52 protein-coding genes, 1 tRNA gene and 2 pseudogenes (1 of these 55 only partly in view) are annotated in these 56,183 nt (G+C 64.0%); 27 read left to right on the forward strand and 28 right to left on the reverse strand.

Annotated features, from left to right (window positions below; all coding sequences use genetic code 11):
* Window positions 1–191 precede the first annotated feature (191 nt).
* A complete protein-coding gene (locus AB4M76_RS02515) occupies window positions 192–1,718 on the forward strand; it encodes a PAS domain S-box protein (protein ID WP_368440226.1) in 1,527 nt (508 codons plus the stop codon).
* On the opposite strand, the gene AB4M76_RS02520 is transcribed toward AB4M76_RS02515, so the two are convergent.
* Entirely contained in the window at window positions 1,715–2,464 is a 750-nt protein-coding gene (locus tag AB4M76_RS02520) for a response regulator (RefSeq protein WP_368440227.1), read from the reverse strand. The two genes, AB4M76_RS02515 and AB4M76_RS02520, sit on opposite strands and share 4 nt — an antisense overlap.
* A 158-nt stretch (window positions 2,465–2,622) precedes the next feature.
* Between AB4M76_RS02520 and AB4M76_RS02525 the strand changes: the two genes are divergently transcribed.
* Complete coding sequence (locus tag AB4M76_RS02525) at window positions 2,623–3,300, forward strand: helix-turn-helix domain-containing protein (RefSeq protein WP_368440228.1); 678 nt, start codon at window positions 2,623–2,625, stop codon at window positions 3,298–3,300.
* Window positions 3,301–3,480: 180 nt separating this feature from the next.
* On the opposite strand, the pseudogene AB4M76_RS02530 reads toward AB4M76_RS02525, so the two are convergent.
* The 3 genes and pseudogenes from AB4M76_RS02530 to nirK all read right to left on the reverse strand — a co-directional run.
* Window positions 3,481–3,897: pseudogene (locus tag AB4M76_RS02530) on the reverse strand (flavodoxin domain-containing protein); the annotation flags it as partial.
* Window positions 3,898–3,992: 95 nt separating this feature from the next.
* Window positions 3,993–4,826, reverse strand: coding sequence for an SUMF1/EgtB/PvdO family nonheme iron enzyme (locus AB4M76_RS02535; protein ID WP_368440229.1), 834 nt, complete (start codon window positions 4,824–4,826; stop codon window positions 3,993–3,995).
* 55 nt (window positions 4,827–4,881) lie between these two features.
* Window positions 4,882–6,030 carry a copper-containing nitrite reductase gene (gene nirK / locus AB4M76_RS02540; RefSeq protein ID WP_368440230.1) on the reverse strand — a complete coding sequence of 383 codons (1,149 nt, stop codon included), beginning with the start codon at window positions 6,028–6,030 and terminating at the stop codon, window positions 4,882–4,884.
* 221 nt (window positions 6,031–6,251) lie between these two features.
* Between nirK and AB4M76_RS02545 the strand changes: the two genes are divergently transcribed.
* Window positions 6,252–6,476, forward strand: coding sequence for a DUF1858 domain-containing protein (locus tag AB4M76_RS02545; protein WP_368440232.1), 225 nt, complete (start codon window positions 6,252–6,254; stop codon window positions 6,474–6,476).
* On the opposite strand, the gene AB4M76_RS02550 is transcribed toward AB4M76_RS02545, so the two are convergent.
* The gene (locus AB4M76_RS02550) at window positions 6,470–7,159 is read right to left on the reverse strand and encodes a Crp/Fnr family transcriptional regulator (protein ID WP_368440233.1); all 690 of its coding nucleotides are present in this window, start codon (window positions 7,157–7,159) and stop codon (window positions 6,470–6,472) included. The genes AB4M76_RS02545 and AB4M76_RS02550 overlap by 7 nt on opposite strands.
* 99 nt (window positions 7,160–7,258) lie before the next feature.
* Between AB4M76_RS02550 and AB4M76_RS02555 the strand changes: the two genes are divergently transcribed.
* Together AB4M76_RS02555 and AB4M76_RS02560 are read left to right on the forward strand one after the other, a co-directional pair.
* A complete protein-coding gene (locus AB4M76_RS02555) occupies window positions 7,259–7,687 on the forward strand; it encodes a pseudoazurin (RefSeq protein ID WP_368440234.1) in 429 nt (142 codons plus the stop codon).
* Window positions 7,688–7,861: 174 nt separating this feature from the next.
* Window positions 7,862–8,242 carry a YbaN family protein gene (locus AB4M76_RS02560; RefSeq protein ID WP_368440235.1) on the forward strand — a complete coding sequence of 127 codons (381 nt, stop codon included), beginning with the start codon at window positions 7,862–7,864 and terminating at the stop codon, window positions 8,240–8,242.
* 27 nt (window positions 8,243–8,269) lie between these two features.
* Here AB4M76_RS02560 and AB4M76_RS02565 read toward each other — a convergent pair whose 3' ends face one another.
* From AB4M76_RS02565 to AB4M76_RS02580, 4 genes are all read right to left on the reverse strand, one after another.
* Complete coding sequence (locus AB4M76_RS02565) at window positions 8,270–8,938, reverse strand: NnrU family protein (RefSeq protein ID WP_368440236.1); 669 nt, start codon at window positions 8,936–8,938, stop codon at window positions 8,270–8,272.
* Entirely contained in the window at window positions 8,938–10,164 is a 1,227-nt protein-coding gene (locus AB4M76_RS02570; protein ID WP_368440237.1) for an NnrS family protein, read from the reverse strand. The genes AB4M76_RS02565 and AB4M76_RS02570 overlap by 1 nt, the downstream gene beginning before the upstream one ends.
* A 122-nt stretch (window positions 10,165–10,286) precedes the next feature.
* Window positions 10,287–10,571, reverse strand: coding sequence for a DUF6522 family protein (locus AB4M76_RS02575; protein WP_368440238.1), 285 nt, complete (start codon window positions 10,569–10,571; stop codon window positions 10,287–10,289).
* A gap of 162 nt (window positions 10,572–10,733) precedes the next feature.
* Window positions 10,734–10,810 (reverse strand) — tRNA-Arg (locus AB4M76_RS02580).
* Between the two features lie 146 nt (window positions 10,811–10,956).
* Between AB4M76_RS02580 and AB4M76_RS02585 the strand changes: the two genes are divergently transcribed.
* Together AB4M76_RS02585 and AB4M76_RS02590 are read left to right on the forward strand one after the other, a co-directional pair.
* Window positions 10,957–11,994 carry a LacI family DNA-binding transcriptional regulator gene (locus AB4M76_RS02585; protein WP_368440239.1) on the forward strand — a complete coding sequence of 346 codons (1,038 nt, stop codon included), beginning with the start codon at window positions 10,957–10,959 and terminating at the stop codon, window positions 11,992–11,994.
* A complete protein-coding gene (locus AB4M76_RS02590; RefSeq protein WP_368440240.1) occupies window positions 11,991–13,205 on the forward strand; it encodes a winged helix-turn-helix domain-containing protein in 1,215 nt (404 codons plus the stop codon). The genes AB4M76_RS02585 and AB4M76_RS02590 overlap by 4 nt, the downstream gene beginning before the upstream one ends.
* On the opposite strand, the gene AB4M76_RS02595 is transcribed toward AB4M76_RS02590, so the two are convergent.
* Window positions 13,202–13,897, reverse strand: a complete 696-nt coding sequence (locus tag AB4M76_RS02595; protein WP_368440241.1) for an aspartate/glutamate racemase family protein — start codon at window positions 13,895–13,897, stop codon at window positions 13,202–13,204. The two genes, AB4M76_RS02590 and AB4M76_RS02595, sit on opposite strands and share 4 nt — an antisense overlap.
* A 110-nt stretch (window positions 13,898–14,007) precedes the next feature.
* Between AB4M76_RS02595 and AB4M76_RS02600 the strand changes: the two genes are divergently transcribed.
* From AB4M76_RS02600 to AB4M76_RS02635, 8 genes are all read left to right on the forward strand, one after another.
* Window positions 14,008–15,345, forward strand: a complete 1,338-nt coding sequence (locus tag AB4M76_RS02600; protein WP_368440242.1) for an NAD(P)/FAD-dependent oxidoreductase — start codon at window positions 14,008–14,010, stop codon at window positions 15,343–15,345.
* Window positions 15,342–16,331, forward strand: a complete 990-nt coding sequence (locus tag AB4M76_RS02605; protein ID WP_368440243.1) for a TRAP transporter substrate-binding protein — start codon at window positions 15,342–15,344, stop codon at window positions 16,329–16,331. Before AB4M76_RS02600 ends, AB4M76_RS02605 begins: the two co-directional genes overlap by 4 nt.
* 70 nt (window positions 16,332–16,401) lie before the next feature.
* The gene (locus AB4M76_RS02610; protein ID WP_368440244.1) at window positions 16,402–16,926 is read left to right on the forward strand and encodes a TRAP transporter small permease; all 525 of its coding nucleotides are present in this window, start codon (window positions 16,402–16,404) and stop codon (window positions 16,924–16,926) included.
* A 4-nt stretch (window positions 16,927–16,930) separates the two neighbouring features.
* Window positions 16,931–18,247 carry a TRAP transporter large permease gene (locus AB4M76_RS02615; RefSeq protein WP_368440245.1) on the forward strand — a complete coding sequence of 439 codons (1,317 nt, stop codon included), beginning with the start codon at window positions 16,931–16,933 and terminating at the stop codon, window positions 18,245–18,247.
* Window positions 18,248–18,253: 6 nt separating this feature from the next.
* Window positions 18,254–19,189, forward strand: a complete 936-nt coding sequence (locus AB4M76_RS02620; protein WP_368440246.1) for a hypothetical protein — start codon at window positions 18,254–18,256, stop codon at window positions 19,187–19,189.
* Window positions 19,182–19,910: an allophanate hydrolase subunit 1 gene (locus AB4M76_RS02625; protein WP_368440247.1), complete on the forward strand. Its 729-nt coding sequence runs from the start codon at window positions 19,182–19,184 to the stop codon at window positions 19,908–19,910. The genes AB4M76_RS02620 and AB4M76_RS02625 overlap by 8 nt, the downstream gene beginning before the upstream one ends.
* Window positions 19,907–20,935 carry a biotin-dependent carboxyltransferase family protein gene (locus AB4M76_RS02630; protein WP_368440248.1) on the forward strand — a complete coding sequence of 343 codons (1,029 nt, stop codon included), beginning with the start codon at window positions 19,907–19,909 and terminating at the stop codon, window positions 20,933–20,935. Before AB4M76_RS02625 ends, AB4M76_RS02630 begins: the two co-directional genes overlap by 4 nt.
* Window positions 20,932–21,699: a LamB/YcsF family protein gene (locus tag AB4M76_RS02635; RefSeq protein ID WP_368440249.1), complete on the forward strand. Its 768-nt coding sequence runs from the start codon at window positions 20,932–20,934 to the stop codon at window positions 21,697–21,699. Before AB4M76_RS02630 ends, AB4M76_RS02635 begins: the two co-directional genes overlap by 4 nt.
* On the opposite strand, the gene AB4M76_RS02640 is transcribed toward AB4M76_RS02635, so the two are convergent.
* Entirely contained in the window at window positions 21,696–22,565 is an 870-nt protein-coding gene (locus AB4M76_RS02640; RefSeq protein WP_368440250.1) for a branched-chain amino acid aminotransferase, read from the reverse strand. The two genes, AB4M76_RS02635 and AB4M76_RS02640, sit on opposite strands and share 4 nt — an antisense overlap.
* A 181-nt stretch (window positions 22,566–22,746) precedes the next feature.
* Between AB4M76_RS02640 and AB4M76_RS02645 the strand changes: the two genes are divergently transcribed.
* From AB4M76_RS02645 to dxs, 5 genes are all read left to right on the forward strand, one after another.
* Window positions 22,747–23,259 (forward strand): MarR family winged helix-turn-helix transcriptional regulator, encoded by a 513-nt coding sequence (locus AB4M76_RS02645; protein ID WP_368440251.1) that lies wholly within the window; start codon window positions 22,747–22,749, stop codon window positions 23,257–23,259.
* Window positions 23,256–23,957 carry a response regulator gene (locus AB4M76_RS02650; protein ID WP_368440252.1) on the forward strand — a complete coding sequence of 234 codons (702 nt, stop codon included), beginning with the start codon at window positions 23,256–23,258 and terminating at the stop codon, window positions 23,955–23,957. The genes AB4M76_RS02645 and AB4M76_RS02650 overlap by 4 nt, the downstream gene beginning before the upstream one ends.
* A gap of 97 nt (window positions 23,958–24,054) precedes the next feature.
* Entirely contained in the window at window positions 24,055–24,297 is a 243-nt protein-coding gene (locus tag AB4M76_RS02655) for an exodeoxyribonuclease VII small subunit (RefSeq protein ID WP_368440253.1), read from the forward strand.
* A gap of 8 nt (window positions 24,298–24,305) precedes the next feature.
* Window positions 24,306–25,187, forward strand: a complete 882-nt coding sequence (locus AB4M76_RS02660; RefSeq protein WP_368440254.1) for a polyprenyl synthetase family protein — start codon at window positions 24,306–24,308, stop codon at window positions 25,185–25,187.
* Between the two features lie 41 nt (window positions 25,188–25,228).
* The gene (dxs, locus tag AB4M76_RS02665) at window positions 25,229–27,157 is read left to right on the forward strand and encodes a 1-deoxy-D-xylulose-5-phosphate synthase (protein WP_368440255.1); all 1,929 of its coding nucleotides are present in this window, start codon (window positions 25,229–25,231) and stop codon (window positions 27,155–27,157) included.
* Between the two features lie 13 nt (window positions 27,158–27,170).
* Here the strand turns inward: dxs and AB4M76_RS02670 are convergent, their stop codons facing one another.
* From AB4M76_RS02670 to AB4M76_RS02700, 7 genes are all read right to left on the reverse strand, one after another.
* The gene (locus AB4M76_RS02670) at window positions 27,171–27,761 is read right to left on the reverse strand and encodes an exopolysaccharide biosynthesis protein (protein WP_368440256.1); all 591 of its coding nucleotides are present in this window, start codon (window positions 27,759–27,761) and stop codon (window positions 27,171–27,173) included.
* Window positions 27,762–27,774: 13 nt separating this feature from the next.
* Window positions 27,775–28,629, reverse strand: a complete 855-nt coding sequence (locus AB4M76_RS02675) for an SDR family oxidoreductase (RefSeq protein WP_368440257.1) — start codon at window positions 28,627–28,629, stop codon at window positions 27,775–27,777.
* 80 nt (window positions 28,630–28,709) lie between these two features.
* The gene (locus AB4M76_RS02680; RefSeq protein WP_368440258.1) at window positions 28,710–29,408 is read right to left on the reverse strand and encodes a YjbF family lipoprotein; all 699 of its coding nucleotides are present in this window, start codon (window positions 29,406–29,408) and stop codon (window positions 28,710–28,712) included.
* Window positions 29,405–31,582, reverse strand: a complete 2,178-nt coding sequence (locus tag AB4M76_RS02685; RefSeq protein WP_368440259.1) for a YjbH domain-containing protein — start codon at window positions 31,580–31,582, stop codon at window positions 29,405–29,407. The genes AB4M76_RS02680 and AB4M76_RS02685 overlap by 4 nt, the downstream gene beginning before the upstream one ends.
* A 129-nt stretch (window positions 31,583–31,711) precedes the next feature.
* Window positions 31,712–33,592, reverse strand: coding sequence for a polysaccharide biosynthesis protein (locus AB4M76_RS02690; RefSeq protein WP_368440260.1), 1,881 nt, complete (start codon window positions 33,590–33,592; stop codon window positions 31,712–31,714).
* A gap of 257 nt (window positions 33,593–33,849) precedes the next feature.
* The gene (locus AB4M76_RS02695; RefSeq protein WP_368440261.1) at window positions 33,850–34,461 is read right to left on the reverse strand and encodes a sugar transferase; all 612 of its coding nucleotides are present in this window, start codon (window positions 34,459–34,461) and stop codon (window positions 33,850–33,852) included.
* Window positions 34,462–34,471: 10 nt separating this feature from the next.
* The gene (locus tag AB4M76_RS02700) at window positions 34,472–35,344 is read right to left on the reverse strand and encodes an NAD-dependent epimerase/dehydratase family protein (RefSeq protein WP_368440262.1); all 873 of its coding nucleotides are present in this window, start codon (window positions 35,342–35,344) and stop codon (window positions 34,472–34,474) included.
* 149 nt (window positions 35,345–35,493) lie between these two features.
* Here AB4M76_RS02700 and AB4M76_RS02705 point away from each other — a divergent pair, with 149 nt between their 5' ends.
* Window positions 35,494–36,603 (forward strand): polysaccharide biosynthesis/export family protein, encoded by a 1,110-nt coding sequence (locus AB4M76_RS02705; protein WP_368440263.1) that lies wholly within the window; start codon window positions 35,494–35,496, stop codon window positions 36,601–36,603.
* A 34-nt stretch (window positions 36,604–36,637) separates the two neighbouring features.
* Here AB4M76_RS02705 and AB4M76_RS02710 read toward each other — a convergent pair.
* Window positions 36,638–37,881 (reverse strand): annotated as a pseudogene (locus AB4M76_RS02710) (glycosyltransferase family 4 protein).
* 114 nt (window positions 37,882–37,995) lie between these two features.
* Here AB4M76_RS02710 and ade point away from each other — a divergent pair.
* The 6 genes from ade to msrA all read left to right on the forward strand — a co-directional run bounded on the left by ade (window position 37,996) and on the right by msrA (window position 43,928).
* On the forward strand, window positions 37,996–39,798 hold the full coding sequence (ade, locus tag AB4M76_RS02715) for an adenine deaminase (RefSeq protein WP_368440264.1): 1,803 nt from the start codon (window positions 37,996–37,998) through the stop codon (window positions 39,796–39,798).
* A complete protein-coding gene (locus tag AB4M76_RS02720) occupies window positions 39,795–41,258 on the forward strand; it encodes an AMP nucleosidase (RefSeq protein WP_368440265.1) in 1,464 nt (487 codons plus the stop codon). The genes ade and AB4M76_RS02720 overlap by 4 nt, the downstream gene beginning before the upstream one ends.
* 127 nt (window positions 41,259–41,385) lie before the next feature.
* Window positions 41,386–41,673, forward strand: coding sequence for an HU family DNA-binding protein (locus AB4M76_RS02725; RefSeq protein ID WP_007118569.1), 288 nt, complete (start codon window positions 41,386–41,388; stop codon window positions 41,671–41,673).
* A gap of 354 nt (window positions 41,674–42,027) precedes the next feature.
* Window positions 42,028–42,921, forward strand: a complete 894-nt coding sequence (locus AB4M76_RS02730; RefSeq protein WP_368440266.1) for a DMT family transporter — start codon at window positions 42,028–42,030, stop codon at window positions 42,919–42,921.
* 51 nt (window positions 42,922–42,972) lie between these two features.
* Entirely contained in the window at window positions 42,973–43,422 is a 450-nt protein-coding gene (gene msrB / locus AB4M76_RS02735) for a peptide-methionine (R)-S-oxide reductase MsrB (protein ID WP_368440267.1), read from the forward strand.
* Entirely contained in the window at window positions 43,419–43,928 is a 510-nt protein-coding gene (gene msrA, locus AB4M76_RS02740) for a peptide-methionine (S)-S-oxide reductase MsrA (RefSeq protein ID WP_368440268.1), read from the forward strand. Before msrB ends, msrA begins: the two co-directional genes overlap by 4 nt.
* 28 nt (window positions 43,929–43,956) lie before the next feature.
* On the opposite strand, the gene AB4M76_RS02745 is transcribed toward msrA, so the two are convergent.
* From AB4M76_RS02745 to AB4M76_RS02785, 9 genes are all read right to left on the reverse strand, one after another.
* Window positions 43,957–45,963 carry a hydantoinase/oxoprolinase N-terminal domain-containing protein gene (locus AB4M76_RS02745; RefSeq protein WP_368440269.1) on the reverse strand — a complete coding sequence of 669 codons (2,007 nt, stop codon included), beginning with the start codon at window positions 45,961–45,963 and terminating at the stop codon, window positions 43,957–43,959.
* Window positions 45,964–45,968: 5 nt separating this feature from the next.
* Window positions 45,969–47,015, reverse strand: coding sequence for a tRNA epoxyqueuosine(34) reductase QueG (gene queG / locus AB4M76_RS02750; protein ID WP_368440270.1), 1,047 nt, complete (start codon window positions 47,013–47,015; stop codon window positions 45,969–45,971).
* 22 nt (window positions 47,016–47,037) lie between these two features.
* Window positions 47,038–47,706 (reverse strand): glutathione S-transferase family protein, encoded by a 669-nt coding sequence (locus AB4M76_RS02755; RefSeq protein WP_174861049.1) that lies wholly within the window; start codon window positions 47,704–47,706, stop codon window positions 47,038–47,040.
* Between the two features lie 58 nt (window positions 47,707–47,764).
* Window positions 47,765–48,499: a monofunctional biosynthetic peptidoglycan transglycosylase gene (mtgA, locus tag AB4M76_RS02760; RefSeq protein ID WP_368440271.1), complete on the reverse strand. Its 735-nt coding sequence runs from the start codon at window positions 48,497–48,499 to the stop codon at window positions 47,765–47,767.
* Window positions 48,500–48,506: 7 nt separating this feature from the next.
* The gene (locus tag AB4M76_RS02765) at window positions 48,507–49,211 is read right to left on the reverse strand and encodes an SGNH/GDSL hydrolase family protein (protein WP_368440272.1); all 705 of its coding nucleotides are present in this window, start codon (window positions 49,209–49,211) and stop codon (window positions 48,507–48,509) included.
* Between the two features lie 97 nt (window positions 49,212–49,308).
* A complete protein-coding gene (gene gltB / locus AB4M76_RS02770; protein WP_368440273.1) occupies window positions 49,309–53,841 on the reverse strand; it encodes a glutamate synthase large subunit in 4,533 nt (1,510 codons plus the stop codon).
* Entirely contained in the window at window positions 53,838–54,272 is a 435-nt protein-coding gene (locus AB4M76_RS02775; RefSeq protein ID WP_368440274.1) for a GFA family protein, read from the reverse strand. The genes gltB and AB4M76_RS02775 overlap by 4 nt, the downstream gene beginning before the upstream one ends.
* Window positions 54,269–54,706 (reverse strand): GFA family protein, encoded by a 438-nt coding sequence (locus AB4M76_RS02780; protein ID WP_368440275.1) that lies wholly within the window; start codon window positions 54,704–54,706, stop codon window positions 54,269–54,271. Before AB4M76_RS02780 ends, AB4M76_RS02775 begins: the two co-directional genes overlap by 4 nt.
* Window positions 54,707–54,840: 134 nt before the next feature.
* Window positions 54,841–56,183 carry the 3' portion of an NAD(P)-dependent oxidoreductase gene (locus tag AB4M76_RS02785; protein ID WP_368440276.1) on the reverse strand. 91 nt of this gene lie beyond the right edge of the window, so only the last 1,343 of its 1,434 coding nucleotides appear in the window; its start codon lies off the right edge, out of view; the stop codon is at window positions 54,841–54,843.

Consider the following 56,183-nt stretch of genomic DNA (forward strand, 5'->3'; position numbering starts at 1 on the left):
GATCCAGATCAATGCAGCGGGCGGAACGCGGCCCATAGTATCGGCGTCATTCAGGGAGCCGCGCCATAGAATATGTATAAAGACCGTCATTCATATTGCAGCCTAACCGCGCCCAAGGACATTCAACCGCTTGCATGCTACCGCAGGACCGCATTTGCTGTCCAACAGTTCACTACAAACGGAACCCTCGCATGAAGATTAACGACGAAAGCCCCGTGCTGCTCGCGCTTTTGGATGCTGCGGTCGATGCCATGGTTGTCTCGGATCATCGGGGCAATATCCTGAGGGTGAACAAGGCGGCTGCGGCGCTCTTTGGTCATGCGGCGGATGCGCTGGTCGGGCAGAATGTGCGGGTCCTGATGCCCGAGGCCATGGCTGCGCGTCACGACGGCTTTCTAAGCCACCATCTTGGGACCGGGGAAAAGCGGATCATCGGGATCGGGCGCGATGTCGAAGGGATGCGCGCGGATGGCAGTGTCTTTCCGCTGCATCTTTCGGTGGGCCGGGCCGATATCGCGGGGGAGGTCGCCTTTGTGGGCATCATGCATGACCTCTCGCGCCGGAAAGCCGCCGAGGAAGCGACGGCCCGGTCTCAGCGGATGGATGCCATTGGCCAGATGACGGGCGGCATTGCACATGACTTCAACAATCTGCTCACCGTGGTGATCGGCAATCTGGAACTGCTTGAAATGTCCGAAACCTCTGAGAAAAGCGCCGCGCTGATTTCGGATGCGCTGGAAGCGGCGGAGGTCGGGGCGGATCTCACCTCCCGGCTGATGGCCTTTGCCCGCAAAAGCACGTTGAATTCCGAGGTGGTCGACCTGAACGCCGAGGTCGCCAAGGCCGTGGCCATGCTCAGCCGGACGATTGGCGCGCATATCGCGGTGGAAACCGATTTTGCCGAGGACCTGTGGCAGGCCCGGGTGGATGCGTCGCAGCTTCAAACGGCGGTTCTGAACATCGCCCTGAATGCGCAGGATGCCATGCCGTCTGGCGGCAAGCTGACGCTGGAGACGCGCAACATGCGGCTGGATGACACCTATGTCGCGCAGGAGATCGGCATTGATATGGGCGATTATATCCGCCTGTCGATCGCCGACACCGGCGAAGGCATGACCGCCGAAACCCGCACCCGGGCGCTGGAGCCGTTCTTTTCCACCAAACCCATGGGCCAGGGAACCGGCCTGGGGCTGTCGATGGTCTATGGTTTCATCAAGCAATCCGGGGGGCATATTGCGATCTACAGTGAGCTTGGCAAAGGCACGACGATCAGCCTCTATTTCCCGGCGCTCAAGACCGCAGCGGCGCAGAGCCCGGATCATGGGCAGACCGCAGAGCGCAACCTCGGGATCGGCGCGGGGCTGCGGGTGCTGCTGGTCGAGGATGACCCGATGGTGCTGCGCCTGTCCGAGACGCGCCTAAAGGCGCTCGGCTTTGACTGTGTCACGGCGACGACCGGCGATGCGGCCTGGGCCATCCTCAAGACGCGGGATGACATCGATCTGGTCTTTACCGATCTGGTGATGCCCGGCGAACTGTCGGGCCATGCCCTCGCCAAGCGGATCGCGGAAAAGATGCCCCACCTGCGGATATTGATCACCTCTGGGTTTTCGGAAAACATCCTGCAGGGCGCGGAAGCCGAGGAGTTCCCGATTCTGCGCAAACCCTACCGGCAAGCGGAATTGGCCGAAGCCCTGCGCCTGCTGCTGGAGGGTTAACCCTGCATGGCCTGCGGGGCCTCGGTCAGGACATATCCAACCCCCCGCACGGTCTTGATCAACAAGGGGCGCGCCGGGTCACGCTCGACCTTCTTGCGCAGACGCGCCACCTGATTGTCGATGGTGCGGTCCAGCGGTGCCCAGCTCTGCCCGTCGATCAGATCCATCAGCCGGTCGCGGGACAGAGGTTTCTTGGCGTGGTCAAGAAAGGCCGCGAGAAGTTTGAAATCTGCTGTGGTGAGGTCACATTCCTGACCGTCGCGGTCGACCAGCAGCATACGGTCAAGCTTGACCTTCAGACCATCGAGCGACAGCCATGGATCCTCCGCCCCCGGCCCCGGCGGCGGCACCTCTTCATCCCTGTCCCGCTTGCCACTGCGGCGCAGCACCGATTTGACCCGCGCCAGAACTTCGCGGATGTGGAAGGGTTTGGTCAGGTAATCGTCCGCGCCCAGCTCCAGCCCCACCACACGGTCGATCACATCATCCTTACCCGTGAGCATGAAAATGGGCACATCTTGGTCACGGTGAAGCTCGCGCGCGATATCAAGCCCGTCCTCCACGCCGAGGTTGAGGTCCAGGGTCACAAGGTCGAAATGCGCTGCCGCGAAAGCCGCGCGCACAGTCTGCGCGTCATGCGCCTCGACCACGCTATAGCCATCCCCCTCAAGGCATCGCCGAAGGAGGGTTCGGATTTTGGCATCATCGTCGACGACAAGGATATTTTTCGCAGCCACCGCCACCATCCACAGAAGTTTCCGTTTTTATAGTGGGCAAACCCGATCAGGGCCAGCCGCCCGCGATACCGGCAGCCGCGACAAATTGATACAAAGAGATACAGGGCCAAGGGTATTCCTGCGACGCGCAGCTGAGATTGAGATCGCACTTCAAGAAGGACGATCGCATGTACGTGACATTATCCAGTGAGTTCAGCCCCGCAAACGCCGAGATCTGCGTTTCGCACCACGCCTCTGTGATGGCGTCCCAACGCAAAAGCCTCGCGGTCGGAGCGCATCTGTTCCGCGAAGGGGATATGGCCGACAATATCTACGAGATCACCGCCGGCGTCTTTCGCCTGACCCGCGTGCTCGACAACGGCCGGCGGCAGGTCATCGCCTTTGGCCTGCCCGGCGATATCATCGGCTTTCCAAATGGCACCTTCCATCACAGCGATTGCGAGGCGATCCAATCTGCCAAGGTGATCGCCCATCGCCGGCACACGCTCGACACGCTTGAAGGGGACCACCGCACACATCAACGTCTGCTCCACGCGGCGTTGCGCGAAATCTCTGCCATGCAGGATCATTTCATGATGCTCGCCCGGAAATCCGCGATCGAGAAAGTCGCGTCCTTTCTGATCACGCTCGCGGAACGGATCGGCACGCCGATCGGCAGCTATATGACCTGCGCCCTGCCCATGAGCCGCGCCGACATCGCAGATTTCCTTGGCCTTACGATTGAAACTGTCAGCCGGACCCTCACCCGCCTGCGCAAAGAGAATATCATCGCGCTGGATACCTCCCAGACGGTTCTGATCAAGGACATGGATGCCCTCGTCGCCGCCTCGCAGGCCAGCGACTAGATCGCGCCGGTCGTGCCAGATCGCGGCGGGCCCGCTATTTGCTTGCCACATGGGGCGCATCGCCCTGCGTCTTTGTGCTTGCGCAGAACCGCTCCAACCGCTGGGCCAGCGCGGCCCAATCGGTAAACTCATGGTCGGATGATCCCATTCAAACTCCCGGTCGTTCAGCACGACAAAGCGCACCACCGACTGGGCGAAATAGTCATAGCTGCCGGGCTTCACAGCCCCGGCTGCAAGGACCACGTCATCTGGCGTGAAACCGCAGCGCATCTGGGTTTCGATGACATAGTCCTGCGCCTCCTCCCGCCCGCGCGCGAAGGCGGCGCTGAGGCTGACAGAGATCAACATCACAGGCCGCGCCGACAGCCAGACCCGGCGCGCCTGCATAAAGGTCTCAAGTGCCGGTGAATGGCGCCGTTCATGAACCGACCCCACCAAAATCACCCTTTGCACAGCGGTCAGATCCGGGGCGTCGCGGGTTTCATCGAGATTAAGGATAATGGTCTCATGACCTCTCTCGGCCATCTGATCCGCTGCGAATTGGGCAATTTTGGCCGACTGCCCTTCGGTTGTGGAATAGGCGATGAGCATATGCATGTCGAAAATCCTCTCCTATGATCTGCCAAACCTACCGCGCCGCAGCGCTGCGGGGTTTGCGCAAGATCAACAACCGCGCCGAATTTCAAATTGAGCTACCGCCCCCGAACGAGCCGAAACCCCAGATGATCCGGTGGCAAGCCCACCGCGCAGCCGCCGACACTGGCATCGCGGACGAAGTTGATCACCGCCGCCGGATGCGCCCCGGCGGCGATCCTGACGCCACAATAATCGGCAGTGCGCTGAACACTGCCATCGGCGCGCAGCACACCGTTCGCAAAACAGCCATCGGTCCATTCCCAGACATTGCCCGCCATATCCGCAAAGCCCAGGGCGTTCTCGCCAAAGCTGCCTATCGGGCGCTGGCCTGAAACCGCCTCGCCCCGCGCCGCTCTGCCATCCGCATATTGCGCCAACATCCGCGCGCCGGGGTCGCGCGCTGCCGCGACGCCCGCCGCGTCATCCATGCGCGCGTCATAACGCTCCGCCGCGGCCCTGTGCCATTCCTCCGCCGAAGGCAGCCGCCAGTGGCGCCCCGTCTGTTCAGAATACCACGCCGCATAGCGGGTCGCGTCCCGCCAGCTGACATGGGTCTGCGGCTGCTGGGCAGGATCCACAGCCCGCACGCTCGGCACTGCGGCACAAGCGCCCGCTGCAACACAGCGGCCATATTGCGCCTGCGTCACTTGGTATTTCATCATCTCAAAGGCGGGCAGTTGCACCTGCGCCATCGGCGCATCGGTCGCTTTGCCTCGGGTCGAGAAGTTGCCCATGGGGCGCAGCCGCACCTCCCCGGCTGGGACGGTGATAAGGGCGGGGCCGTTTTCAGGCACCCCCTCTCGCAGCGCGGAAAGACTGCCGAGGAATAAGAGACCCGCCGCAAAGAGCGCCGCTTTGCCCAGCCCCTTGCCGCTCAGATGTTTGCCCATGACACATCCTTCCATAGATCAAGGGCGACCGCGAAACGGCCGCCCCAGCTTTCGATCACGGCAGCGCCGATCTGCCCTCGTAGGTCGCGTCATATTCGACGGGCGCCTGCACCTGCTCCATCAGATCATTGTCCCAATCGCCATCCACCACGATATGCGCGGTGGCGCCGAGGTTCACCGCCTCGATCAGATTGTGGTTCACATAGGCATAGACGCCGGGCTGCAAGAACTCATAAAGCGCCGCCCCGGCAGAGCCGCCAGCGATGAACCAAGTCTCCAGATCACGCGCGGGCGGGTTGTTGAACTTGCCGCGCTCCCAGACCAGATCGCCATGGCCGCCGATCAGGTGCGGACGGCTGTCGCGGTTGGCCTGGCTGTGCACAAAGAGGATCTTCTCCCCCTGCTTCGCGGTCAGGGCATTGTCGCCGGTGAGCGCACCCACCTTGCCGTTGAAGACCACATGGCTCGGGATCAGCTTGTTCATCACTTCGAGTGTGTCGGGATAGCTCTCGCCCACATCCGCAAAGCGTTTGAAGGCGCCGGCCGCATCGCGTGGGATATAGAAGTCATTCTCGCCGATGTAGAACACCCTGTCATAACGCACCGGCTTGCCCTCCGGATCACGCAGCCCGTCGCGCGGCAGCACCATGATCGCCCCCGCCATGCCCGAGACGACGTGCCAGGGGATCATCGGGCCGCCCGGCGCACAGTGATAGACGAAAGTGCCGGGCCGGGTCGCCTTGAAGCGCAGCACGGTCTTTTCGCCGGGGTTCACAAGGGTCAGCGAGCCGCCGCCCAAAGCCCCGGTGGCCGAGTGGAAGTCGATATTGTGCTGCATCAGGTTTTCGGGCGAGTTATAAAGGGTCAGCTCGACATAATCGCCCTCATGCACCACCATCAGCGGGCCGGGGATCGAGCCGTCAAAGGTCATCGCCTGAAGATAGGCGCCATCATCGACCTCGACCTCCTTTTCCACGATCTGCAACTCGAATTCGACCACCCGAGGCTCCGCCGGCGCGGTCTGCTCATGGGGGTGAACCATCGGCGGGCGCAGAAGTTTGTGCTTGATCCGCTTGAGGCTCGACAGATCGACCGGCTCGGCCATCGATGTGTCCATGATTTCCTCGGCAGTGGCGGCTTTGGCCAGAACGGGCAGCGCGGCGATGCCTGCGGCTCCCATCAATGCGGCGCGTCGTGTTAACATCTGATGTCCCCTTTTCGGACTGTATTGCTGTTGCGACAGGGATAGCCCGCCCTCGGCACGGGAACTTTGCGCAGGCGCAAACTTCTGACAGCAAAACCAACTGGATAGAGAAAAAGCCCGGGGCGCCGTTAACTCGCGCCGCGATAGTTGGGCAGTTTGCGCGGGCGCAAAGACAGGGCGCCACCGGCGGCGCAATCTGGGGGGATGGTCAGGAGGATATCATGCAAAAACCGGATTTCGACGACCCGGATTTGTCTCTGGCGGCGCTGTTTGAACATTGGCCCGAAGCGGCCGCCTTGTTTTTCAAACATAATATGGCCTGCCCCGGCTGCCCGGTCGCGCGTTTCTACGCGCTTTCAGATGCCTGCCGCCGCGCGGGGCTGGACGAGGCGCAATTCCGCGCCGATATCAAAGCGCACGTCCGGGCGGCAAGGCCGGATCAGTGACCGCTGATCTCCACCAGACGGTGCGGGGCCGTGACCACGATATGTTTGCGCGTGGAGCGCACGATCCCGTCTTTCTCCCAAGCCGATAGCATCCGGCTGACCGTGTGCAGCGTCGTGCCCGTCATATCCGAGATGTTCTGGCGCGTGACGGGGAAACCGATCTCGATCCCCTCCTCTGTCTTGCGCCCGCTTTGATTGACCATGCGCAGCACCGCCGCCGCGACCCGCTGTTCGACCGCCTGGGTGGCGATCTCGGTCATCGTGTCCTGAATCTGCCCCAGACGCTGCCCCACAGTCTTGTAGGATTCGGTCGCAAAGCCCTCGTATTGCGCGGTGAACCCGGCCCATAGGGGCGAGGGCCAGGACAGCACAATCGATTCCGCCGCCGTCACCGCCGTGGCTGGATAGGTATCACGCTGAAGGGCGGCGGCGATGCCAAAGAGCTGACCGGGCGAGATATGCAGCACGATGATCTGCTCGCCCCCGGCGGTGGTGCGCACGACCCGCAGAAAACCGTCCAGCAGCAGATGGAAATGGGTGGCCTCCATGCCTTCGCTGAACACTTCCTCACCTTCTTCGAAACGCTGGATGCGGGCTTGGTCCAGAATCTCCCGGATCTGCGCCCGGTTCAAACGGCTAAAGGGCGGCAGACCACTCAGCAGGCTTTCATCAAGTTTTTGCACGTTTGTCCCAAGAGTTTGTTTTAGATCAACGTCTCACCCGGGGGCATAGCGCATATCAGATCTCGACGAAACAACACGATCAGATGAAAGGAATTCAAGATGATCAAGAAGCTGATGGCCGGCGCGTTGCTCGCGATGATTGCCGCAGGCGCCCAGGCAGAGACCTTTGAGGTCAAGATGCTCAACAAAGGTGAAGACGGCGCGATGGTGTTCGAACCTGCCTTTATCAAAGCCGAAGTGGGCGATGTGATCCGCTTCCTGCCGACCGACAAGGGCCACAATGTCGAAGACATCAAGGGCATGCTGCCCGAAGGGGCTGAGCGTTTCAAAACCAAGTTCAACAAGGAGTTCGATCTGAAGGTCGAGCAGGAAGGGCTTTACGGCATCAAATGCACCCCGCACTACGCCATGGGGATGATCGCGCTGATCCAGGTGGGCGATGCGGTCAACCTTGAAGCGGCAGAAGCGGTGAAACACAAGGGCAAGGCCAAAGGCCGTATGGCAGACCTGTTTGCCAAGGTTGAATGACCTGCCACGGCAAGACAGGCAGAGAGGGCGGCGCTTCGGTGCCGCTCTTTGCGTTTGACGGAAGCCCGCTTTGGCAAAGAGACAACTTTAGCCCGCCGCCGCTTTCTGATAGCCACATCCCTCAAGACCTCTCCAAGGCCCGGCGGGCAGCCGGAGATGACGCCCCAGCTTGAAATGAGACACCCCATTCGCCTCCCCGACCTAAAACGTCTGTTCTGGTTCACGCTCGGCATCCTGGCCTTGGCTCTTGGCGCCTTGGGCGTCGTGCTGCCGCTTTTGCCCACCACCCCTCTGGTCATTCTGGCAAGCTTTGCTTTCGCCAAAAGCGCCCCGTCTTTCGAACGCTGGCTGCGGCGGCATCGGGTCTTTGGGCCGATCATTCTGGACTGGCGGACCCATGGTGCCATCGCCAAACGCTACAAGATCCTTGCCATCACCATGATGCTGGCCGCTCTGGCGCTGTCTTATGTGCTTGCGGTGGCGAGCTTTGTGCTGATCTTGCAGGCGCTCTGTATGGCAGCTGCGGCCCTCTACATCCTGACCCGGCCAAGCTGACCGCGCCAAGCGCGGGCCTACGTGACGCTAAAGCGCGGATACGCCGATCACCAGCGGGTGCAGCCACAGCAGGGTGACGAAAGCGCCGATCCCCAGGGCGGCCCTTATCGCGGCGCCTGCGGGCGAGGCGGGCCAAGAAAACCGCGGCGCCGCTGCGGTCCGGCGGCGCAGGCTGTCCCACTGCAATTGGCCCATCTGACGTTTCTTGCGCCGGTCGATCACGGCCCTGCCGGCAATCGCAAATCCGGCCAATACCGCGAACAGGATCACATGCGCCAAATCCCCATTCGGCAATAGATGCAGCCCCGCCCAGAGCGCCAAAGCGACCAGCAGAGGGTGCCGCATAACCCCTATGAACCCCGGGCGCGCGGGGTCAAATTCGTCATCATGCGCCCCGCCAAAGGAAAACGGATTAGGCCGCGCAATCGCGAAGGCGATGAGCAGACAAACGCCCAGCATCCCTAGTTGCACCAGATGCCGCTGCCAGATCATCTGCGGCCAAAGCTGCACATAGGGCGCCTGCCCCGCGCTCCAGATCAGCAGGGCAAGCATGGCGGTCGAGAGGATCGAATAGCCGATGCCAAAGTTCCTTGCGCCAATCTGGTGGACGATCCGCGCCTTCACCCCGGGGCGGACCGGAATAGAATGGGTTGCAAAGAACAGCGCGAAGATTACGGTGAACCCAAGCCAGCTCATCACGGTCCCTCCCTTCTCGGTCGCAAAAGCGCCCCGCCGTAGGCCAGCAAGAACCCGGCAAAGGCCAATAGCCACAAGACCCCGGAGAGAGGTGCAAAGCCAGACCAAAACGGCGCCAAACCGCGCGTCACCGCAGCGCCAATGATCGCTAGATAGACCAATACCGTCATCTGCCCCGCCCGCAGGGCCTGCCCGCTATGCCCAAGCGTGGCCCGCGACATCACCGCCAGCGTCATGCCCCCGATGGCCCCGCTCATCCACAGATGCTGGGCGGCCGCAGGGTCAAACCCGCCGCCCAATGGCGCGAGGCCAAGCGCCAAGGCCCCCGCCGGGACAAAGGCATAGGCAATATGCAATATCCAGACCAACGGCTCGCGCCCGGTCCGCAACGGCTGCCAGCGCGCCTGCCGCGCGAGGTGCAACAGGGCGAATAGCAAAAGCGCGGCCCCCGTATAGGCCGCTTCCGGGCGCAGAACCCAGACCAGCAGCACGGGCAAACTGGCCAGCAGCGTCAGTTGATCGAACCGCTGCATCGGCTTTGCGCAGCGTGCAGTGCTCTGCATCTGCACCAACCAGTTCCGCGTAAAAGACGGGATGATCCGCCCCCCGATCACCGCGATCATCATGATCGCCGTGGCCACCCCAAGCCGAAGCCCGACCCCCTGAGCCGCCGGTTCACCGCGCAGCGCTTGAAAGTGAAACACCCCATTTGCCAGCGCGAATACGGCCAGAAGCGCGAGCACAATCAGGTTGCGCCAGTTCCGCCCCGCCACGATCTCGCGCAGGACAATGCCCCCGAGCACCAGCAGGAACGCCAGATCAATCACCGGCGCCACGGCCCGCGGCAGGGTCGCAGAGAAGAACAGCCCCACGCGCCCGGCGAGCCAAACTGTGAACAGCAAGGCCAAGGGCCAGCCGACGATCGGCAAACGTCCCGTCCAATTCGGCAGGGCCGTCAGCAAGAACCCCGCCAGAACGGCGCTGAGATACCCAAAGAGGAATTCATGGGCATGCCAAGTCACCGGATCGAAGCGGCTGGGCAGATCAAGACGCCCCCAGAGGATCAACAGCCACAGCCCCATGGCCAGAAGGGCCCAGAGCACCGCGAACAGGAAAAACGGCCGAAAGCCGTAGCTGAACAGCGTCGGCGTCCTCGCCCTGCGCGACTGCAGCGCCATCATCTGCGCCCCCACAGCCGAAAGCCCTCTTGGCCGCTTGTTTTCCATGATGCCACCCCGGCGCAAACTCAGACAGCCGCTCTTACCATTTCCCACGGCAGCCGAATTTGTTCTGGCGCAAAGATCGCAGGGAAATTCCGGCGAGGGTCTATCAAACCGTGTCGCGCCTGCTACCGCGCCCTTGGCGTTACCGCCCCCTCTCCCCGCTGCGTCCCCGTCGTTTTGCTGCGCTGGATCACCGTCCCATCCGCCGCACAGGTCAGCCGAAGCCGCGTTACGGCGTGGAAAAAGGTCAGTCGAAAGCGCCCGGCATCTTCCCCCGCGCCGGTTTCATAGCGGCTGGTGATCTCCCCCCGACGCATCTTTTCTTGCACCACCGCAGGTTCAAGCCCCAGCAGTGGGCCAAGGTCGCCCGCGTCAATAACCGGCTGTCCGTCTTGCATCTCAATTTTCATAACCACTCCATGTGTCGGGTGTCCCCCGTTCAAAACCGGATGGTAGGGCGATGCGCCTGTCCCAGTGAAGAAACGTTTCACGTCGGCCAAAAAAACTTTCCTCACCGGGGCAACGTCAGCTGGACAGGGCGGTCGACCGGCAGCTCTGCAACCCGCAAACCATGGCGACCCCGGCAGGATTCGAACCTGCAACCTGCCCCTTAGGAGGGGGCTGCTCTATCCAGTTGAGCCACGGGGCCGACGGGGGCGGTTTAGCGCAAGCGGGGGGTGATGTCATCGGCAGAATGGCAACCGATGAGCCCCGCGTCGCGGCGCGGCGGCGGCAGTGCTTGATCGTGCGCCGCGCTTCGCGCAGACTGAGGGAAAAGCGAACAGGAAAACCAAATTGAGCACACCCCCCAAACGCCCGCTGACTCTACGCGATGTTTCCGATGCTTGTGGTGTTTCCGAGATGACGGTCAGCCGCGTTCTGCGCAAGCGGGGCGATGTCTCCGAGGCCACCCGCGACCGGGTGCTCGCGGCGGCCAAATCGCTTGGCTATGTGCCGAACCAGATCGCCGGATCTCTGGCCAGCCAGCGGGTGAACCTCGTGGCGGTCATCATCCCCTCGCTTGGCAATATGGTCTTCCCCGAAGTGCTCAACGGCATCAATCAGGTGCTTGAGAACACGCCGCTACAGCCGGTGGTGGGGGTGACGGACTACCTGCCCGAGAAGGAAGAGCGGGTGCTTTATGAGATGCTCTCGTGGCGGCCATCGGGCGTGATCATCGCGGGGCTGGAGCATTCCGACGCCAGCCGCGCCATGCTGCGCAATGCGGGGATTCCGGTGGTCGAGATCATGGACACCGACGGCAAACCCGTCGATGCGATGGTGGGCATTTCGCACCGCCGCGCGGGGCGTGAGATGGCGCAGGCGATCCTGCGCGAAGGCTATGAGCGGATTGGCTTCATGGGCACGAAAATGCCGCTCGACCACCGCGCTCGCAAACGCTTTGAGGGCTTTACCGAAGGGCTGGCCAAGGCGGGGGTCGAGATCGAAGACCGCGCCTTCTACTCCGGCGGCTCCGCGCTGGCCAAGGGGCGCGAGATGACGCAGGAGATGCTGGAACGCTCGCCCGATCTCGATTTCCTCTATTATTCCAACGACATGATCGGCGCGGGCGGGCTGCTGCATCTGCTCGACCAGGGCATCGACATTCCCGGTCAGATTGGCCTTGCCGGTTTCAACAATGTCGAATTGCTGCAGGGTCTGCCGCGTCAATTGGCGACGATGGACGCCTGCCGCAACGAGATCGGCCAGGCGGCGGCGCGGATCATCCTCAACCAGACCCAGCCGGAGCCGGACCCCGACCTGCAGACCCAAGTAACCCTCACCCCGACCCTGTCGCTGGGCGATACCCTGCGCCGCCGCCGTCAGGGGTGAGCCGCGCGCGTCTCGGCAATGGCGCCGCGCGGCGGTTGTTTCTGACGCGGCATCTGCTGTCCGACCCGCCGCAGGGACCGGCCAAGGGGGCCGCGCTGCTGAAGCTGATCCATGATCTGGGCTTTGTGCAGCTCGACAGCATCAACACGGTGGCACGGGCGCATGATCTGATCCTCTTCGCCCGCCGGTCGCGCTACCGTCCCGCCGCGCTGAAACGGCTCTATGAAAAAGACCGGGCGCTGTTTGAACATTGGACCCATGATGCCGCCGTCATCCCGATGGAATTCTACCCGCAGTGGCAGCTGCGCCGGACCCGTGATGCGGAGAAGCTGCTGGGCCGCTGGAAGGATTGGCAGCGCCATGATTTCGAAGCGCAGTTGCAAAGCGTCTTGGAACAGGTCCGCGCAGAGGGGCCGGTCACCTCATCGGATGTGGGCCGGGAGGAGCCGCGCCGCAGCGGCGGCTGGTGGCAATGGCATCCGTCGAAAACAGCGCTGGAGTATCTGTGGCGCAGCGGCGCGCTGGCGGTGACCGGGCGCGAAGGGTTTCGCAAGCGCTATGATCTGACCGAGCGGGTGGTGCCAGCAGCGCTGCGTGATCCGACCAAGGCCCCCGACCCGCCCCAAACAATCGACTGGTGCTGCGATCAGGCGCTGGCGCGTTTGGGCTTTGCCACGGCGGGGGAGTTGGCGGCCTTTTGGGCGCATATCTCCCCTGCCGAGGCGCGGGGCTGGTGCGCGGCGGAGCTTACCGCGGGGCGGTTGGAAGAGATCGACCTGGAGGCCGCCGACGGCAGCCTGCGCCCCGCCTTTACCCGCCCCGGCTGGGCCGATGACCCTGCCCTCACCCGCGATCCGCCCAAACGTCTGCGCGTGCTCAGCCCCTTCGACCCGGCCCTGCGCGACCGCAAACGCGCGGCGCGGCTTTTCGGCTTTGACTACCGGATCGAGGTCTTCGTGCCGGAGGCGCAGCGCAAATACGGCTACTATGTCTTCCCCCTGCTACAGGGCGACCGTCTGGTGGGCCGTCTCGATATGAAAGCGCATCGCGATCAGGACGCCTTGCGCATCACCGCGCTTTGGCCCGAGCATGGGGTTCGCTGGGGCAAGGGGCGGCAAGCGGCCTTTGAGGCGGAACTGCAACGTCTGCTGCCGCTGGCCGGGGTGGGGCAACTGCGGTTCGCCGACGGTTGGCTGCGCGAGCCCGTCTAGCCAAAGCGGGGCGGCGCAAGCCCCGCGTGAAACCAGTTCAGATAGCTGTGGATCGAATGCACTGGCCGTCCGGTTGCTGCTGCAATGTCGGGCGCATAGGGGACCATATTGGTGCATTCCAACAGGATCGCGCCGACATCGCCCGGGGCCGCGACCAACCGCTTTGCCGCCTGCACCATATCGGCCCGCGCTTGGGCGATATCAATCTCAGGGGCATTGCCAAGGATGGCGCTTGCAAAACTGCTGCCCTCCATCCCCACCACCGGACTGCCCCCGGGCACGCCGGCAGCCCGCAGATGCGCGGGCGAAAGCGTGCGGGCCGAGATCGTTAAAATCCCCACCCGCTGGCCCGGCGGCAGGCAGGCGGCGATCTGCCCGGCCTGCTCCAAAGCCGAGGCCGCAACGGGCACGCCTAGCGCCTCGGCCAGCCGGGGCCGGATCAGGGCCAGGAAACCGCAGGTGGTGGCGATGCCAGTGCAGCCTTGGGCGACCAGCCCCCGCCCCGCCGCGATGAAAGCCTGCACGAAGGGTTCGATATCATCGCAAACAATCGCTTCGGGCGTGGCCCCCGGCACCACCGCATAACGCACCGGAAAATCCCAACTGCCCGCATTGCCGACATCCCCCAGAATGCGCGGAAACCGCGTATCCAACATCAATATCCCCAGCCGCGCGACAGTCTCGTTTGCCATATGCCCCCCGTTTGGGCGCAGGGTGCCTTTGCGGGCGGGGCGAGACAAGAGAAACCCGAACGATGACATTTTATCAGCATTTTATTGACGTGATGATTTTTTGTGTAAAGATGCCGACAAAGGGAGCATTGTATCATGCGGCTGAAAATCGAAAGCCTCCAACCATGAGCCAGCATGTCGTCGTCATCGGCGCAGGCATCGTCGGCGTCTCTGCCGCGATCTGGCTACGCCGTGCCGGAGCGCAGGTGACCCTGCTGGACCGCGCCGAGCCGGGGCGTGGCACCTCGCATGGCAACGGCGGTGTCTTGGCGGCCAGCGGGGTGGCCCCTGTCACCGGGCCGGGGCTGCTGCGCAAAGCACCGGGGATGCTGCGCAATCCGGAGTTTCCGCTGTTCCTGCGCTGGCCCTATGTGCCGCGTCTGCTGCCTTGGCTGCGCCGCTATATGGGCCACGCCAATGACCGCGACACCCGCCGCATCTCGCGCGGGCTAACCCCGATCGTCAGCGATAGCCTGGCCCAGCACAAGGCGCTTTGCACCGATCTGGGGCTGGCGGATTGGGTCCGCGACAGCGACTATTGCTTTGCCTATACCAACCGCGCGGCCTTTGAGGCGGAGGCTTATACATGGGCGCTGCGCAAGGCGGCGGGCTTCACGCCGGAGCTTATCGAGGGCGGCGCGGTGCAAGAGTTCGACCCGGCCTTTGGCCCCGAGATCACCTGCATCGCCCGGCTGGCCGACCACGGTTTCATCGCAGACCCCGGCGGCTATGTCCGCGCGCTGGCCAAAGCCTTTGAGGGCATGGGCGGTAGCATTAGGCAAGCCGAGGTGCAGGACGTTGAGATCACCGGCGAAAAGGTCACAGCGGTCCTGACCAGCGCCGGCCCCCTGCCCTGCGATGACGTGCTGCTGGCCACCGGGGTCTGGTCCAAACCGCTGATGCAAAAGCTGGGCGTCAACGTCCCCTTGGAGTCTGAACGCGGCTATCACATCGTCTTCAAGGATGCCGAAGGCGGCCCGTCCCGCCCCACCATGATGGCGGCAGGCAAATTCGTTGCCACGCCGATGGCCGAAGGGCTGCGCTGCGCCGGGATCGTGGAGTTTGGCGGGTTGGAGGCGGGCGCCTCCAAAGCACCGCTGGCGCTGCTGCGCCGACAGGCCAAAGCGGCCTTTCCGCATCTCACCGCCACGGAAGAGATCGAATGGCTGGGCCACCGCCCTGCCCCCAGCGACTCTCTGCCTTTAATCGGGCAGATCGGAACGAGCCGAGTCTATACCGCCTTTGGGCATCACCACATCGGGTTGACGGGCGGGCCGAAAACGGGCCGACTGATCGCCGGATTGATCACGGGACAGCCGCCAAACACGGATCTCGCCCCGTATCACCCCCAACGCTTCGACGGAGGACGCCAAGCGTGGGACTGCAACAACAAGGGAGAAACCAAATGACACTGACAGCAAGACTGATGGCCGGTGCGGCCAGCACGGCTCTGACCCTCGGCGCGGCCATGCCCGCCTTCGCGGCCGAGAAATGGGACATGCCGATGGCCTATTCCGCCTCGAACTTCCATTCTGAAAACGGCGTGCAATTCGCCGAATGCGTGGCTGAGAAGACCGGCGGCGAGATCGAGATCACCGTGCATCCGGGCGGCGCGCTCTTTGCGGGCGCGGACATCAAACGCGCGATCCAGACCGGGCAGGTGCAACTGGGCGAGCGTCTGCTTTCGGGCCACCAGAACGAGAACGCGATCTTTGGCTTTGACTCGATCCCCTTCCTCGCCCCGTCTTTCGAGGACAGCGCGAAACTCTGGGAAGCCGCCAAGCCCAAGGTCGAAGCGGTGCTCGAAGAGCAGAACCTCGTCTTGCTCTATAACGTGCCATGGCCGCCCCAGGGTCTCTACTTCAAGAAAGAAGTCGACTCGGTCGAGGACATGAAGGGCGTGAAGTTCCGCTCCTACAACAACACCACCGCGCGTCTGGCCGAGCTGACCGGCATGTCGCCCGTCACCATCGAGGCCGCCGAGGTCAGCCAAGCCTTCGCCACCGGCGTTGCGGAATCGATGATCTCCTCGGGCGCCACCGGCTATGACCAGAAGGTCTGGGAAAGCCTGACGCATTTCTACGAGGTCGATGCCTGGCTGCCGCGCAACTACGTGATGGTGAACGCCGATGTCTGGGAAGGCGTCTCGGATGCCAACAAAGAGGCGATCACCACCTGCGCCACCGAGGCCGAAGAACGCGGCTTGCAAGCGTCCAAGGACTACACCCAGTTCACCTATGACGGGCTGCGCGAAGGTGGCATGAACGTCGAGCCGGCCAGCGAAGAGCTGATGTCGGGTCTGCGCGAAGTCGGTGAGACCATGACCCAGGAGTGGCTCGAAGCCGCGGGCGAAGACGGTCAGGCGATTATCGACAGCTACAAATCGGCGGAATAATCGCAAAACCTGCGGCGGCTCTTTCGGGGGCCGCCGCAGCCGTGCCGGGGCATGATTCAGGGAGGGTCGGATGAAGACAGTGCGCAGACTATTGGACGGGCTTTACACCGGGGCGGGGGCGCTCGCGGCGCTCTGTCTCGTGGCCATCCTCACCTTGATCGTGGCCCAGATGGTCGCCCGTTGGAGCGGCAATGTCTTTCCGGGGGCGGCCAGCTATGCGGGCTATGCCATGGCCGGGGCCAGTTTCCTCGCCTTTGCCAATGCCCTGAACCGCGGCTCGCATATCCGCGTGTCGATCCTTGTGAATGCGCTGAGTGACGCCGGGCGTCGGCTGCTCGACACATGGTGTTTCGCGGTGGCGGCGGCGGTGGCGTGGTATTTCACCTATTACGCCTATTGGTTCGTCTATTGGTCGTGGAAGTTCAACGAGGTCAGCCAGGACCAGGACGCCACGGCCTTGTGGATTCCACAGTCCGTCATGGTGATCGGCGGCGGCATTCTGGCCATCGCGCTGACCGACAACCTCTTGCATCTCATCTTCAGGGGCGACCACCGCGTCACCCGTGATCTTGTCGATCAAAGCTTCGGGGAATGACACAGTGACCGAGATTTATGCCATTACCCTGTTTCTGATCGTCCTCTTCTTCCTCCTTGGCACCGGTGTCTGGGTCGGGCTCGCGCTGATGGGCGTGGCTTGGGTCGGGATGGAGCTTTTCACCACGCGGCCCGTGGGCGACACGATGATCACCACGATCTGGGCCAGCTCTTCCAGCTGGACCCTCACCGCCCTGCCGCTCTTTGTCTGGATGGGCGAAATCCTCTACCGCACGCGGCTCTCGCAGGACATGTTCCGCGGGCTGTCGCCTTGGCTCGCGAAACTGCCGGGCGGGCTGGTGCATACAAATATCGTCGGCTGCACGGTCTTTGCTGCCGTCTCCGGCTCCTCCGCCGCGACGCTGACCACCGTGGGCAAGATGTCGATCCCGGAACTGCGGGCGCGCAATTATCCTGAGAAGATGATCATCGGCACGCTCGCTGGCGCCGCCACACTGGGGCTGATGATCCCGCCCTCGCTGGCGCTGATCGTCTACGGCGTGACGGTCAACGAAAGCATCACCAAACTCTTCTTTGCCGGCGTCATGCCCGGCCTGCTGCTGGCGCTGATGTTCATGGGCTATGTCGCGGTGACCAGCCTCTTGTCGAAAGGCTGGAACCCCGATGTCGAGACCAACATGGGTTTCGCCGAAAAGCTGCGCAACTCGCGCTTCCTGCTGCCGGTCTTTGCACTGATCTCGGTGGTGATCGGCTCGATGTACCTCGGCTTTGCCACCGCGACCGAAGCCGCCGCCATCGGCGTGATCGGCTCGCTGACGCTGGCGCTGTTCCAAGGCTCGCTGAACTGGCACAGTTTTCGCGAGAGCCTGATGGGCGCAATGCGCACTTCTGCGATGATCGCCTTGATCCTTGCAGGGGCGGCTTTCCTGAAACTCTCGATGGGTTTCACCGGCCTGCCCCGCGCGCTGGCCGATGGGATCGCCGCGATGGAGCTTACGCGGTTTGAACTGCTGATGGCGCTTTTGGTCTTCTACATCGTGCTGGGCATGTTCCTCGACGGGATTTCCTCGGTCGTGCTGACCATGGCGGTGGTCGAGCCGATGGTGCGCGGGGCGGGGATCGATCTGATCTGGTTCGGCATCTTCGTGGTTGTCGTGGTCGAGATGGCGCAGATCACCCCGCCCATCGGCTTCAACCTCTTCGTGCTGCAGGGCATGACCAACCATGAGATGGGCTATATCACCAAGGCTGCCCTGCCGATGTTCGCGATCATGGTCTTTATGGTCTTCGTGCTGATCTGGTTCCCCGAAGTCGCCACATGGCTGCCCGACAATCTGCGCAGCGGTCCGGCCACGGGGTGATCCAAGATGCGGTATATCCTGCGGCTGGCCTCACGCCATGCGCGCGCCTGTCTGATACTGGGGCTTTTGGCGGGGCTGTCCCTGCCCGGACTTGCTGCGCATTTGGCCGCGTGGTTGCCGGAAATGGTGGCGGCGCTCCTGCTGCTCACGGCGCTCAGGATCGGCCACCGCGCCGCCACCGGGGCCGCGCGCGATCTGCGGTGGGGGCTGGCGTCGGTGCTCGCGCTGCAAACGGCGCTGCCGCTGTTGTTGGCGGGCGGCTTTACCCTTGCCGGATTGGGGCAGACGCCTGCCGCGCTGGCGGTGACATTGGCCTCGGCCGCGCCGGCGCTGACCGGAAGCGTCAACCTCGCCCTGTTGCTGCGGCTCGATGCGGGGCGGATGATGCAGCTGATGGTGCTGGGCACCGCGGCCTTTCCGCTGACCGTGCTGCCGGTGCTGGCGCTGCTGCCGCAGCTTGGCGCGGCGTCGGATGTGGCGCTCGCCGCGCTCAGGCTGCTGGCGGTGATCGTCGCGGCGACCGGGCTCGGCTTTGCCCTGCGCCACTTCTTACTGCCGCGCCCCAGTGCGCGCCAGATCGAAGCGCTGGACGGGGCCTCGGTGCTGGCCTTCTCGGTCATCGTGGTGGGGCTTATGGCCGCGCTCAACCCTGCCCTGCGCAGCGATCCTTGGGCCGTGGCGGGCTGGACCCTTCTGGCCTTCGCCCTGAGCTACCTGTTGCAAGCCGCCGCGCTGTTGACCCTACGCCGTGGCCCGCTGCACCCCGTCGCCGGACCGCTGGCGATTGGCGCGGGCAACCGCAATATCGCGCTGTTCCTCGTCGCGCTCCCGCCCGAGACGCTCGGGCCGTTGATGATCTTTATCGGCTGCTGGCAACTGCCGATGTATCTGACCCCGGTGCTCCTGCCGCGCCTCTACGAAAGGATGCTGTCCAATGACTGACTGGCCCCGCATTCGCAGCGTCGGTCTCTCTGGCCTGTTGATCACCTTTGCCGAGAAAATGTCCGAACCCGCCAACCGCGCCGCGCTGGCCTTTCGCGCGGCGGTCGAAGAACAGGATTGGCCCGAGGTGACCGAGACCAGCACCTCGCTGGTCTCGACCTTCGTGCAGTTCGAGGTCAGCCAAGAGGCGATCACCACGATGACGGACCGCCTGCGCGACCTGCTGGAAACCCGCGACTGGTTTGCCGAAGCCCTGCCCGCCGGGCGCAGCCTCTGGCATGTGCCCACGGTCTATGGCACCGACCTTGCCCCGCAGCTTGAGGAAGCGGCAGAGGCGGCGGGTCTTGATCCCGACGCGGCCATTGCCGAGCTGTCGCAGGCCCGCGTCCGCGTGCTCACCATCGGTTTCGCCCCCGGCCAGCCCTATATGGGCGAGCTGCCCCCGCATTGGGACATCCCGCGCCAGCAGGGGCTGACCAAATCCGTCCCGCCGGGGGCATTGGTCGTGGCAATCCGGCAGTTGATCATCTTCACCAATGCCTCCCCCACGGGCTGGCGCCATATCGGCCAGACCGCATTCCACACCTTCCGCCCCGGCAGTGACATGCCCTTTCCGCTGTCGCCCGGGGATGAGCTGATCTTCCCCTCGATCACCCGGCAAGAGTTTGACCGCATCGCCGATGACCCCAGCGGCGGTGCCGAGCGGGAGGCACTGACATGAGCGCGCTGACCATCCTCCAAACCGGCCCGGCCATGACGGTCCAAGACCTTGGCCGCCCCGGCTACCGCGCTTTGGGCCTGACCCATGGCGGCGCGGCGGACCCGATCGCGCTGCACGAAGGGGCGGCCCTGCTGGGCCAAGACCCAAACAGCGCCGCGCTGGAAATGGCGGGCAGCGGCGGGCAGTTCACCGCAGACACCGACATCCGCATCGCCCTCACCGGGGCACAGATGCAGGTCAACTTGGACGGTGAGCCGCTGGCATGGAACGCCAGCCACCTGCTGCCCGCAGGCGCCACGCTGACCATCGGCGGCGCGCGTGACGGGGCCTATGGCTATCTGCATCTGGGCGGCGGCTTTGACGTCGCCCCGGTGATGGGCTCACGCTCCAGCCACCTCGCCGCGGGGATTGGCCACCAGCTGCAAAGCGGCGACAGCCTGCCCGTGGGGGAGGACGCGGGCGGCGAGACCAGCCAGACCCTGCCCCGCGACAGCCGCTTTGGCGCGGAGCGCGTGCGCATCGTGGCCTCCATGCAGACCGATGCCTTCGATGACGCGACCCGCGCCCGCTTCACCCAGACCACCTTTCGCCGCGATCCCCGCGCCAACCGCATGGGCGCGCGGATGGACCATGACGGCGACGGCTTTGCCACCGGCGGGCAGTTGACCATCGTGTCGGAGGTCATCAGCCCCGGCGATATCCAGATCACCGGCGATGGCGCGCCCTTTGTGCTGATGTGCGAATGTCAGACCACCGGCGGCTACCCCCGCATCGGCACGGTGATCCCCTGCGACCTGCCGATCGTGGCGCAGGCCCAGCCGGGGGCGGCGCTGCGGTTCGAGTTCATCGACCTCGACGAGGCGCTCGCCGCCGAGACCCGCCACCGCGCCGCCCTCGCCGCCCTGCCCAAACAGCGCCAGCCGCTGCTGCGCGACCCCGCGCGCATCCGCGATCTGCTGGCCTATCAACTGATCTCCGGCGTGGTTTCGGCCACGGCCGACCCATTCGAGAAGGACAAGACATGACATCCGTCGATCTCAACGCCGATATGGGCGAAAGCTTTGGCCCCTGGACGATGGGCGATGACGCCGCACTGCTGAAAATCCTGACCTCCGCCAATATCGCCTGCGGTGGCCATGCGGGCGATCCTGATGTGATGGCCAAGACCATGCGCATGGCGCAGGAAAACGGCGTCGGCATCGGCGCGCATCCCGGCTTCATGGATCTGGCCGGCTTTGGCCGCAACCGCATGTCGGTGCCCCGCGCCACGCTGCAAAACCAGATCCGCTATCAGGTCGCGGCGAGTGTCGGCATGGCCCGCAGTGTCGGGGCCGAGGTGCGGCATCTGAAACTGCATGGCGCGCTGTCGAATATGGCGTCGGAGGATGAGGCACTGGCGCGCGACCTCTATGAGGCGGCGCTCAGCGTGGCACCGGACCTCATCGTCATGGTGCTGGCCGCCACGGCGCAGGAGCGGGCGGTCAAATCACTGGGCTGCAAATGGGCCGGGGAAATCTTTGCCGACCGCGCCTATAATGACGATGCCACGCTGGTCGACCGCAGCCAACCCGGCGCGGTGATCCATGACGCCGATCACGCCGCCGCGCGGATGGTCGAGATGGTCAAGGCAGGCGCGATCATCACCGAGAGCGGCAAACATATCCCAACACGGATCGACACGATCTGCCTGCATGGCGACACGGCAGAGGCCGTTCAAATCGCAACCGCCGTCCGCAAGGGATTGCAGGACGGCGGCGTAACTTTGCAAAAGTTCAGCGGCAGCCTTTAGGACCGCACCAGCTTTTCATAGTCGGTGGCGATCTCACGCGTCAGCGCGCCCACCTCAAAGGTCCAGTCGCCGATCTGACCCACGGGGGTCACTTCGGCGGCGGTGCCGGTCAGCCAGCACTGCTCGAAACCGTCCAGCTCTTCCGGCATGATGTGGCGCTCATGCACGGTGACACCCTTTTGCTTGAGCATGTCGATCACGGTCTGACGGGTGATGCCGTTGAGGAAGCAATCGGGCGTGGGCGTGTGCACTTCGCCATCCTTGACGAAGAAGATATTGGCCCCCGTCGCCTCGGCCACATAGCCGCGGTAGTCATACATCATCGCATCCGAACAGCCCTTGGCCTCGGCCGCGTGTTTGGCCATGGTGCAGATCATGTAAAGACCGGCGGCCTTGGCATGGCTGGGGATCGTCTCCGGGCTCGGGCGCTTCCATTTGGCGATGTCGAGCTTGGCGCCCTTCATCTTGGCATCGCCGTAGTAGGCGCCCCATTCCCAAGCGGCAATCGCCAGCCGCACCGGGTTGCGCGAGGAGGCCACGCCCATATCCTCGCCCACACCGCGCCAGGCCAGCGCGCGCACATAGGCGTCTTGCAGGCCCGACGCGGCGAGCACTTCGGCCTTGGCCGCTTCGATCTCGTCAATGGTATAGGGGATCTCAAAGTCGATCATCTCGGCCGAGCGCTTGAGGCGCTCGGAATGCTCGCGGCTTTTGAAGATCTTGCCATTATAGGCCCGCTCGCCTTCGAACACCGAGGACGCGTAATGCATCGCATGGGTCAGGATATGGACATTGGCCTCGCGCCAATCGACCATGCCGCCATCCATCCAGATGTGCCCATCCCGGTTATCATATCCGCCTGCCATGGTTTTACCCTCCCCATTGACCCGTAATCTTTGCATAAATTGCGCCAGAACCACAAGAACCAGACATTTAGTTGCGCAAAACTCACGATTCGATAGCCTTTCACTCTTGGAATGTCAACAACGCTGACTTAAACTGATGGGACGCGGCCATCTCAGGCCGCGGCAGAGAATGAGGCACGATATGGCGGATGGGCGAATGATGGCGCCACCGAGCGGCGAAAGCCTGCTGTTTCTGACCGACGAACACCTGCGCCAAGGGATCGAGGCGATGTTCTTTGCCTATCGCGGCTTTACCGCCGACCCCGACCGTATTCTGGCCGATATGGCCTACGGCCGCGCGCATCACCGGGCGATCCATTTTATCAACCGCGCGCCGGGCACGACGGTGAACAACCTGCTCAACATCCTTGGCGTGACGAAACAATCGCTCAACCGCGTCTTGCGCACCTTGATCGCCGATGGTCTGGTGCAAAGCCGGGTGGGCCGCAATGACAAGCGCGAGCGGCATCTGTATCTGACCGACGAAGGCCGGGCGCTGGAGCAGAAGCTGTCGGACGCACAGCGCGCGCGCATGCGGCTGGCCTTTCGCACCGCCGGGCCAGAGGCCGTGGCCGGTTTCAGGACGGTATTGGAGGCGATGATGGACCCCGAAATGCGCGAGAGCTTTGAGCGGCTCAGAGAAAGCGGCCCATGAACGAACTCGACGCCCATCTGCTTGTCGTCGACGATGATGAGCGCATCCGCAGCCTGTTGAAGAAATTCCTGATGCGGCATGGGTTTCTGGTGACCACCGCCCGCGACGCCGCCCATGCGCGGCGGGTGCTGGCGGGGTTGGAGTTTGACCTCATCGTGCTCGACGTGATGATGCCCGGCGAAGACGGGATGGCGCTGACCCGCGCCCTGCGCGAGACCCTGCAAACCCCGATCCTGCTGCTCACCGCTAAGGGCGAGACCGACAACCGCATCGAAGGGCTGGAGGCCGGGGCGGATGACTACCTGCCGAAACCCTTCGAGCCCAAGGAACTGCTGCTGCGCATCAATGCGATCCTGCGCCGCATGCCCGACACCTCTGCCGCCGACACCGCGCCCAAGGTGCTGTCATTCGGTGCGATCCGCTATGACATGGAGCGCGGCGAGCTTTGGCAGGGCGATGAGCTGGTCCGCCTCACCGCCACAGAGGTGCAGCTGATGAAGATCTTCTCTGCCCAGCCCGGTGTCGCGCTGAGCCGTGCGAAATTGGTCGAAGAGCTGGGCCGCGACCGGGGCCAGGCGCAGGAACGTGCGGTGGATGTTCAGATCACCCGGCTGCGCCGCAAGATCGAGGTCGATCCCAAACAGCCGCAATATCTGCAAACCGTGCGGGGCGCGGGCTATATGCTGGCCCCCGACTGATCCGCCCGCGCTTGCGCAAATTCATCGGCCACCCCCGCTGGCAATGCGCCGCGACCCGTTCTATTGTCCCGCGAAATTCTGATCCATGAGGCCCGTAATGTCCGACACACCTGTTGAAGAAATGAACTTTGAGACAGCTATGGCCGAGCTTGAGAAAGTCCTGAGCCAGCTTGAAAACGGCAATGTGGCGCTGGACGAAAGCATCACGCTCTATGAACGCGGCGCCAAGCTGAAAGCCCGCTGCGAGGCCAAGCTGAAAGAGGCCGAGGAAAAGGTCGCTGCGATCACGCTGGATGGCGAGGGCAACCCCAATGGGCTGAAACCCGTCGAAGGGCTTTGACCGCCCGAATGGTAAGTCCCACTTCCCCCTCCCTGCAGGACGCGCTGACCCACGCCCGCGATCTGGCGCAGGCCCAGATTGAAGCCGCCCTTGCCCCCCACTCCGGCCCGGTGGCCGAGGCGATGCGCTATGCCTGCACCGGCGGCAAGGGTCTGCGCGGGTTTCTGGTGATCGAATCCGCCCGGCTCTACGGCATCGCCCCCGGCATGGCCGCCCCGGCGGCGGGCGCGATCGAGGCGCTGCATGCCTATTCGCTGGTGCATGACGATCTGCCCTGTATGGACGACGACGACCTGCGCCGGGGCCAGCCCACGGTGCACCGCAAATGGGATGAGGCCACCGCCGTGCTGGCGGGGGATGCGTTGCAGACCCTGGCGTTTGAACTGATCGGCCATCTGCCCTGCAGTGCCGAAGCGCGTCTCAACCTGATCACCAGCCTTGCCGGGGCCGCAGGCGTCGGCGGTATGGTCGGCGGTCAAGCGCTCGACATCGCCGCTGAAACCGCCTCTGCCCCCCTGTCGCTGGCCGAGATCACCACCCTGCAAGCCGGCAAGACCGGCGCGCTGATCGAATGGTCCGCCATGGCCGGGCCGCGCATGGCGGGGGCCGATCCGGCGGCGCTTGGCACCTATGCCAGACATCTTGGCCTCGCCTTTCAGATCGCGGATGATATCTTGGATGTCGAAGGCGACGCCGAAACCGTCGGCAAGGCGGTGGGCAAAGACGACGCCGCCGGCAAAGCCACCTTCGTGTCGCACCTTGGACTGGAGGGCGCGAAAACCCGCGCGGCCGAATTGGTGGACATGGCCTGCGACGCCCTATCTGACTATGGACAAGAGGCGCAAAGCTTGCGAGCGGCGGCTGCCTTCGTTATTGCCCGCGACAGCTAGCCGCGCGGCAGATGCGCCGCACCGGCATCAGAGAGGCCCCGATGAGTGACAAAACCGCCACCCCCCTGCTCGATCAGATCGCCCGCCCGGCGGACCTGAAACGCCTGTCCGATGCCGAGCTGACACAGGTTGCCCGAGAGCTGCGGACCGAGACGATTTCAGCCGTGTCGGAAACCGGCGGTCACCTCGGCGCAGGGCTTGGGGTGGTGGAACTGACCGTGGCGCTGCATGCGGTTTTCGACACCCCGCGCGACAAGATCATCTGGGACGTGAGCCACCAATGCTACCCGCATAAAATCCTCACCGAACGCCGCGACCGCATCCGCAGCCTGCGGATGAAGGACGGGCTCTCGGGCTTCACCAAACGCAGCGAGTCGCCGTATGATCCCTTTGGCGCGGCGCATAGTTCGACCTCGATCTCGGCGGCGCTCGGCTTTGCCGTGGGCCGCGATCTGGGCGGCGTGATCCCCGAAGGGCTTGGCGACGCAATCGCCGTGATCGGCGATGGCGCGATGTCTGCGGGCATGGCCTATGAGGCGCTCAACAACGCGGGCGATCTGAAAAAACGCCTGATCGTGATCCTCAACGACAACGAGATGTCCATCGCCCCGCCGGTGGGCGCCATGTCGAGCTACCTTAGCCGCCTTTATGCCGAAGCGCCGTTTCAGGATTTCAAAGCCGCCGCCAAAGGCGCGGTGAGCCTGCTGCCGGAGCCCTTCCGCGAGGGGGCGAAACGGGCCAAGGACATGCTCAAGGGCATGGCCGTGGGCGGCACGCTCTTCGAGAACCTCGGCTTCTCCTACCTCGGCCCGATCAACGGGCATGACATGGACCAACTGCTGCCGGTGCTGCGCACCGTGCAACAACGCGCCACCGGGCCGATCCTGATCCACATTCAGACGCAGAAGGGCAAAGGCTATGGCCCCGCCGAGGCCGCGCGCGACCGCGGCCATGCCACGGCCAAGTTCAACGTGGTGACCGGCGAGCAGAAAAAATCGCCCTCCAACGCGCCGAGCTACACCCGCGTTTTCGCCGACAGCCTGCTGGCCGAGGCCGCCGAGGACGACAAGATTTGCGCCGTGACCGCCGCCATGCCCGATGGCACCGGGCTCGACCTTTTTGCCGAACGCTACCCGAGCCGCTGTTTCGACGTGGGCATTGCCGAGCAACATGGCGTGACCTTCTGCGCCGGGCTCGCCGCGGCGGGGATGAAACCTTTCTGCGCGATGTATTCGACCTTCCTGCAACGCGGCTACGATCAGGTCGTGCATGACGTGGCGATCCAGCGCCTGCCGGTGCGTTTCGCCATCGACCGCGCGGGGCTCGTGGGCGCCGACGGGCCGACCCATGCGGGCGCTTTCGACGTGGCCTTCCTCGCCAATCTGCCCGGCTTCGTGGTCATGGCCGCCGCCGATGAGGCGGAACTGCGCCATATGGTTGCCACCGCCGCCGCCCATGACGAGGGCCCCATCGCCTTTCGCTATCCGCGCGGCGAAGGCCGCGGGGTCGAAATGCCGGAACGCGGCAGGCCGCTCGAAATCGGCAAGGGCCGGATGATCCGGAAAGGCAGCAAAGTCGCGCTGCTGTCCTTTGGCACCCGGCTGGAAGAGGTCGAAAAGGCCGCCGAGGCCCTCAGCAGCAAGGGCATCACCCCCAGCATCGCCGACGCGCGTTTCGCCAAACCGCTGGACCGCGAGATGATCCTGAAACTGGCCGCAGACCACGACGCGCTGATCACCATCGAAGAAGGGGCGATCGGCGGTTTTGGCAGCCATGTGGCGCAGCTGCTGGCCGATGAAGCGGTCTTTGACAAAGGGCTGAAGTTCCGCTCCATGGTGCTGCCCGATATCTTTATCGATCAGGCCAGCCCGGCGGATATGTATGCGGTGGCGGGTATGAATGCCGAACAGATCACCGCCAAAGTGCTGGAGGTGCTGGGCGTCTCAAACCTCGACGCGCAACGCGCCTGAAAGATGCGCGGCGTCAGCGGGTGCTGAGCAGCAGCCAGAACCCCGCGCTCAACGTGACCGCCACGCAAAGATAGCCCAGCAAGACAAACAACCCGTCGCGGGTGAAGAGGCCGAACACCAGCAGCGCCACGGTCAAGGCGCCGATCGACGACATCATTGGCAGCACTTCCATAAAGGGCCAGCCGATGGGGATCACCGCGACCATCAACAGCGTGAGAAACCGCATCGGGCCGGTGGTCAGATATTGCAGCCTCGGGCGGCACTGGCGGTCGACAAAGGCGCAGGGGCCGCGCAGGTAGCCCACGCAACCGCTCAGGCGCTTGCCCGGGATCTCGCGCCGCAACAGGAAACTCGGCAGCCACAGGCTGCGCTTTCCCCGCACCGCCTGCACGGCGAGGATGATGATCGTCAAGGCGGCCAGGGTCGAAACACCCGGAATGCCCGACAGGGGCGAGACCAGCAACAAGGCCACGATCAGGATCAGCGGCGTGATGGAACGGTCGCCGATCTCATGCAGGATATCCTGCACCGACACCGTCTCGCGCTGCGCGGCGCGGTCCATACTATCGAGCAGAAAATGCAATGTGTGTTCATCGCGGCGCATGCGGGCCTCGGCTTTAACCACCGGTCGCCAGAAGCGCGGCAAGACCAGAGCGATAGTCAGGGTAGATCGGCTGCCAGCCCAACGCCGCCTTGGCGTGATCGTTCCGCACCCGCTTGCTTTCGGCATAGAAACTGCGCGCCATGGGCGACATCTCGGCGCTGGCGAAATCTTCCTCAGGCGGCAGCGGCAGGCCCAGCAACTCGGCGGCATGGGCGATGACATCCTGCGGCGGGGCTGGGTCGTCGTCACATAGGTTATAGATGCCCCCCGGCTGCGGCTGCGCCAGCGACAGGTCCAACGCCTGCGCGATGTCCGCCACATGGATGCGCGAAAACACCTGACCGGGTTTGATGATCCGCCGCGCCTTGCCGCTGCGGACCTTTTCGAACGGGCCGCGCCCGGGGCCGTAGATGCCGGCAAGGCGAAAGACATGCAGCGGCAGATCGGGGATCGCGGCCCATGCCGCTTCGGCTTGCACCCGCGCCGCGCCGCGCCGGGTCGAGGGGGTCAGCGGCGTGGTCTCATCCACCCAACCACCGCCGTGGTCGCCGTAGACACCGGTGGTTGAGAGATAGCCCAGCCAGCGCATCCCCGGCGCGGCCTCGGCCATGTCATCGGCCAGAGCCAGCAGCACCGGATCGCCCTCGGGCCCCGGCCCTGCCGAGATCAGCACATTGGGCACCTCTTTCAAAAGCGCGCCGAGATCGGACCCCGGCCACAGCAGGGGTTCCACACCGGTGGCGGCAATCTCGTCCAACTTGTCGGGGCTGCGTGTGCTGCCGATGATGCGCCAGCCCTGCGGGATCAGCCGCGCCGCCAAGGCACGCGCGCTATAGCCATGACCAATCGAAAGAAGCGTTTTTTCCATGCCGCCAAACTGACCCGCGCCCCCGGCGACCGCAAGGGCGCAACGGCATGCATCGGGGCATTTGTTTCACGTGAACCTGGTCAGCCCTTGAGCCGGTCGATCATCATATAGCCGTAATGAGGCCCGACCCATTGCCGCGAGCGGCGCATCTTGCCGGTGGCGGGCTCCACCCAATACTCATTGGTAAAACGCTCCGCGCCAAAGCTGCAGTCCTCGCGCAGATGGCGGGTGGCGATACGCTGGTCAACGATCTGGATCACCTCGCGGCCCAACTGCGTCACATCGCAGGAAAAGGGCACGGTCTGCGCGGTGCCATCGAGACGCGCCAGCGTGATGAGCCGCTCACCGCCGCCGCCCTGCCCGTCAAACCCGGCGATGGTGGTGCCGGCCTGGGCCGAGCGCATATTGCCCGTCAGCCCCTTGGTGCCGACCAAAACCCCCTCGCGCAGAATGATCTGCGCATCGTCCGACGACTGCCAGACCTCGACCGTGCCGGGGGTGGGATCATCGCGCCGCCCCACGAGTTGCAGGAAATCCTGCAAGCCGCTGTTGTCCGGCACCACCTGCAACACCGGCCCCGGCGTCTTGTCGAGCATGTCGCGGGTCACTTCGATGCGCCCCTTGGGCGCCCCGTCAGCGGCGGCCCGGGCGCGGATCGAATTGGCCAAGGCGGTCCCCGCGCTCAACAGCGGGCTTTGCTGCGACTCCCGCCCGCCGGTCGCGCAAGCGGTCAGGCCAAGGCTGGCGATCAGGAGAAGAGTGGTTGCAAGATGCTTCATTCCCAGACCCTCGACCATTGATCTTCCAATGCGTTGCGGTGGCCGCTGCGCACGCTTTCGTAAAGCCGCCCCGGCACCATCAGACGCGCGCCGCCGTCGCGTTGGATCGGGCGGATGGTGGCGGACACGCTGCGCTTGTCCGGCTCGCCCAGGAACCAGTTGATCGGGACCGTCAGATTGATCCCCTTGTCAAAGGAGCCTTCGCCAAATTCCTCGGAGGAGACATCGGTGAAGGTGGCAAACCCGCCGACGCGCCAGCCGTTTTCAAACTCGCGCGAGATCGTGACCGTCGCCCCGACATCCCCCGCAAGATAGCGGCCCACGTCCAATTGTCCGTGATAGCCGCCGCCGAACTCGTAATAGGCCGAGACATGGCCCGTGGCCACGCTGTAGTCCTGAAACCCGACCCCGCCGTCAAAATCACGCTGTTTGACGTAATTCGCCTCCACCCCAAGCGCGAGGTTGCTGTCGACCGGCTTCCACAGAAGCTCTGTCGACAGGCCGCCGAACATCCGCTCGAAATAGCCCAGGGACACACGGGCATAGAGGTCATTACCCGCCTTCCACCGTTTGCTGACATAGGCGGTATTTAACGCGGTTTCGCCTTGGTTGGCATAAAGGCTGCCATTGGTCCGAACTTTGGGCAGTCTGGAATTGCTGGGCCGGGGGTCGTCGCCCACATTGCCCCCAAGCCGATGTTGCAGGCTCCCTGCGATGGTCCAACCCGGCGCGGGACGGTAGCTCGCTGCGACCTCAACGCCGAAATCGAGACGCACAGGCTCTGTCGGGTCAAAATAGCTCGGCGAAACATAGGGACCAATGGCCCAAGCGAAATCCGGATAGATATCGGCATTCGTCATCGCGCCGGGCAGGCGCGGCGCAGCTTCACCGATGCCGCTAACGGCCAGCAGCGCGTCTGCGGCCATCGGGTCAAACTCCAACGCCTCCAAGTCCGAGCGACGGACCGTCACCGCGGATTGCGCCAGATTTTCCTCTACCAGAACGATGCGGAATGTCTCGACCGAGGCAGGCAAAACCTGTGCCATCGCCCGCGCCGCACGGCCCACCGCCACGGCAGGCGCTTGATAGTGGTCATTACGCAGCCGCAACTCGCCGCTGGCCGGTGACAGTTGTAACGCGACCAGGGCCAAACCGCTTTCGCTCAACACTGACTTTAAGTCATCTCGGTAGCTGATCTGGCTTTGCGAGCTGGCCGCCCAGCCAGTGTCCCATGCCTGCGGGGCTGCCGCGCGGCTGGGGCGTACGTTCAACGGCAAGGTTGGGGTCACGGTCAGCGACGTTGCCGGGTTACGCGGGTGGAACTGGTATTGGAAGTTCACCCCGACTTCGGAGCCATACAGGTAATAGGCCCCCAAGCGAAGCCCCTCGGAATACTGATATTCTGTGCCGAGGTTGACCTGCGATTTTCGGGTAAACACATCGCGCCCGCTGTCTTCGGCCACATAGGCATCAGAGCTATATTCCGCCTTGAGCGCCCAGCGGTTGTTGACCTGCCATTCAACGCCGGCAAAGGGTGCAACCGGCCCGCGGAACCATTGATCGAAAGACAACTCGCCCCCGGTATCCCCCGCCGTAAAGCTGCCACGATCGCTGCCAAATGGCGTGCCGATGCTATTCGAACTGCCAAGCCGCCCCCAGCCCAGACCGCCGGTTACCTTCAGCGTGCCGGGCAGCGGGCTGTTGTCGAAGGTCTTGGTCGCCACGACATATTCCCCGGCATAAATCCCGGTCCCTGCGAAATCTTGCAGCCCGACGGTAACGGCAGGCCAGAACCGGTCTTCTTTCTTCAGCAGGTAGCGCAGGTCGAAACTGCGGTCGCGGTAGGTCTCAAACCCGTTGGCGTTCCAGTCTTGAATGCCGACATAGCGAAAGCTGGCCGACAGCCGCGGGGTGGCCTGAAAGGACAGCGTGGTGCGGGTCATGCCGCCGAAATGTGACACGCCAATGGCAAGCTGGCCGTCGGGCATGGCTTCGGCGGTGGGCATGTCGACCAGACCCGGGGCGCCATAGAAGTTCAGCGAGGGCCGGTCTGGCATGTCGAAAATCGGATAGCTGTTCTCGGCGCCCGCTTGGCCCGCCCCCAGCAGCACAACGCAGAGCGCCGCCTTGCCAGACCACCAAGCGCAGTTCCGCACTTTTCGTTCTGTCCCCATGCGCCCTATCGCCCTTTGCCTGCCTTTGCCCCACCGATTTGGCACGGACCGCCGGTGGAAATCAATCTTCATGCCGGCCCTGCGCGCCCTGCACCGGAAAACGCGGCAATATCGCGACAGAGGCTGCCGTCAGGAGCTTTTGCGGATCGCTTCGGGGGCATCGAACCCTTCGACCCAGCGGTAGACGACCGCCCGGGCCATATCCGCGTCATTCGCGACGATGGCCTCGCGCAGATCACGCAGGACCACCGCGATCTCCACTTCGTTCAACCCTTTTTCGCGGGTGGAGAAAATCTTGGGATGCCTTGTGCCGATCAGGGTGCCGCTCAGGGTCAGTTCTTCGGTCATCTTCTCGCCCGGACGCAGCCCGGTGATCGCGATTTCGATATCGCCATCGGGGTTTTCCTCGTCGCGCACAGTATAGCCTGCGGTTTCGATCACCTGCCGGGCCAGTTTCAAAATCGGCACCGGCTTGCCCATATCGAGCACAAAGACTTCGCCCCCATCGGCCTGCGCGCCCGCTTGCAACACCAGTTGCACGGCCTCTTCCACGGTCATGAAATAGCGCGCGACGCCGCGATCTGTCACGGTCAAGGGACCGCCCCGGCTAAGCTGCTCTTGGAACAAGGGCACCACAGAGCCGGATGACCCGAGCACATTGCCAAAGCGCACCATGGAGAAGATCACCCCCTCCGGCCCGCCGTATTTGCGCGCCATGTCCTGCAGGACAAGCTCCGCCAGCCGTTTGGAGCCGCCCATGATATTGGTCGGTCGCACGGCCTTATCGGTGGAAATGAGGATAAAGCGCTCCACCCCCGCCCGCGCGGCCTGTTCGGCCAGCGCCTGCGTGCCCAGCACATTGTTCACGAGGCCCGAGAGCGGGTTCGCCTCGACCAAGGGCACATGTTTATAGGCCGCCGCATGGAGGATCACATTAACCCTGTGTTCAGACAGCACTTTGCGCAGCTGGCGGCTGTCGGTTACCGTCCCCAGAACCGAGACGACCTCGATCCCCGAACCTTCGGCCAGTTGCCGCATTTCCATGTCGGTGTTGTAAAGCGCCAGTTCACTCAGCTCGAACAGCACCAGTTTGGTCGGGCGCTGCTCAAGCACCTGACGGGATATCTCTGACCCGATCGACCCGCCCGCGCCGGACACGAAGACCACTTTGCCGCTATAGGCCGCGCCATGATCATTCGCATGTGTGACCTCATCGCGGTTCAAAAAACGCCGCGGCGCCACCGGGGCAAGCTTGTCGACCAGCGCTTCCTCGCCGATCAACTGGGCAAAGGACGGCAGGGTCTGCACCTCCAGCCGCATCTTCTCCAGCCGCCGGGCGATCTGCGCCTGTTTCGGCGCGCTCAGCGAGGGGACGGCGAGCAGAACTCGGTCGATCTGCTTTTCGGCCACCAATTCGGCCACGCGCATCGGCGAGTGCACCGGAAGCTTGGCCACCCGAAGCCCCTGAAGTGCGACATTATCATCGACAAAGGCAATCGGCTCGATGTGCTCATGGCCCCGGAGGGCCGACACCAGCTGTGTCCCGGTGGTCCCCGCGCCATAGATCAACACCCGGCACCGCGTCGGCCCCTTGCGATAGATCATCAGCACCACTTGCAGCAAAAGCGCGCGGGAAATGACCACGAAGGTAAAGAAAAACGCCCCCAGCATGACATGCAGGCCAAAGGGGTAGTTCAACCCCAAAAGCCAGGAGGTCAGATAGGACGTGGCCGCCAGAACGATGCTCAACAACGCCGTCGCCCCCACGGCGGCGGTCTCATAGGCGTTCAACTGTATGCTGCAAACGCCCAGCCAGATCGACGCGCCCGCCCCGGCGATCAACACATAGGGCAGGACCGACAGATAGCTGAACAGGGATTCAGCCAGACCCGCGGGCAGCCCGCGCAACGCCAGCGCCGCGATCACCGCAAAGACGATCAACAGCGAGTCGAAACTCAGCATAATGATGCGCTTTTGCTGTTTGGTCAGCGACTGGACGAAGCTCAACATCCGCTATTCCCTGCTATCTGTCATACGATCTGTGACGCCGAAAATGACCAAACGCCGCCAAACGCGCCCGCACGAGGCGACAGCGTGCTGCCGCATCGCCGGAATCACAAGCAAGGGCTTTAGCGAAATGCACCGCTCGAATCCTTAACTTTTTTCCTCACAAGCGGCACGATGCCATGATCTGTCCAGAAAAACCACTACTTGGGCGGGATACACGTTCAGAGGGCGGCGCCTGTTGCGCAGAGACCGCCGCAAGATTACCGGCGTCGGAACAGATTGCCGATGGTTTGAAACACCAGATCAAAGTCGTAGCAGGTGCTTTGATGCCGCTGGTAGATCAGGTCCAGCCGCGCTTTGCGTGGCACGCAGACCCGGCAATAGACCTCATCGGTTTCTTCGGGCGTCTGACAGCGGGACAGCAGCCGGTCTTCGTGTTTGTGAAACCGGATGGTGGCGAGCCCGGTCACCCCCGGTCGGGATTTCAGCACCTGGCCATAGAGCTCGGGGAACCGCTCGACATATTCGCGCAGCGGCGGGCGCGGGCCGACAAAGCTCAGATCGCCGCGCAGGATGTTCCACAGTTGTGGAAACTCATCCAGCCGCCGCGCGCGCAGCCAGGCGCCCGTGGCGGTGATCCGGCTGCGTTTGTCGCCACCCGATACGCCCTGATCGCCCTCGACAACCGTCATGGTGCGCAGTTTCCACAGGTTAAAGCTCTGCTCAGGTGTTTTCATACGTTCCGCCACATGAAACAGCGGACGCCCCTCCTTGAACAACAGCCAGACCAGCAGGCCCAGCAGGATGGGGCCGAGGATGATCACCAAGAGACTGGCGAAAAACAGATCGAAAAGGCGTTTGCGCCACGTCATTCAGAAAGGCTCATGGATGTTGACTGTCCCGCTGCCACTCGCCGACCAACCCGGCGGGGGTGCTGTTTTCTGGCGCAAAAGACACAAGGCGTTCAAGCGCATTCGTGTCCAGTTCCACCGCGGCGATACTGCCCGGCCCCGCCGGGCGCGGCTGCCATGCCAACCCGGCGGCATCCAGCAACGCGCCCATCTCGACCACACCGGGGGCCGCAAGGTTCAGCACCGGGGGCAAAGCCGTGCGGGCGCAAAGCTGGTGCAGAACACGCGCCAGGGTGACCGGCCCGATATAGCTGCGCCGTGGCGTCCGCCCCTCCGGGAACCGGTCCAGTTCCATGCCGGGCCGCCAACCGCCGAGGATCGCATCGGCCCCCGCCACATTGCCGATCCGCAGAAGGGTCACGCCCTCTGTAGTTCGGGCGGCAACCGCCTGTTCCATCGCCAGTTTGGCGCGGCCATAGTCTGACGCGGGCGCGACGGTCTGCCTTTCCGACAGCGCACCGCTGCCGGCCCCATAGACTGCCGCGGAAGAGGCGATAAAGACCCGCGGCACCCCGGCGGCCTGCGCCAGATCCAAAGCCGCCAGCGCAAGGGTCGTGTTGTCGCTGAGCGGCTGGCCGCTGCGGGCGGCAGCGGCGGGGGTGACACCGGAAAGGCACAGGATCGCGCGCGCGCCCTTGGCCGCCTCAAGCGCCTCGGCGGAAGGAGCTTGCCCCGGCGCCGGCAGGTCAAACCGCGTGAACCCCGCCACCGCGCGACGGCTCTGGCATCGCAAATCCCCCGGCTGCGGCCAGTGACGGCGCAGCATCCCCCCCAGCCGCCCGGTGGCCCCCAGCAACAGGACGCCGCCCGCGGCTTGCATGTCCTTTGAAATCATTGACGCCATGTGCTTGTTCTCTATCCTGCTGCATAACGAACTCTGGGGGGGGGGTTCACATCATCCTTTACCACCGCCGGTGCCTTCCTGCATACAGATGCTGCCGATCCGGTTCACCGGAAAAACACAAGAAAGCGGTCACGCGTTACATGAAGCATATGAGCAAGCTTTTCCTCTCGGCCCTGTTGGCGGTGACCTTGGCGGCCTGTAGCGCTTTGCCGCGCGGGGCTGCGATTGAAAAAGAAGTCACTCAGGACGCGACTGAACCGGGCAGTGACATTGCCGTCTATCCCGTCACCCGCGCCTTTTTGCCCAGCGTCGCGCAATGGCCCCGGACCGGCCCGCGCCGACATGGCTGGATCGGCGCCAGCCGGGGCTCGAACGCCCAGGTCATCCGCCCCGGTGACCGTTTGGATGTGCAGGTCTGGGACAGTGGCGAAAACTCCCTGCTGACCTCGGCGGCCGAACGGGTCGCCAATCTGGCGGGCATCCGGGTTTCGGAAAGCGGCACGATCTTTGTCCCCTATGTCGGCAAGATCCGCGTCGCCGGGCGCACCCCTGAATCGGCGCGGCTGCTGCTGCAACGCCAGCTTGAAGCCGTCGTGCCCTCGGCCCAGGTGCAATTGGCGATGACCGAAGGCCGGGGCAATGCAATCGACCTTGTCGGCGGGGTGAACGCGCCCGGCAGCGTGCTGATGCCAAACAATAATTTTTCGGTTCTCGCCGCGATCTCAGCCGGGGGCGGGGTGCAAAACGCGCTTCTGAACCCGCAGGTCAAACTGGTGCGTGGCCAGAATATCTATGCCACCTCGATCGACCGGCTTTATGAAAACCCGCATCTCGATACCCGGTTGCAGGGCGGCGACAAGCTGATCATCGAAGAAGACCGTCGCTATTTCCTGTCGCTCGGGGCCGCCGGGAAGGAAGCGCAGTTTCGCTTTAACCGGGACGAGGTTTCGGCGCTGGATGCGCTGGCCATCATCGGCGGTGTGAACGATGCGCGCGCCAACCCCCAAGGCATTCTGATCCTGCGCGAATACCCCGCCAGCGCGGTCAGCGCGGGGGTGCGCGGGCCGCGCCGCACGCGGGTGGTCTTTACGCTTGATCTGACCACCTCTGACGGGCTTTTCTCGGCCCGGAATTTCCACATCCAGTCCGGCGATCTTGTGCTCGCCACGGAAAGCCCGCTGACCGATACGCGCACCATTCTGGGTCTTGTCGGCTCGGTCTTCGGCGTGGTCCGTTCCGCAGGCAATATCAGCAACTGACCCCCAGCCAGATCGGCGCAGCCCCCGCGCCGGTCTAGCTGATCCGCTTTTCCTCCGGCACCAGCGCGTTGATCTGCGCCAGATGCGCGGGCAGGCAATGGGTCAGGAAATCATACTGCGCCACCACATGCGCCCGCGCGGCGGGGCCCAGATGCGCATGGGCCTCCGGGCGGGCCAGCACATCGACCACCTGTGCGGCCAGCGCGTCAGGGTCGAAGAAATCCACCAGCATCCCGGTCTCACCATGGGCAATCGCCTCGCGCACCGGTGCCACATCGGCGGCGACAATCGTGGCCCCCATCGACATCGCCTCCAGCAGAGACCAGGACAGCACAAAGGGCATCGTGAGATAGATGTGACAGCGGCTCAGCTGGACCAATTTCTGAAAGTCCGGATAGGGCACTTTGCCGATGAAATGCACCCGGTCCCAATCCACCTCATGCCCGACCTCGGCGGCCATTTCACCGCGCAGGCCGCCGGGGTGTTTGCTCTTGCCGCCATAGGACACGTCATTGCCGCCCACGATCACCACCCGCGCATTTGGCCGCTCGCGCAGAATGCGCGGCAAGGCCCGCATCATGATGTGAAAGCCGCGGGTCTTCTCAAGATTGCGGGCGATATAGGTGATCACCTCATCCTCTCGGGTCAGTGGCTTGGCCAGACGGCCCAGCCCCAAACTTACCTTTGGGTCAGGCCGCAGCCGATCCGTGCGGATCCCGTCATGGGTGACGTATAGCTTGTGATGAAAGCTCTGCGGAAAGCGGTCGCGCTGCCAGACGGTCGGACATTGGCCCAGATCCACCGTCTCGATATTCGCCAGAGGCACGATATTGCGCGCGTGGTTCAGATAGGGGGCATGGGCCGAGGGCGGGTCTTCGGGATCAAAGCCCACCGTGCCGCCGGTCATGTTATAGTAATACTCGAAATAGCCGATGATCGGCACATCCGGCCAAAGCTGTTTGAAAAAGCTCAACTCGCCCCAACCGACATGGCCGATGATGATATCGGGGCGAAAGCCCTCCTTTACTTCAATCTCACGCGCCGCGTTGACCGCGCCGAAGCCGTTGCCTGCGGCTTCCTCCCAGATTTTGGACAGACCATAGGCCTTGGCTTCGGGCGTGTGATGCGGCCGGTAGATGCGGGTCTCTATGCCGGGCATTCTGGGCGCGTCCCGGCGTTGGGTGAGAAAATAGATGCGGTGCCCCCCGCCTGCGCCAGCCATTCGATCAGCTCGCGGTATTGGCCCGGCATGTTCTGATGTACAAAGAGAAAATTCATCCGCCGCGCCCTGCCTTTTGGGTTTCGCCCCAATTAACCGCAACCGCGGCGCGCTGGCAACATCGCCCCCTGCGGCTGGCTTGAACCTGCCCCGCGCCTATGTCACCTTGGGCCATGACAGATAAAACATTCCCTTCCTGGCCCGATGTGGCCGCGCAATTGGTCGAAGTCGCCGCCGGACGCCGCGCCGCTGACACGATCATCACCGGTGGCATCTGGGTCAATGTCCACACCCGCGAATGCCTGCCCGACCATGACATCGCCGTGGCCGCCGGGCGCATCGCCTTTGTCGGCCGCGACGCCAGCCATTGCCGGGGTGACGATACCCGCATCATCGAAGCCAAGGGCCGCTATATGACCCCCGGCCTCTGCGACGGGCATATGCATATCGAGAGCACCATGCTCACCCCGGCGGAGTTCGCCCGCGCGGTGATCCCGCATGGCACCACCTCGGCCTTCACCGACCCGCATGAGATCGCCAATGTGCTGGGGCTGGAGGGCGTGCGCATGATGCATGACGAAGCGCTGATGCAGCCCATCAACATCTTCACCCAGATGCCCTCCTGCGCGCCCTCGGCACCGGGGCTGGAGACCACGGGGTTCGAGATCACCGCCGAGGATGTGGCCGAGGCCATGGCATGGCCCGGCATCGTGGGTCTGGGCGAGATGATGAACTTCCCGGGCGTCAGCAACGCCGACCCGCAGATGCTGGCCGAGATCGCGGCCACCCAACGGGCGAACAAGACCGTCGGCGGGCATTACGCCTCTCCCGACCTTGGCCCCGCCTTTGCCGCCTATGTGGCGGGCGGCCCGGCGGATGACCATGAGGGCACCTGCGAGGCCGACGCGGTGGCGCGGATGCGGCAGGGGATGCGCTCGATGATCCGGCTCGGCTCCGCGTGGTATGACGTGAAGACCCAGATCACCGCGATCACCGAAAAGGGGCTCGACCCGCGCAATATGATCCTCTGTACCGATGACAGCCATTCGGGCACCATCACCAACGACGGCCATATGAACCGCGTGGTGCGTCATGCCATCGACTGCGGCTGCGACCCGTTGATTGCCCTGCAAATGGCGACGCTCAACACCGCGACCCATTTCGGGCTGGAGCGCGAGATCGGCTCGCTGACACCGGGCCGCCGGGCCGATGTGATCCTGACCTCGGACCTCAAGACCCTGCCGATCGAGATGGTCATCGCCCGCGGCGAGGTGGTGGCCGAAGACGGTGACTGCACCGTCGACTGCCCGCATTACGACTGGCCCGCCATGGCGCGCAACACGGTGAACATGGCCCGCGATCTTGAGGCCAAAGACTTCGACATCCTCGCCCCCGAGGGCGCCAATGCCGTCACCGCCAATGTCATCGGCGTGGTCGAAAATCAGGCCCCGACCCGGGCGCTGAAATTTGAACTGCCGGTCACCGAAGGCCGCGTGCAGGGCAGCGGCGAGGTCTGCCAGATCGCGCTGGTCGAACGTCACCGCGCCACCGGCACGGTGACCAACGCCTTTGTTTCGGGCTTTGGCTATGAAGGGCGCATGGCCATGGCCTCCACCGTGGCGCATGACAGCCACCATATGATCGTCGTGGGCACCGATGCCGATCAGATGGCGCTGGCCGCCAACCGGCTGCGCGAAGTGGGCGGCGGCATCACCATCTTCCGCGAGGGCAAGGAACTGGCGCTGGTGGCCCTGCCGATCGCCGGGCTGATGTCCGACCGCCCCGCGGCCGAGGTCGCCGCCGATGCCGAAGCCCTCGTGCAGGCGATGATCGACTGTGGCTGCAAGCTCAACAACGCCTATATGCAGCATTCGCTGCTGGCCCTTGTGGTGATCCCGGAGCTGCGGATCTCGGACCTTGGGCTGGTCGATGTGCAGAAATTTGAAATCATCCCATTGTTAGAGCCGCAAACATGAGCACCATCCTCACCCCGGACACCCCGCACCCCGAAGAGTTCCGCGACGCCACCGCCGCCGTGGACCGGCTGACCGAGCTTTACGAAAGCGCCACGCAATTCCTGCGCGACGGTTTTGCCACCGCCATGCAAAGCCACGCGCCCGAGGCCCGCATCCGCGCCTTCTACCCGGAGGTGCGCTTTCGCACCTCCTCCTATGCCCATGTCGATACGCGGCTGTCCTTTGGCCATGTCTCCTCCCCCGGCAGTTTTGCCGCGACGATCACCCGGCCTGACCTGTTTCGGAACTACCTGATCCAGCAGATCGGCCTGCTGATCGAAAACCACGACCAGCCGGTGACCATCGGGCCTTCCACCACCCCGATCCCGGTGCATTTCGCCATGGGCGGCGACAATGCGATGAATGTCCCGCAAGAGGGGGCCGCCGAGTTCACCCTGCGCGATGTCTTCGACGTGCCGGACCTCAGCACCACCAATGACGACATCGTCAATGGCACCTTTACCGTCGAGAATGACATCCGCCCCCTCGCCCCCTTCACCGCGCAGCGGGTGGATTATTCGCTCGCCCGCCTGTCGCATTACACCGCGACGGACCCGCAGCATTTCCAGACCCATGTGCTGTTCACCAACTACCAGTTCTATGTGACGGAGTTTGAACAATACGCCCGCGCCATGCTGCGCGACCCCGAAAGCGGCTATACCGCCTTTGTCTCCACCGGCAATGCCGAGATCAGCGATCCCGACGCGCCGCTGCCAGAGACCCTCAAAACCCCGCAGATGCCGACCTATCACCTGAAGCGGGCCGACGGCTCCGGCATCACGCTGGTCAATATCGGCGTCGGCCCCAGCAACGCGAAAACCGCGACCGACCATATCGCCGTGCTGCGCCCCCATGCCTGGCTGATGGTGGGTCACTGCGCCGGTCTGCGCAACACGCAGGCGCTTGGCGACTTCGTGCTGGCGCATGGTTATCTGCGCGAGGATCACGTGCTGGACGACGACCTGCCGGTTTGGGTGCCGATCCCGGCGCTGGCCGAGATTCAGATCGCGCTGGAGCAATCGGTGGCGCAAGTCACCCAGCTTGAGGGCTATGAGCTGAAACGCATCATGCGCACCGGCACCGTCGCCACCATCGACAACCGCAACTGGGAGCTGCGCGACCAGTCCGGCCCGGTGCAACGGCTGAGCCAATCGCGCGCCATCGCGCTCGACATGGAAAGCGCCACCATCGCGGCCAATGGCTACCGTTTCCGCGTGCCCTACGGGACGTTGCTCTGCGTGTCCGACAAGCCGCTGCATGGGGAGTTGAAACTGCCCGGCATGGCTTCGGACTTCTATAAGACCCAGGTGGCACGGCATTTGATGATCGGCATCCGCGCGATGGAACTGCTGCGCCGCATGCCGCTGGAGCGCATTCACAGCCGGAAACTGCGGTCCTTTGATGAAACGGCGTTCCTATAGGGGCTAAAACAGCGGAAAATCGCATGTTTTCGCGTCCAGAGCGCCACAATTCGTTGTGTTATCCTACAACATACCGTTACATTCCGGCCATGAGGCCCTAAAACGCGGGCAGTCTAAGGAGATAAAAATGGCAAAACCGATGACCAAGACCCAGCTCGTCGCTGCTCTGGCAGAAGAGATGGACACAGACAAGAAATCCGCAGGCGCAGCGCTCGACGCCGTTTGCAACCTGATCACCCGTGAAGTGTCCGCCGGCGGTGCCGTGACCCTGCCGGGCGTTGGCAAAATCTATTGCCGTGAGCGCCCCGAGCGGATGGTCCGCAACCCCGCCACAGGCGAACAGTTCAAGAAAGACGCCGACAAGGTGGTCAAGATGACCATCGCCAAGGCGCTGAAGGACAGCGTGAACGAGTAAGCCACGGGCTGAATGTTTGCGAAAGGGTCGTCTTCGGGCGGCCCTTTTTTGTTGAGGGAGGGCCAACGCCTGCCCGCGGGTCGGCGATCCAACAGACGCTCCATGCCACTTTATGGTGCAGTCGTGATGTGCGTTCTCGCGGTTGCGCCCAGCCTCACCAAATCGCCTACCCGGTCGCACCAAAGGTGCGCCCAAACAAAAAAAGGCACGCCTTCGGCGTGACGCGGGCGAGCGATGGCCCGGCGTCTTCGGCTTGATTCCGGGCCCGGGTGGTATTTTCTACCGTCTCCCTGTCTTGTTCTCCTTCTTCAAACCCGCCATTGCTTAGCAAGTTCAGAGCAGGGGGGCACAGTCATGGACATCCGCGCAATTCTCATGGGTCTGGCCTTTGCCGTCATGTGGTCCTCGGCCTTCACTTCTGCCCGCATCATCGTGATGGACGCCTCGCCCCTGCTGGCCCTCTCGCTACGCTACCTCGTCTCCGGCCTGCTCGGCGTCGGCATCGCGCTGGCCCTGGGCCAAAGCTGGCGGCTCACCCCCGCGCAATGGCGCGCCACGATCATCTTCGGCGTGCTGCAAAACGCGGTCTACCTCGGCCTCAACTTCATCGCCATGCAGACCATCGAAGCCTCCCTCGCCGCGATCATCGCCTCCACCATGCCGCTGCTCGTCGGCTTCGCCGCCTGGGCCTTTCTGGGCGAGAAACTCCGCCCCCTCGGGATCGCGGGTCTGCTCGCCGGCGTCGTCGGCGTCGCCATCATCATGGGCGCGCGGCTTGGCGGGCAGGTCGATCTCTACGGCCTCATCCTCTGCGCCATCGGCGTGCTGGCCCTCACCGCCGCCACCCTGCTGGTGCGCGGCGCGACCTCGGGCGGGAACTTCCTCATGGTCGTCGGGCTGCAAATGCTGGTCGGCTGCGTCGCCCTTTCCATCGCGACGCTCTTGTTCGAGACACCCCGCATCGACCCCAGCCTGCGCCTGACGCTCGCCTTTGCCTATACCTGCCTCGTGCCGGGCCTCGCCGCCACCGTGGTCTGGTTCTGGCTGGTCAACCGCATCGGCGCCACCCGCGCGGCGACCTTCCACTTCCTCAACCCCTTCTTCGGCGTGGCCATCGCGGCGCTGCTGTTGGGCGAAACCCTCGGCCCGCGCGACATCCTTGGCGTGGCGATCATCGCAGGCGGCATTCTCGCGGTGCAGGTCTCGCGCCAGCGCAAGGCCCGACAGTCTGCGCCGCAAACCCTTTGAATCTCGCCGCCACACCCCATCTATTGTCCAAGCCCACAATCGGAGGACGCCATGCCCCAATATGAGAAAACCACCGCCGCCATTGACGCGCTCAGCCCCGAAGAGTTTCACGTCACCCAACGCAGCGGCACCGAACGCCCCGGCACCGGGAAATATCTCAACAACAAAGAGCCGGGCATCTATGTCGACATCGTCTCGGGCGAACCGCTCTTTGCCTCTGCGGACAAATACGAAAGCGGCTGTGGCTGGCCCAGCTTCACCAAACCGATCGAACCGGCCTATGTCGAAGAACATGAGGACGCCTCGCTCGGCATGGTCCGCACCGAAGTCCGCAGCAAACATGGCGACAGCCACCTTGGCCATGTCTTCCCCGATGGCCCACCTGACCGCGGCGGCCTGCGCTATTGCATCAACTCCGCCTCCCTGCGCTTCATTCACCGTGACGACATGGAAGCCGAGGGCTATGGCGAGTACCTCAACCAAGTGGAGAATGTGACATGATAACCGAACGCGCAGTACTGGCCGGCGGCTGCTTCTGGGGCATGCAAGACCTCATTCGCCGCCGCCCCGGCGTCGTCTCGACCCGCGTCGGCTATACCGGCGGCGATGTGCCCAACGCGACCTACCGCGACCACGGCACCCATGCCGAGGGGATCGAGATCATCTTTGACCCTGAAAAGACCTCCTACCGCGAATTGCTGGAGTTCTTCTTCCAGATCCACGACCCCACCACCGTGAACCGCCAGGGCAATGACATCGGCATGAGCTACCGCTCGGCGATCTACTATGTGAACGACGAACAGAAAGCCGTGGCCGAAGACACCATCGCCGATGTCGAAGCCTCCGGCCTCTGGCCCGGCAAGGTGGTGACCGAAGTCGAACCCGTGGGCGATTTCTGGGAGGCGGAGCCCGAGCATCAGGATTATCTGGAGCGCCTGCCCAATGGCTATACCTGCCATTTCCCCCGCGCCGATTGGGTGCTGCCCAAGCGCAACGCGGCGGAATAGACCGCTGCCCCCGGCCCCGTGCCGGGGGTCAGCCCACCGCCACCCGCGGACGGCCCGAGGCTTCGACGGTCACTTCAGCTTCGACAAAAACCTCGCGCCCCTCGACACCCGCCCTGCGAATGTTGCGCGAGACCTGAACCTCGATCTCCACCGCGCACGCCGCCCTGGCCCGGTCTCGCGCCGCTTGGGTCAAAACGGTCTCTAACCGGGCCAAAGCGCTCTCGGGATCGTCGAAATCCTCCGGCCCCTCCTCCAGATGCACGCGGAACTTCCCGTCCCCGGGGACGGTTACCGTCCCGCTCTGTCGCATGATGACCCGGCCCACGACAGCGCCGATGGCATTGGCCACGCCTGCGTGCTGCGGCAGGATCATCTCGGTCCCCAGCCGCTTGCCGACGGCGGGATAATAGCTGCCCGCCGAGGCGCCCAGCCCCACCACGGGCAGGTTCAGCCCCGCATCCAGCCGCAGCAAACCGCGATGCCCGGCCAATCCCCGCTGCATCAGCAGATGCCGCGCCAGCACCTCGGGCGGCAGGGTGAAACCGGGGTCTTCCTCAGCAAAAGCAGTCTCTAACAACGCCAAAGTGGTCTGCTGGGTCAGTCGGTCGATGATGATCTGCGCCAGCGCCGCTGGCTCCGGGCAAAAGCGGTTGCCCGCCCCGCCGCGCTGCCGCCCGAAAAGCTCCAATGCCTTGCGGGCAGCACCGGCGTCCCATGCATCCAACTGCCCCGTCACATGGCTCGCGTCCGACGGGGTCAGCGCGGCGAGTTGCACCAGCCCCCGCGCCACCAGCCGCGCCAGCGCGCCCTGCTCAATCCGCGCCCGCAGGATGTCGGCCAAAGGATGCACCGCCGTCCCGATCCGCTTGAGCAGCGCAGCGTCACGCGGCGCCAACCCCTCGGCCTCCTGCCCCGGCACCGCACGCACAAAGCGCCCGTCATGCGCCCCCGGCAGCTTCTGCCGCAGCTGCGCGTCAAGCGCCGCATGCACCAGCTTCGGCGCCTCTGTGGCAATGAGCGATACCGGCAGAACCCGCTTTGGCCCCAGCGTCACCCCCGCCTCCAACCCTTCGGCAATGAAATGCACCTCGCTGTCACCGCCGAGCCCATGGGTGCGCATCGCCACCGCCTCGACCATGGTGCGATAGGGCCCGACCTGCGCCCCCGCAGGATCAATCGCAGGCCGCCCATCGCGCAAAAGCGCCACATCCGTCGTCGTCCCGCCAATGTCCGAGACCAGCGCATGATCCGCCCCCGTCAGCCAGCGCGCGCCCACCAGTGACGCCGCCGGCCCGCTCAGGATGGTTTCAATCGGCCGCCGCCGCGCCTGTGCGCTCGACATCAGCGCCCCATCGCCCCGCACCACCATCATCGGCGCGTCGATCCCCATTTCGCGCAGACGGTCCTCGGCCCGCCCGATCAGCCGATCGATCATGCCGATCAACCGCGCGTTCAGCAGCGCCGTGAGCGCCCGTTTCGGCCCGTTCAACCGCGCCGACAGCACATGCGAGAGCGAGACCGGGCGCCCCGTCACCTTTGCCACCAGTTCCGCCACCCGCAGCTCATGCGCCGGGTTGCGCGTGGCAAACTGGCTCGCCACGGCAAAGCCGCTCACCGTGCGCTTATGCGTCTCTAAAAAGGCCAATAGCGCCGTTTCATCCAGCGCTTCCACCTCGGCCCCGGCATGGTCATGCCCACCTGCCAGCAGCAGATGCGGATCGCCGCGCAGCGCCTCTTCCAGCCCATGCGCTGCCAAGTCCCGCGCGCGAAACCCGACATAGATCAGCCCGACGCGCCCGCCCTGCCCTTCGACCAGCGCATTGGTGGCCAGCGTGGTCGAGAGCGACGCCATGGCAATCTCCGCAGGGGCCACCCCCGATTGCGCCAGCACCGCACGCACGGCATCGCCGACGCCAAGCGCAAGGTCCGCCCGTGTGGTCAGCGCCTTGGCCGAGGCGATCACCTCCTCCTCATCCCGGATCAACACGGCATCCGTATAGGTGCCGCCCGTGTCCACCCCCAAGAGAACCGCCATCGGCCTTACCCCAATCGCCCCGCCGCCCAGCGCGCCGCATCGGCCACCGTCGGATCGGCATCCTCGGCCAGAGACTGCGCCACCGGGCGCAGCTCTGCCAGCCCCGAATTGCCGATGGCATAGAGCACATTGCGCACGAAACGATCCCGCCCGATCCGTTTGATCGGCGAGCCCGAGAACCGCGCCCGGAACGCGGCATCATCCAGCGCCGCCAGTTCCGCCAGATCGGCAGGCTGCACCGCGGGACCGTGATAGCGCAGATCGCTCGCCGCCACGGCAAATTTGTTCCAGGGGCAGGCGGCCAGGCAGTCATCGCAGCCGTAAATCCGGTTGCCGAGTTTTGCGCGCAGCTCCAGATCGACCGGCCCTTTATGTTCGATCGTCAGATAGGAAATGCAGCGCCGCGCATCGAGTTGATAGGGGGCGGGGAAAGCATCGGTCGGGCAAACGTCCAGACAGGCGCGGCAGGAGCCGCAGTGATCCACCTCCGGCGCGTCAGGCTCTAAATCCAGCGTCGTGAAAACAGAGCCTAAAAAGGCCCAATTGCCGAATTTCCGGCTCAGCAGATTGGTGTGTTTGCCCTGCCAGCCGAGCCCCGCCGCCTGTGCCAGCGCCTTTTCCGGCACCGGGGCGGTGTCGACAAAGACTTTCACCTCCGGCGCCGCCGCCCGCGCTTCCTCCATCAGCCAGCGCGCCAGCCGCTTCAGCCGTTTCTTGACGATGTCATGGTAATCCCGCCCCTGCGCATAGACGGAAATCCCGCCCTTCTCGGGCCGCGCCAACACCGCGCGGGGGTCATGTTCGGGCGTATAGCTCTCGGCCAGCATGATGACCGAGCGCGCCTCGGGCCAAAGCGCTGCCGGATTGCCGCGCCAATGCATCCGTTCTTCCATCCAGCCCATCTGGCCGTGAAAGCCCGCTTCGACAAAACGCGCCAGCCGCTCCGGCACCTCTGGCACATCGCCGGGCCGACAGATGCGGCAGGCGACAAAACCTTCCTCAAGCGCCCGCGCCACGACCCGCGCTTTCAGGGCCTCCCGGTCCACGGTCATGGCTCTGGCGCCTCGACCGCCATCAGAAATCGAGGTTGTTATACTGCAAGGGCGGCGGGAAGCCCGGCACCTGATCGGCGAGGATCGAACGGAAGGCCGGGCGCGATTTGATCTTGGCGTACCAATCCTTCACCGCCTCCGAACGGTTCCAGTCCACGTCCGAAATATAGTCGAGCGACGACAGATGCGCGGCGGCGGCGAAATCGGCCAGCGTCATCACATCGCCCGCCAGCCAACGGCGATGATCCAGCAGCCATGTCATGTAATCGAGATGATATTTGATCGCCTTGGCCCCGGCCTTGACGTTCTTACTGTCGGGATAACCCTGTTTGGTGACCTTCTTGTTGACCCGCTCATAAAGCAGTTTCGACGTCACCTCATGGTGGAACTTGTCGTCAAACCAGCTCACCAGCCGGCGCACTTCCAAGCGCTGCACCGGGTCCTGCGGCAGCAGCGACGCCTCGGGCCGGGTCTCTTCGATATATTCGCAGATCGCTGCGCTTTCGGACATCATGATCCCATCCAGCCGCAGCACCGGCACCTTGCCCGCCGGGTTACGGCGCAGGAAATCCGGGTCTTGCTCCCAGTAGCGCTCTTCGACCAGCTCGACCTCGATCTTCTTCTCGCCCAGGCTCAGCCGCACCTTGCGACAGAAGGGGGACAAGGGAACGTGAAACAACCGAGCCGTCATGAGAAGTCCTTTTGTTTAAGGGGATCAGCCCCTTCCATGCCTGCTGACGCAGGGATTTTCAACTCTCGAAACAGGCGGCGCGACCGTCCGCGCGGATGGTCGCCGCCCCATCCATGATCTGCGCCGTGCGCTTGCGGGTAAAGGGGCTGGGTCTGGAGGCCGAGCGCCCCTTGGGGTCGGGCAGGATCGCGGCCAGCCGGGCGGCCTGTTTGGCGCTGAGGTCGGCCGCGCTCACGCCAAAGTAATGCGGCGCCGCGGCGCCCACGCCAAAGACCCCCTCATCGAACTCCGCCACATTCAGATAGACCTCGATGATCCGCCGCTTCGGCCAGAGCGCCTCCAGCAGCGGCGTCATCCCCGCCTCCAGCGCCTTGCGCAGCCAGGAACGCCCGTGCCAAAGATAGACATTCTTCACCGTCTGCTGGCTGATCGTCGAGGCCCCGCGTTCCGAACCGTTTTCAATCGCGGTGCGGATCGCCTGCATGTCGAAACCCCAGTGGTTGCAGAAATTCGCATCCTCCGCCGCCACGGCAGAGCGGGCCATCACCGGGGCGATCTGCTCCAGCGGCAGCCAGTCGCGCGCGACCCCGCCCAGACGGCGGCTTTCCGAGAACATATAGACCCCGGTGGGCGGATTGACGACGCGGAAGAGCAGCACCAGCAGCACCGCCAGCGCGCCGAGCAGAAGAACAGCGCCGAAAAACCAGCGGGTGACGCGCTGTTTGAACGGGGTCCGCGGCGCAGCCTTACGGCGGCCCCGGCCTTTGGAGGCGGTCTTTTTACGTGTGCTCATGGCCTAGCTATAGGCTGCTGGCTGGCGTTTGTGAACGCTTCTCACGCGCGGTGATCTCTTGCGCGAGATAGGCCCCGATCCGCGCCGAGCCCCGGGCCGAAGGATGCACATTGTCACCGCCAAAAAGCCCCCGGTCGCGGCGGTCGATCACATCTTCTGAATCGACAAAATGCACGCCGGGGGTGCGGGCGGCAAAGCGGGCGATGCGGCGTTCGATCTCCACCAGATCATCGCGGCAGCCGGCGAAAGAGCCCCTGTTAGAGCCTGCATAATAGCCCATCCACATCACCTGCGCCCCGGTCCGCGCCCGGAGGTCTTGCAAAAACGCCGGGATGCTGCCGCTCTGCCCGTCCGCAGAGATCAGCGCGTTGACCGAGGCCGCGCAGGCGCCGCAGCCACAGTCCGCGCTCAGATCATTGGCGCCGCCATTGACCAGCACCCAGTTCCAGCGCCCGCCGGGAAACTGCGCTTGAATGTCAAAGCCCACGGCAGAGGCGATGGTCGAGCCATTGTCGAACTGCGCCCCCGGCACGGCCCGGTTGATGACGCTGCGGCCGGTCTCGCGGGCGATGACCTCGGGGATCGCGTTCTGGCCGTTCCACGCCATGATGGAATCGCCGAGCACGAGGATGTCACCGCCGCCGCGCGGGGCGATGTCTGTGCAGGCGGCGAGGCCGGTGAGCAGGGCGAGGGCGGCGAGGATTTTGCGCATGTCATCTCCTTTGAGGGAGATCAGGTAGCGCATCCGCGCCTCTCTACCACCCCGGCCCGGCAACAAGCCGCAGGCACCGGGCCATCGGCCTTGTCACTCACTCCGCCGGAACCGCCGTCTCCTCAACGCTCAACGGCGCCGGCAGATGCACCAGCATCTCTTTCGGGCAAACCTGCAGGAAGTTGTGCTTCTCGCTCTCCCAATGCTGCAGGATATCCGCCGCCTTGCGGCTGCCGGTCTCGGCCAGATGGCGCTCCAACAGCCCGTGCAACTGCGCCATCCAATGATCCACCGTCACCGGGCAGGTCACAATGGTCTCGGCATTCATCAGCTTTGGCGCCAGCCCGTCAGGGTCGTAGAGATAGGCCATCCCCCCGGTCATCCCGGCAGCAAAGTTCGCCCCGATTTCCCCAAGGATCACCGCCACACCGCCGGTCATATATTCACAACCGTTGCTGCCACAGCCCTCGATCACCACATGCGCGCCCGAGTTGCGCACGGCGAACCGCTCGCCCGCCCGGCCCGCGGCAAAGAGATAGCCCGCCGTCGCACCGTAAAGCACCGTATTGCCGATGATCGTGTTTTCCGAGGCCACCACCGGGCTCGCCATCGAGGGCCGCACCACGATCGTGCCGCCCGACAGCCCCTTGCCGACATAGTCATTGGCATCGCCCGAGACTTCCAGCTTCAGCCCCGGCGCCGCAAAGGCGCCCAAAGACTGCCCCGCGCTGCCGGTCAGCTTCACCGTCAGGTGATCCGGCTGCAAGGAATTGCGCATCCCGAAGCGTTTGACGATATGGCTCGACACCCGCGTGCCCACGGTCCGATGGGTGTTCTGCACCGCATAGGAGAGCTGCATCTTCTCGCCATCTTCAAGGAACCGCGCCGCATCCCGCACGATCTGCGCGTCCAGCGTATCCAGCACCGCCTGACGCGGCTTGTCGCGGTCATAGACATTCTCATGCGCGCCATCGACGGTGATCAACAGCGGGTTGAGGTCCAGATCATCCAGATGCGCCGAGCCCCGGCTCACCTGCGTCAGCAGGTCCGCCCGGCCAATCACCTCATCAAGGCTCCGCGCCCCGATGCTGGCCAAGATCTCGCGGACCTCAGTGGCGTAGAAAGTGATCAGGTTCACCACCTTATCCGCATTGCCGGTAAACTTGCCGCGCAGGGCTTCGTCCTGCGTGCAGACCCCCACCGGGCAGGTGTTGGACTGGCACTGGCGCACCATGATGCAGCCCATGGCGATCAGCGCGGCGGTGCCGATGCCATATTCCTCGGCCCCCATCATCGCCGCCATGACGATGTCGCGGCCTGTGCGCAACCCGCCATCGGTGCGCAGCGTCACACGGTCGCGCAGGTTGTTCATGCTGAGCACCTGATGCGCCTCGGTCAGCCCCATTTCCCAAGGCAGACCCGCATATTTGATCGAGGTCGCCGGCGAGGCCCCGGTGCCGCCGTTATGGCCCGAGATCAGGATGATATCCGCCTTGGCCTTGGCCACACCCGCGGCAATCGTGCCAACGCCCGAAGACGCCACCAGCTTCACCGTCACCTTACAGCGCGGGTTAATCTGCTTCAGGTCATAGATCAGCTGCGCGAGGTCTTCGATCGAATAGATATCGTGGTGCGGCGGCGGCGAGATCAGCGTCACCCCCTTGGTCGAATGGCGCAGACGCGCGATCAGGTCGGTGACCTTCATCCCCGGCAACTGACCACCCTCACCGGGCTTGGCACCCTGCGCGACCTTGATCTCCAACTCTTCGCATTGGTTCAGATACTCCGCCGTCACGCCAAAGCGCCCCGAAGCCACCTGTTTGATCTTCGCTGACGGGTTGTCGCCATTGCTTTCCGGTACGAAATGCGCCGGATCTTCGCCGCCCTCGCCACTGTCGGACTTCGCCCCGATGCGGTTCATCGCCACATTCAGCGTCTTATGCGCCTCGGGGGAAAGCGCCCCCAGCGACATCCCCGGCGTCACGAAACGCTTGCGGATCGAGGTGATGCTTTCGACCTCCTCCAGCGGCACCGGATTGCCGCGCGGCTTGATGTCGAGCAAATCGCGCAGGTGGATCGGCGGATTGCTCTGCATCTTCTTCGAATACTGCTGCCACATCTGATAAGAGGCTCTGTTGCAGGCCATCTGCAACATATGCATGCTGCCCGCCTCCCAAGCGTGTTTCTCGCCCGTCTTGCGCTGCTTGTAGAAACCGCCGATCGGCATGACGACACCATCGCCCAGCCAGCCCCGCGCGTGGACTTCCTCGGCCTTGCGCTGGATACCGACAACGCCGATGCCGCTGATCCGGCTGGTCATGCCGGGGAAATATTCCGCACACATGGCGCGGGACAGCCCCACCGCCTCAAAGTTCAGCCCGCCGCGGTAGGAGGAGATCACCGAAATCCCCATCTTCGCCATGATCTTCAAGAGACCCTGATCAATCGCGTCGCGGTATTTCTGCACCGCTTCCGTCAGCGACATATCCAGCAGCCCGCGCCCGATCCTATCGGCCAGGGAATCCTCGGCCAGATAGGCGTTCACCACGGTCGCGCCACAGCCCACCAGCACGGCAAAGTAATGCGGATCGACACATTCCGCCGCCCGCACGTTGAGCGAGGTAAAGGTCCGCAGCCCCTTGCGCACCAGATGGCTATGCACTGCGCTGGTAGCGAGGATCATCGGCATCGCGACCCTGTCGGCGCCGCTATACTGGTCCGTCAGCACCAGATGCCCCGCGCCCGAGCGCACCGCGTCCTCCGCCTCGGCCCGGATCCGCGCCAAAGCGACGCTCAGATTGCCATTGCCCGGCTCAAAGCTGCAATCGATCGTCACCGTATGCACCTTGAACTGCGCCACCAGCTCTTCGAACTGCGCATTGCCCACGAAAGGACTGTCGAGCACCAGAATCTCAGTCTGGCTGCTGTCTTCGTCGAGCACGTTCTTGAGGTTGCCGAAGCGCGTCTTCAGGCTCATCACCCGGAATTCCCGCAGGCTATCAATCGGCGGGTTGGTCACCTGGCTAAAGTTCTGCCGGAAGAAATGGCTCAAAGGCCGGTACTGCCCGCTCAAGACCGCCGAGGGCGTGTCATCGCCCATGCTCGCCAGCGCCTCTTTGCCGTCCTCCGCCATCGGCGCAAGGATCTGCTCCAGCTCTTCAATCGTATAGCCCGCCGCCACCTGACGCCGGCGCAGCTCATTGCCCTCGAACAGCGGCTTTTCGGTCACCGCACTCAGCACATCGTCCAGCTCATGGATCTTGCTGACCCAATCGCCGAAGGGCTGATTGGCCGCCAGCGTGTCCTTGATCTCGGCATCGTAGAACAGCTTGCCCTCGTCCATATCGACGGCAATCATCTGCCCCGGCCCCAGCGCACCCTTGGCCACCACCCGCGCCTCGTCCAGCGGCACCATCCCGGCCTCGGAGCCCGCAATCAGCATCCCGTCCGAGGTCACCACATAGCGCATCGGGCGCAAGCCGTTCCGGTCCAGCCCGGCACAGACCCAACGCCCATCGGTCATCGCCAGAGCCGCCGGCCCGTCCCAGGGCTCCATCACCGAGTTGCAATAGGAATACATGTCCCGCCAGGCCTGCGGCAATTCCACCGCCAGCTTGGACCAGGATTCCGGCACCAGCATGGTTTTCGCCATCGGCGCGGAGCGCCCGGCCCGCACCAAGACCTCAAAGACCGAATCCAGCGCCGCCGAGTCGCTCGACCCCGCCGCCACGATCGGTTTGATATCCTCCGCCATCTCGCCAAAGGTCGCCGAAGCCATGCGGATCTCATGGCTCTTCATCCAGTTGGTATTGCCTTTCAGCGTGTTGATCTCGCCATTATGCGCCAACATGCGGAAGGGCTGCGCCAGCCACCACTGCGGGAAGGTATTGGTCGAATAGCGCTGGTGATAGATCGCGAAAGCGCTGATGAATTTGTCGTCCTTCAGATCGGGATAGAACTCCGCCACCTGTTCGGCCAGCATCATGCCCTTGTAGATGATGCTGCGGCAGGACATCGACGCGATATACATCTGCGGCACCTGCGCCGCGATGGCGGCTTTCTCGATCCGGCGGCGGATCACATAGAGCTCGCGCTCGAATGTCTCCTCATCCACGCCCTTGGCGTTGGAGATCAGGATCTGCTCGATCTCGGGCCGGGTCGCATTGGCCTTTTCGCCCAGCACGGAAATATCCACCGGCACATGGCGCCAGCCATAGATATAATAGCCCATGCGCAGCACTTCGGTCTCAACGATGGTCCGGCAGGTCTCCTGCGCGGCAAAGTTGGTGCGCGGCAAGAACACCTGCCCCACGGCGATCATCTCGTCCTTGCGCGGGGTATGGCCGGTGCGGCGCACCTGATCGTAGAAAAACGGCACCGGAATCTGCACATGGATGCCCGCGCCATCGCCGGTCATCCCATCGGCATCCACAGCCCCCCGGTGCCAGATCGCCTTCAACGCGTTGATCCCGTTCAGCACCACTTCGCGGGTCTTTTCGCCATTGACGTTCACCACCAAGCCAACCCCGCAAGAGGAATGTTCTTCCTCGGGGCTATAAAGACCCGTCTCGGCCATCATCGCGCGTTTGGCTTCTTCGCGGGCTACCCAGGCGTCATCATATTTGGTCATGGCTTGGTTCCTTCCACAAATGCCGCAAATCCTGCTTCGACTTCGGCCTTGGTTTTGGTTTCGTGCTCCCCGGCAAAGGCATAGCCTGCGGGCTTCACATCAATGTAAATCTCGGTTGAAAGCTCCAGCCCGCCGGCGTCTTCGACCAGCCCGGCGCTGATGCTGTAATAATCATGCCCCGGCAGGGTCAGGTGATACCAAAGCGTACTGCCACAGGTGTCGCACCACGCCCGCTCGGCCCAATCGGATGAGGCATAGCTCTTCACCGGCCCCGCATGGGTCAGACTGCCGGGCTTGGCGTCGATCTCCAGAAAGGCGCTTCCGGTCCAGCGGCGGCACATTTCGCAATGGCAGGCCCCAAGCGCCTCTTTCAGCGGCTCGAAACGCAGCGTCACCGCCCCGCAAAGACATTTTCCGTCGAGATGGCTCATGGCTCGTCCTCCACATGTGGGTGGCGGGCTTCGTAATCGGCCTTGCTCACCCGCTCCAGATCGCCCGCGATGGCAAAGTTGCTCGGCGCGCGGTCGGCATAGACCACACGTTTCAACGCCGCCCCGCCGAACCCGTCAAACAGCCCCGGCGCCAGTTCAAAGACCTCGGCGCTGTCGCCGACATTATCGGCAAACCAGACCGCCGAGCCGCAGCTCTCGCACCAGGCCCGTTGCGCAAAGGAGGAAGAGGCATAGGTCCGGATCGGCCCGGCCAGACGCAGCCGGTCGCGCGGCACTTCGATGCCCATCTGCACAGAGCCGCTCCAGCGGGTGCAGAGGTCGCAATGGCAGGCCGAAATCTCACCCAGCGGGCCGGTGACCTCCACCGTGACCGCCCCACATAGGCAATGCCCGTGATGCTGCACGTCAGACATTCTTCACCTCTGCCCCGGCAAAGGTCACAGGTGCTGACCTATCGGCCAAAACCGGGCGAAAGGGCATATGCACGCCCTGTGCACGTCCGCTGTACAGTTTGTGACATTTAACCTTTGGGTAATGAATCTTCATGTCATTCCGCAGCAATACGCTGTACCCCGTTGAAATCATTGAGGATCGCCTCAGCACAGTCGCGCCCGTCCTTGATCGCCCAAACGACCAGCGACGCGCCCCGCACGATGTCCCCCACCGCATAGACCCCATCCAGCGCGGTCGCCCCGGTGATATAGTCCGCCTTGATCGTGCCCCAGCGGTTCACCGGCAGCTCCGGCTCGTTCCAAAGCGTCGGCAGGTCTTCCGGCTCAAAACCCAGCGCCATGATCACCAGATCCGCGTCCTCGACGTAATCCGCGCCCTCGATCACTTCAGGCGCCTGACGCCCGGTCACATCCGGCGCGCCAAGGCGCATTTTCTGCACCATGACACCTGTCACCGGATCGCCGACAAAGCCTTTCGGCGCGCTCAGCCATTCGAAAATCACGCCTTCTTCCTCGGCGTTTTGCACTTCGCGCTGGCTGCCCGGCATATTGGCCCGGTCCCGGCGATAGAGGCATTTCACGCTCTCCGCGCCCTGCCGGATCGAGGTCCGCACACAGTCCATCGCCGTGTCACCGCCGCCGATCACCACGACCTTCTTGCCCTTGGCATTCAGGCGGCCATTCTCGAACTCTTCCACCGTGTCGCCAAAGCTCTTGCGGTTGGAGGCGGTCAGAAAATCAATCGCCCGCTCGACCCCAAAGCCGCCCACGCCGGGGGCTTCGATCTCGCGCGTCTTATAAACGCCGGTCGCGATGATCACCGCGTCATGCTTGCCCCGGATGGCGCCAAAGCTGATGTCCCGGCCCACATCGCAGTTCAATTCAAAGGTCACGCCACCCTCGACCAGCTGCGCATTGCGGCGCTCGACCACGTCTTTCTCCAGCTTGAAACCGGGGATGCCGTAGGTCAGCAGCCCGCCGGCACGGTCGTAGCGGTCATAGATCGTGACCTGCACCCCGGCACGGCGCAGCATATCCGCCGCCGCCAGCCCGCCGGGGCCCGCGCCGATGATGCCGACGCTTTCCTGTCGCTCCTCGCGCGGGGCCGGGGCTTTGACCCAGCCCTTCTCCCAGGCGGAATCGGTGATGTATTTCTCGATCGACCCGATGGTCACGGTGCCATGGCCCGATTGTTCGATCACGCAGTTGCCTTCACAAAGCCGGTCCTGCGGGCAGATACGGCCACAGATCTCGGGGAAGGTATTCGTCGCCTGGCTGATCTCATAGGCTTCTTCCAACCGCCCCTCGGCGGTCAGGCGCAGCCAGTCGGGGATGTTGTTATGCAGCGGGCAATGGGTCTGGCAGTAAGGCACGCCACATTGGCTGCAGCGGCTCGACTGCTCCGCCGCCTTGCGGTCGGCGTACTCGGCGTAAATCT

The sequence above is a fragment of the Sulfitobacter sp. PS-8MA genome (genome assembly GCF_040933935.1).
GTDB lineage: Bacteria > Pseudomonadota > Alphaproteobacteria > Rhodobacterales > Rhodobacteraceae > Sulfitobacter.

Excerpts from the sequence above, each read along its gene's own strand:
- AB4M76_RS02520 (WP_368440227.1), bottom strand. The coding sequence starts at position 2,464 with ATGGTGGCGGTGGCTGCGAAAAATATCCTTGTCGTCGACGATGATGCC.
- gltB (WP_368440273.1), bottom strand. The coding sequence starts at position 53,841 with ATGACCAAATATGATGACGCCTGGGTAGCCCGCGAAGAAGCCAAACGC.
- AB4M76_RS02555 (WP_368440234.1), top strand. The coding sequence starts at position 7,259 with ATGATCAAGAAGCTGATGGCCGGCGCGTTGCTCGCGATGATTGCCGCA.
- AB4M76_RS02645 (WP_368440251.1), top strand. The coding sequence starts at position 22,747 with ATGGCGGATGGGCGAATGATGGCGCCACCGAGCGGCGAAAGCCTGCTG.
- AB4M76_RS02600 (WP_368440242.1), top strand. The coding sequence starts at position 14,008 with ATGCCGACAAAGGGAGCATTGTATCATGCGGCTGAAAATCGAAAGCCT.
- AB4M76_RS02670 (WP_368440256.1), bottom strand. The coding sequence starts at position 27,761 with ATGCGCCGCGATGAACACACATTGCATTTTCTGCTCGATAGTATGGAC.
- AB4M76_RS02730 (WP_368440266.1), top strand. The coding sequence starts at position 42,028 with ATGGACATCCGCGCAATTCTCATGGGTCTGGCCTTTGCCGTCATGTGG.
- AB4M76_RS02705 (WP_368440263.1), top strand. The coding sequence starts at position 35,494 with ATGAGCAAGCTTTTCCTCTCGGCCCTGTTGGCGGTGACCTTGGCGGCC.
- AB4M76_RS02535 (WP_368440229.1), bottom strand. The coding sequence starts at position 4,826 with ATGGGCAAACATCTGAGCGGCAAGGGGCTGGGCAAAGCGGCGCTCTTT.
- AB4M76_RS02560 (WP_368440235.1), top strand. The coding sequence starts at position 7,862 with ATGAGACACCCCATTCGCCTCCCCGACCTAAAACGTCTGTTCTGGTTC.
- AB4M76_RS02650 (WP_368440252.1), top strand. The coding sequence starts at position 23,256 with ATGAACGAACTCGACGCCCATCTGCTTGTCGTCGACGATGATGAGCGC.
- AB4M76_RS02525 (WP_368440228.1), top strand. The coding sequence starts at position 2,623 with ATGTACGTGACATTATCCAGTGAGTTCAGCCCCGCAAACGCCGAGATC.
- dxs (WP_368440255.1), top strand. The coding sequence starts at position 25,229 with ATGAGTGACAAAACCGCCACCCCCCTGCTCGATCAGATCGCCCGCCCG.
- mtgA (WP_368440271.1), bottom strand. The coding sequence starts at position 48,499 with ATGAGCACACGTAAAAAGACCGCCTCCAAAGGCCGGGGCCGCCGTAAG.
- AB4M76_RS02570 (WP_368440237.1), bottom strand. The coding sequence starts at position 10,164 with ATGGAAAACAAGCGGCCAAGAGGGCTTTCGGCTGTGGGGGCGCAGATG.
- AB4M76_RS02695 (WP_368440261.1), bottom strand. The coding sequence starts at position 34,461 with ATGACGTGGCGCAAACGCCTTTTCGATCTGTTTTTCGCCAGTCTCTTG.
- AB4M76_RS02545 (WP_368440232.1), top strand. The coding sequence starts at position 6,252 with ATGCAAAAACCGGATTTCGACGACCCGGATTTGTCTCTGGCGGCGCTG.
- AB4M76_RS02725 (WP_007118569.1), top strand. The coding sequence starts at position 41,386 with ATGGCAAAACCGATGACCAAGACCCAGCTCGTCGCTGCTCTGGCAGAA.
- msrB (WP_368440267.1), top strand. The coding sequence starts at position 42,973 with ATGCCCCAATATGAGAAAACCACCGCCGCCATTGACGCGCTCAGCCCC.
- msrA (WP_368440268.1), top strand. The coding sequence starts at position 43,419 with ATGATAACCGAACGCGCAGTACTGGCCGGCGGCTGCTTCTGGGGCATG.
- nirK (WP_368440230.1), bottom strand. The coding sequence starts at position 6,030 with ATGTTAACACGACGCGCCGCATTGATGGGAGCCGCAGGCATCGCCGCG.
- AB4M76_RS02565 (WP_368440236.1), bottom strand. The coding sequence starts at position 8,938 with ATGAGCTGGCTTGGGTTCACCGTAATCTTCGCGCTGTTCTTTGCAACC.
- AB4M76_RS02605 (WP_368440243.1), top strand. The coding sequence starts at position 15,342 with ATGACACTGACAGCAAGACTGATGGCCGGTGCGGCCAGCACGGCTCTG.
- AB4M76_RS02745 (WP_368440269.1), bottom strand. The coding sequence starts at position 45,963 with ATGGCGGTTCTCTTGGGGGTGGACACGGGCGGCACCTATACGGATGCC.
- AB4M76_RS02610 (WP_368440244.1), top strand. The coding sequence starts at position 16,402 with ATGAAGACAGTGCGCAGACTATTGGACGGGCTTTACACCGGGGCGGGG.
- queG (WP_368440270.1), bottom strand. The coding sequence starts at position 47,015 with ATGACCGTGGACCGGGAGGCCCTGAAAGCGCGGGTCGTGGCGCGGGCG.
- AB4M76_RS02775 (WP_368440274.1), bottom strand. The coding sequence starts at position 54,272 with ATGAGCCATCTCGACGGAAAATGTCTTTGCGGGGCGGTGACGCTGCGT.
- AB4M76_RS02655 (WP_368440253.1), top strand. The coding sequence starts at position 24,055 with ATGTCCGACACACCTGTTGAAGAAATGAACTTTGAGACAGCTATGGCC.
- ade (WP_368440264.1), top strand. The coding sequence starts at position 37,996 with ATGACAGATAAAACATTCCCTTCCTGGCCCGATGTGGCCGCGCAATTG.
- AB4M76_RS02515 (WP_368440226.1), top strand. The coding sequence starts at position 192 with ATGAAGATTAACGACGAAAGCCCCGTGCTGCTCGCGCTTTTGGATGCT.
- AB4M76_RS02625 (WP_368440247.1), top strand. The coding sequence starts at position 19,182 with ATGACTGACTGGCCCCGCATTCGCAGCGTCGGTCTCTCTGGCCTGTTG.
- AB4M76_RS02720 (WP_368440265.1), top strand. The coding sequence starts at position 39,795 with ATGAGCACCATCCTCACCCCGGACACCCCGCACCCCGAAGAGTTCCGC.
- AB4M76_RS02765 (WP_368440272.1), bottom strand. The coding sequence starts at position 49,211 with ATGCGCAAAATCCTCGCCGCCCTCGCCCTGCTCACCGGCCTCGCCGCC.
- AB4M76_RS02595 (WP_368440241.1), bottom strand. The coding sequence starts at position 13,897 with ATGGCAAACGAGACTGTCGCGCGGCTGGGGATATTGATGTTGGATACG.
- AB4M76_RS02640 (WP_368440250.1), bottom strand. The coding sequence starts at position 22,565 with ATGGCAGGCGGATATGATAACCGGGATGGGCACATCTGGATGGATGGC.
- AB4M76_RS02690 (WP_368440260.1), bottom strand. The coding sequence starts at position 33,592 with ATGTTGAGCTTCGTCCAGTCGCTGACCAAACAGCAAAAGCGCATCATT.
- AB4M76_RS02630 (WP_368440248.1), top strand. The coding sequence starts at position 19,907 with ATGAGCGCGCTGACCATCCTCCAAACCGGCCCGGCCATGACGGTCCAA.
- AB4M76_RS02780 (WP_368440275.1), bottom strand. The coding sequence starts at position 54,706 with ATGTCTGACGTGCAGCATCACGGGCATTGCCTATGTGGGGCGGTCACG.
- AB4M76_RS02660 (WP_368440254.1), top strand. The coding sequence starts at position 24,306 with ATGGTAAGTCCCACTTCCCCCTCCCTGCAGGACGCGCTGACCCACGCC.
- AB4M76_RS02755 (WP_174861049.1), bottom strand. The coding sequence starts at position 47,706 with ATGACGGCTCGGTTGTTTCACGTTCCCTTGTCCCCCTTCTGTCGCAAG.
- AB4M76_RS02680 (WP_368440258.1), bottom strand. The coding sequence starts at position 29,408 with ATGAAGCATCTTGCAACCACTCTTCTCCTGATCGCCAGCCTTGGCCTG.
- AB4M76_RS02685 (WP_368440259.1), bottom strand. The coding sequence starts at position 31,582 with ATGGGGACAGAACGAAAAGTGCGGAACTGCGCTTGGTGGTCTGGCAAG.
- AB4M76_RS02700 (WP_368440262.1), bottom strand. The coding sequence starts at position 35,344 with ATGGCGTCAATGATTTCAAAGGACATGCAAGCCGCGGGCGGCGTCCTG.
- AB4M76_RS02575 (WP_368440238.1), bottom strand. The coding sequence starts at position 10,571 with ATGAAAATTGAGATGCAAGACGGACAGCCGGTTATTGACGCGGGCGAC.
- AB4M76_RS02620 (WP_368440246.1), top strand. The coding sequence starts at position 18,254 with ATGCGGTATATCCTGCGGCTGGCCTCACGCCATGCGCGCGCCTGTCTG.
- AB4M76_RS02675 (WP_368440257.1), bottom strand. The coding sequence starts at position 28,629 with ATGGAAAAAACGCTTCTTTCGATTGGTCATGGCTATAGCGCGCGTGCC.
- AB4M76_RS02635 (WP_368440249.1), top strand. The coding sequence starts at position 20,932 with ATGACATCCGTCGATCTCAACGCCGATATGGGCGAAAGCTTTGGCCCC.